Annotated in this window: 50 protein-coding genes and 2 pseudogenes (2 of these 52 cut by a window edge); 33 read left to right on the plus strand and 19 right to left on the minus strand. The window is 57.2% G+C overall.

The window, feature by feature from the left end; all coding sequences use genetic code 11:
• Positions 1-144 (minus strand): annotated as a pseudogene (locus IBT54_RS02785) (molecular chaperone DnaJ); its annotated part reaches 3 nt to the left of the window's first position; the annotation flags it as partial.
• A 461-nt stretch (positions 145-605) separates the two neighbouring features.
• Positions 606-962, minus strand: a complete 357-nt coding sequence (locus IBT54_RS25120; RefSeq protein WP_255540184.1) for a TSUP family transporter — start codon at positions 960-962, stop codon at positions 606-608.
• Positions 963-1,093: 131 nt separating this feature from the next.
• Between IBT54_RS25120 and IBT54_RS02795 the strand changes: the two genes are divergently transcribed.
• The gene (locus tag IBT54_RS02795; RefSeq protein ID WP_230299970.1) at positions 1,094-1,672 is read left to right on the plus strand and encodes a TetR/AcrR family transcriptional regulator; all 579 of its coding nucleotides are present in this window, start codon (positions 1,094-1,096) and stop codon (positions 1,670-1,672) included.
• A 33-nt stretch (positions 1,673-1,705) separates the two neighbouring features.
• On the opposite strand, the gene IBT54_RS02800 is transcribed toward IBT54_RS02795, so the two are convergent.
• Positions 1,706-2,485 carry a BPL-N domain-containing protein gene (locus tag IBT54_RS02800; RefSeq protein ID WP_201251537.1) on the minus strand — a complete coding sequence of 260 codons (780 nt, stop codon included), beginning with the start codon at positions 2,483-2,485 and terminating at the stop codon, positions 1,706-1,708.
• Between the two features lie 675 nt (positions 2,486-3,160).
• Between IBT54_RS02800 and IBT54_RS02805 the strand changes: the two genes are divergently transcribed.
• The 3 genes from IBT54_RS02805 to idi all read left to right on the plus strand — a co-directional run bounded on the left by IBT54_RS02805 (position 3,161) and on the right by idi (position 7,046).
• Entirely contained in the window at positions 3,161-4,270 is a 1,110-nt protein-coding gene (locus IBT54_RS02805) for a suppressor of fused domain protein (RefSeq protein ID WP_201251538.1), read from the plus strand.
• A gap of 191 nt (positions 4,271-4,461) precedes the next feature.
• Positions 4,462-6,357: a methyl-accepting chemotaxis protein gene (locus tag IBT54_RS02810; RefSeq protein WP_110331573.1), complete on the plus strand. Its 1,896-nt coding sequence runs from the start codon at positions 4,462-4,464 to the stop codon at positions 6,355-6,357.
• 146 nt (positions 6,358-6,503) lie between these two features.
• Entirely contained in the window at positions 6,504-7,046 is a 543-nt protein-coding gene (idi, locus tag IBT54_RS02815) for an isopentenyl-diphosphate Delta-isomerase (protein ID WP_033782399.1), read from the plus strand.
• A gap of 55 nt (positions 7,047-7,101) precedes the next feature.
• Here idi and IBT54_RS02820 read toward each other — a convergent pair whose 3' ends face one another.
• The gene (locus IBT54_RS02820; protein WP_013357222.1) at positions 7,102-8,577 is read right to left on the minus strand and encodes an MFS transporter; all 1,476 of its coding nucleotides are present in this window, start codon (positions 8,575-8,577) and stop codon (positions 7,102-7,104) included.
• Positions 8,578-8,883: 306 nt separating this feature from the next.
• Between IBT54_RS02820 and IBT54_RS02825 the strand changes: the two genes are divergently transcribed.
• From IBT54_RS02825 to IBT54_RS02840, 4 genes are read left to right on the plus strand one after another with little or no spacing between them, the layout of a single operon-like run.
• Positions 8,884-9,795, plus strand: a complete 912-nt coding sequence (locus IBT54_RS02825; RefSeq protein ID WP_201251539.1) for an ABC transporter substrate-binding protein — start codon at positions 8,884-8,886, stop codon at positions 9,793-9,795.
• A 3-nt stretch (positions 9,796-9,798) separates the two neighbouring features.
• On the plus strand, positions 9,799-10,974 hold the full coding sequence (locus tag IBT54_RS02830; RefSeq protein WP_201251540.1) for an ABC transporter permease: 1,176 nt from the start codon (positions 9,799-9,801) through the stop codon (positions 10,972-10,974).
• Entirely contained in the window at positions 10,967-11,914 is a 948-nt protein-coding gene (locus IBT54_RS02835) for an ABC transporter ATP-binding protein (RefSeq protein WP_033782408.1), read from the plus strand. The genes IBT54_RS02830 and IBT54_RS02835 overlap by 8 nt, the downstream gene beginning before the upstream one ends.
• Positions 11,902-12,633, plus strand: coding sequence for an ABC transporter permease (locus IBT54_RS02840; protein ID WP_033782410.1), 732 nt, complete (start codon positions 11,902-11,904; stop codon positions 12,631-12,633). The genes IBT54_RS02835 and IBT54_RS02840 overlap by 13 nt, the downstream gene beginning before the upstream one ends.
• Before the next feature lie 175 nt (positions 12,634-12,808).
• On the opposite strand, the gene IBT54_RS02845 is transcribed toward IBT54_RS02840, so the two are convergent.
• Positions 12,809-13,543, minus strand: a complete 735-nt coding sequence (locus IBT54_RS02845; protein WP_013357228.1) for a MerR family transcriptional regulator — start codon at positions 13,541-13,543, stop codon at positions 12,809-12,811.
• Positions 13,544-13,692: 149 nt separating this feature from the next.
• Between IBT54_RS02845 and IBT54_RS02850 the strand changes: the two genes are divergently transcribed.
• From IBT54_RS02850 to ybiB, 4 genes are all read left to right on the plus strand, one after another.
• Positions 13,693-14,256, plus strand: a complete 564-nt coding sequence (locus IBT54_RS02850; RefSeq protein ID WP_013357229.1) for an XRE family transcriptional regulator — start codon at positions 13,693-13,695, stop codon at positions 14,254-14,256.
• Positions 14,253-14,771: a GNAT family N-acetyltransferase gene (locus IBT54_RS02855; RefSeq protein ID WP_201251541.1), complete on the plus strand. Its 519-nt coding sequence runs from the start codon at positions 14,253-14,255 to the stop codon at positions 14,769-14,771. The genes IBT54_RS02850 and IBT54_RS02855 overlap by 4 nt, the downstream gene beginning before the upstream one ends.
• Positions 14,772-14,894: 123 nt before the next feature.
• The gene (gene dinG, locus IBT54_RS02860; protein WP_201251542.1) at positions 14,895-17,063 is read left to right on the plus strand and encodes an ATP-dependent DNA helicase DinG; all 2,169 of its coding nucleotides are present in this window, start codon (positions 14,895-14,897) and stop codon (positions 17,061-17,063) included.
• Between the two features lie 26 nt (positions 17,064-17,089).
• Positions 17,090-18,055 carry a DNA-binding protein YbiB gene (gene ybiB / locus IBT54_RS02865; protein ID WP_095707486.1) on the plus strand — a complete coding sequence of 322 codons (966 nt, stop codon included), beginning with the start codon at positions 17,090-17,092 and terminating at the stop codon, positions 18,053-18,055.
• Position 18,056: 1 nt separating this feature from the next.
• Here ybiB and IBT54_RS02870 read toward each other — a convergent pair whose 3' ends face one another.
• From IBT54_RS02870 to hutH (IBT54_RS02880), 3 genes are all read right to left on the minus strand, one after another.
• Entirely contained in the window at positions 18,057-19,214 is a 1,158-nt protein-coding gene (locus IBT54_RS02870; protein ID WP_201251543.1) for a M20 aminoacylase family protein, read from the minus strand.
• Between the two features lie 200 nt (positions 19,215-19,414).
• Positions 19,415-21,100, minus strand: a complete 1,686-nt coding sequence (gene hutU, locus IBT54_RS02875; protein ID WP_013357234.1) for a urocanate hydratase — start codon at positions 21,098-21,100, stop codon at positions 19,415-19,417.
• 15 nt (positions 21,101-21,115) lie between these two features.
• Positions 21,116-22,666, minus strand: a complete 1,551-nt coding sequence (hutH, locus tag IBT54_RS02880; protein ID WP_201251544.1) for a histidine ammonia-lyase — start codon at positions 22,664-22,666, stop codon at positions 21,116-21,118.
• A gap of 326 nt (positions 22,667-22,992) precedes the next feature.
• On the opposite strand from hutH (IBT54_RS02880), the gene hutC reads away from it, so the two are divergent.
• Positions 22,993-23,748: a histidine utilization repressor gene (gene hutC / locus IBT54_RS02885; RefSeq protein WP_013357236.1), complete on the plus strand. Its 756-nt coding sequence runs from the start codon at positions 22,993-22,995 to the stop codon at positions 23,746-23,748.
• Here hutC and IBT54_RS02890 read toward each other — a convergent pair.
• On the minus strand, positions 23,732-24,274 hold the full coding sequence (locus tag IBT54_RS02890; RefSeq protein ID WP_201251721.1) for a HutD family protein: 543 nt from the start codon (positions 24,272-24,274) through the stop codon (positions 23,732-23,734). The two genes, hutC and IBT54_RS02890, sit on opposite strands and share 17 nt — an antisense overlap.
• Entirely contained in the window at positions 24,271-25,626 is a 1,356-nt protein-coding gene (locus IBT54_RS02895; protein ID WP_201251545.1) for a formimidoylglutamate deiminase, read from the minus strand. Before IBT54_RS02895 ends, IBT54_RS02890 begins: the two co-directional genes overlap by 4 nt.
• 81 nt (positions 25,627-25,707) lie before the next feature.
• Here IBT54_RS02895 and hutI point away from each other — a divergent pair, with 81 nt between their 5' ends.
• The 7 genes from hutI (at position 25,708) to hutH (IBT54_RS02930) (ending at position 32,651) form a co-directional block, all read left to right on the plus strand.
• Entirely contained in the window at positions 25,708-26,925 is a 1,218-nt protein-coding gene (gene hutI / locus IBT54_RS02900) for an imidazolonepropionase (RefSeq protein ID WP_110331588.1), read from the plus strand.
• Positions 26,922-27,713, plus strand: coding sequence for an N-formylglutamate deformylase (gene hutG / locus IBT54_RS02905; RefSeq protein ID WP_201251546.1), 792 nt, complete (start codon positions 26,922-26,924; stop codon positions 27,711-27,713). Before hutI ends, hutG begins: the two co-directional genes overlap by 4 nt.
• A 307-nt stretch (positions 27,714-28,020) precedes the next feature.
• Positions 28,021-28,869 (plus strand): transporter substrate-binding domain-containing protein, encoded by an 849-nt coding sequence (locus tag IBT54_RS02910; RefSeq protein WP_201251547.1) that lies wholly within the window; start codon positions 28,021-28,023, stop codon positions 28,867-28,869.
• A 12-nt stretch (positions 28,870-28,881) separates the two neighbouring features.
• On the plus strand, positions 28,882-29,601 hold the full coding sequence (locus IBT54_RS02915; protein WP_013357242.1) for an ABC transporter permease: 720 nt from the start codon (positions 28,882-28,884) through the stop codon (positions 29,599-29,601).
• An 8-nt stretch (positions 29,602-29,609) separates the two neighbouring features.
• A complete protein-coding gene (locus IBT54_RS02920; RefSeq protein ID WP_107319453.1) occupies positions 29,610-30,350 on the plus strand; it encodes an ABC transporter permease in 741 nt (246 codons plus the stop codon).
• Positions 30,343-31,137, plus strand: a complete 795-nt coding sequence (locus tag IBT54_RS02925; protein WP_013357244.1) for an ABC transporter ATP-binding protein — start codon at positions 30,343-30,345, stop codon at positions 31,135-31,137. Before IBT54_RS02920 ends, IBT54_RS02925 begins: the two co-directional genes overlap by 8 nt.
• Positions 31,134-32,651 (plus strand): histidine ammonia-lyase, encoded by a 1,518-nt coding sequence (hutH, locus tag IBT54_RS02930; protein ID WP_201251548.1) that lies wholly within the window; start codon positions 31,134-31,136, stop codon positions 32,649-32,651. The genes IBT54_RS02925 and hutH (IBT54_RS02930) overlap by 4 nt, the downstream gene beginning before the upstream one ends.
• A gap of 3 nt (positions 32,652-32,654) precedes the next feature.
• On the opposite strand, the gene IBT54_RS02935 is transcribed toward hutH (IBT54_RS02930), so the two are convergent.
• Positions 32,655-33,287, minus strand: a complete 633-nt coding sequence (locus IBT54_RS02935; protein WP_013357246.1) for a flavin reductase family protein — start codon at positions 33,285-33,287, stop codon at positions 32,655-32,657.
• Between the two features lie 141 nt (positions 33,288-33,428).
• On the opposite strand from IBT54_RS02935, the gene rlmF reads away from it, so the two are divergent.
• Entirely contained in the window at positions 33,429-34,361 is a 933-nt protein-coding gene (gene rlmF, locus IBT54_RS02940; RefSeq protein ID WP_195857188.1) for a 23S rRNA (adenine(1618)-N(6))-methyltransferase RlmF, read from the plus strand.
• Between the two features lie 307 nt (positions 34,362-34,668).
• Here the strand turns inward: rlmF and glnQ are convergent, their stop codons facing one another.
• The 5 genes from glnQ to rhtA all read right to left on the minus strand — a co-directional run bounded on the left by glnQ (position 34,669) and on the right by rhtA (position 38,935).
• Complete coding sequence (gene glnQ, locus IBT54_RS02945) at positions 34,669-35,391, minus strand: glutamine ABC transporter ATP-binding protein GlnQ (RefSeq protein ID WP_010254327.1); 723 nt, start codon at positions 35,389-35,391, stop codon at positions 34,669-34,671.
• Complete coding sequence (gene glnP, locus IBT54_RS02950) at positions 35,388-36,047, minus strand: glutamine ABC transporter permease GlnP (protein ID WP_013357248.1); 660 nt, start codon at positions 36,045-36,047, stop codon at positions 35,388-35,390. The genes glnQ and glnP overlap by 4 nt, the downstream gene beginning before the upstream one ends.
• Before the next feature lie 78 nt (positions 36,048-36,125).
• Positions 36,126-36,872, minus strand: a complete 747-nt coding sequence (gene glnH / locus IBT54_RS02955) for a glutamine ABC transporter substrate-binding protein GlnH (protein WP_013357249.1) — start codon at positions 36,870-36,872, stop codon at positions 36,126-36,128.
• A gap of 319 nt (positions 36,873-37,191) precedes the next feature.
• Complete coding sequence (gene dps, locus IBT54_RS02960) at positions 37,192-37,695, minus strand: DNA starvation/stationary phase protection protein Dps (RefSeq protein WP_013357250.1); 504 nt, start codon at positions 37,693-37,695, stop codon at positions 37,192-37,194.
• A 325-nt stretch (positions 37,696-38,020) separates the two neighbouring features.
• On the minus strand, positions 38,021-38,935 hold the full coding sequence (gene rhtA / locus IBT54_RS02965; RefSeq protein ID WP_013357251.1) for a threonine/homoserine exporter RhtA: 915 nt from the start codon (positions 38,933-38,935) through the stop codon (positions 38,021-38,023).
• 368 nt (positions 38,936-39,303) lie between these two features.
• Between rhtA and ompX the strand changes: the two genes are divergently transcribed.
• Entirely contained in the window at positions 39,304-39,816 is a 513-nt protein-coding gene (gene ompX / locus IBT54_RS02970; RefSeq protein ID WP_013357252.1) for an outer membrane protein OmpX, read from the plus strand.
• Positions 39,817-40,057: 241 nt separating this feature from the next.
• Here ompX and IBT54_RS25440 read toward each other — a convergent pair whose 3' ends face one another.
• A complete protein-coding gene (locus IBT54_RS25440; RefSeq protein WP_033782439.1) occupies positions 40,058-40,249 on the minus strand; it encodes a hypothetical protein in 192 nt (63 codons plus the stop codon).
• A 253-nt stretch (positions 40,250-40,502) separates the two neighbouring features.
• On the opposite strand from IBT54_RS25440, the gene mntR reads away from it, so the two are divergent.
• The 7 genes from mntR to IBT54_RS03010 all read left to right on the plus strand — a co-directional run bounded on the left by mntR (position 40,503) and on the right by IBT54_RS03010 (position 49,523).
• Positions 40,503-40,961, plus strand: a complete 459-nt coding sequence (gene mntR / locus IBT54_RS02980; RefSeq protein WP_010254350.1) for a manganese-binding transcriptional regulator MntR — start codon at positions 40,503-40,505, stop codon at positions 40,959-40,961.
• Positions 40,962-40,981: 20 nt separating this feature from the next.
• Positions 40,982-42,091: an SLC13 family permease gene (locus IBT54_RS02985; protein ID WP_201251549.1), complete on the plus strand. Its 1,110-nt coding sequence runs from the start codon at positions 40,982-40,984 to the stop codon at positions 42,089-42,091.
• A 149-nt stretch (positions 42,092-42,240) separates the two neighbouring features.
• Entirely contained in the window at positions 42,241-43,386 is a 1,146-nt protein-coding gene (locus IBT54_RS02990) for an HlyD family secretion protein (RefSeq protein ID WP_201251550.1), read from the plus strand.
• On the plus strand, positions 43,383-44,951 hold the full coding sequence (locus IBT54_RS02995; protein WP_013357256.1) for a DHA2 family efflux MFS transporter permease subunit: 1,569 nt from the start codon (positions 43,383-43,385) through the stop codon (positions 44,949-44,951). Before IBT54_RS02990 ends, IBT54_RS02995 begins: the two co-directional genes overlap by 4 nt.
• Position 44,952: 1 nt before the next feature.
• A complete protein-coding gene (locus IBT54_RS03000; protein WP_201251551.1) occupies positions 44,953-46,482 on the plus strand; it encodes an efflux transporter outer membrane subunit in 1,530 nt (509 codons plus the stop codon).
• A gap of 868 nt (positions 46,483-47,350) precedes the next feature.
• The gene (locus IBT54_RS03005; protein ID WP_003850507.1) at positions 47,351-47,752 is read left to right on the plus strand and encodes an H-NS family nucleoid-associated regulatory protein; all 402 of its coding nucleotides are present in this window, start codon (positions 47,351-47,353) and stop codon (positions 47,750-47,752) included.
• Between the two features lie 178 nt (positions 47,753-47,930).
• The gene (locus IBT54_RS03010; protein WP_201251552.1) at positions 47,931-49,523 is read left to right on the plus strand and encodes an ABC-F family ATPase; all 1,593 of its coding nucleotides are present in this window, start codon (positions 47,931-47,933) and stop codon (positions 49,521-49,523) included.
• 303 nt (positions 49,524-49,826) lie between these two features.
• Here IBT54_RS03010 and moeB read toward each other — a convergent pair.
• Positions 49,827-50,599 (minus strand): annotated as a pseudogene (moeB, locus tag IBT54_RS03015) (molybdopterin-synthase adenylyltransferase MoeB).
• Positions 50,600-51,835 (minus strand): molybdopterin molybdotransferase MoeA, encoded by a 1,236-nt coding sequence (gene moeA, locus IBT54_RS03020; RefSeq protein ID WP_107319459.1) that lies wholly within the window; start codon positions 51,833-51,835, stop codon positions 50,600-50,602.
• Positions 51,836-52,091: 256 nt separating this feature from the next.
• On the opposite strand from moeA, the gene IBT54_RS03025 reads away from it, so the two are divergent.
• The 4 genes in view from IBT54_RS03025 to gsiC are tightly spaced (at most 54 nt apart) and all read left to right on the plus strand, a layout consistent with a single transcriptional unit that may run on beyond the window.
• Positions 52,092-53,051, plus strand: a complete 960-nt coding sequence (locus IBT54_RS03025) for an isoaspartyl peptidase/L-asparaginase family protein (protein ID WP_201251553.1) — start codon at positions 52,092-52,094, stop codon at positions 53,049-53,051.
• 10 nt (positions 53,052-53,061) lie between these two features.
• The gene (locus tag IBT54_RS03030) at positions 53,062-54,918 is read left to right on the plus strand and encodes a dipeptide ABC transporter ATP-binding protein (RefSeq protein WP_201251554.1); all 1,857 of its coding nucleotides are present in this window, start codon (positions 53,062-53,064) and stop codon (positions 54,916-54,918) included.
• A 54-nt stretch (positions 54,919-54,972) separates the two neighbouring features.
• On the plus strand, positions 54,973-56,508 hold the full coding sequence (gene gsiB / locus IBT54_RS03035; RefSeq protein WP_033782461.1) for a glutathione ABC transporter substrate-binding protein GsiB: 1,536 nt from the start codon (positions 54,973-54,975) through the stop codon (positions 56,506-56,508).
• 46 nt (positions 56,509-56,554) lie between these two features.
• Positions 56,555-57,308, plus strand: the 5' portion of a protein-coding gene (gene gsiC, locus IBT54_RS03040; protein WP_201251555.1) for a glutathione ABC transporter permease GsiC. Its footprint extends 176 nt past the window's final position; 754 of the gene's 930 nt are visible here — the first part of the coding sequence; it begins with the start codon at positions 56,555-56,557; the stop codon falls past the right edge of the window.

Consider the following 57,308-nt stretch of genomic DNA (forward strand, 5'->3'; position numbering starts at 1 on the left):
GCGAGTCAAATTGTCGAAAAACTTTTTGACGCCATCGGGAAAGCTTTTTGAACGCCGACTGTTCTTCTTTCCCACCACACCACCAAAGCCCTCTTCCAGCTTACGTAGCAGCGCCTTTTGTTTCTCGTTAAGGCTAACCGGCGTTTAAACCACGACAAATGCAGTTCGATGGCGTGCGCATGAAAGGGCCATCTGGCTCAAACGTTTTCGTGACGGAGTTTTACGATTTCTTTTCGGGCTGAAATGTCCGCTATGTAACACAAGCAAAAATCCAATCTGGTCCGTTTGCCCACTAAGAACACTTCACCTGATCGTTTCAGCAATGTTCAACAGGGGTGTCGGCTCATTTCATCATCACTGCTTAGTGACCCTTAGTATCAGGCAACCTCTCGGCTGTGCGCCGCTACTTTACGCCTGATAAATCAGATAAAAGGGCGTGAAATCGACTCTATGCCCAGCATAATTAAAAACAGAAGAAAACACTGCCTGAAGCGCATGGGACTAATACGTGCCCGCACCTTCTGGCCGAGCCACATTCCGGCCAGAGCAGGGAGTATGGATATAAATGAAAGTGAAAATTGCTCTATCCGGAACGCGTCATGAAGCTAAATTCCTGCCGCCAGCGCAATCGTAGACACGGTAAATGACAGGCCAGGGGCCTGGACGTGTTCATCGTTACTGAAGCGAAGCGACTGAAGATAGAGAACGGCTGGCATAACGAATAGACCTGTCGCACCGGTTAGCAGGCCTGTTATGAAGCCAGTAACGGGTGACAACCCTTTCTCCCGAGCCTGAGTAACGGTAAGCGATGGAGAAACTATCGCTAAAACAGCATATACGATTAAAGCCACACCCAGGCCGAACGCTGACCAGGCGGGATTAATGCTAATCAGAAGCGAAGATGCTGCCACCGTACCAGCCAGTATAAGCAGCAGCATCAGCCAGAAGCGCCTGACGATCATAATGACGAAGCAGGCGTCGCGTTATAAGTTAAGGCTGATATATGCCGCAGCTTACCTTTTATAGCTGTTAGCGTTGAGTTCCTGAAACTGGTATTATGCGAAAATGAGAATTTAAAAAGACGTTATTGAAAATGAAAGTCGATTCATTCAAAGATCTTATAAAGAAAGCCGCTTTGAACCTTTTTAAAGAGAAGGGGCTGAATAATGTCTCAACGCGAGACCTGAATGCCCGGCTTAATATTTCCAGAAGCCATATGTATCATTACTATAGTAACTGGGATGAGCTTAAGCTCGACGCTATAAAAAAGATGCTGGATGATGATGTTAATGACTATCTCCTGAAATTAAAAGAGCGAAAAACTGGCACAATATCAGAGGAACTATTGTTTTTTTTAGATTATCTGCTGCCAGATGCTCCCTCTTCGCACTGGATTCTCTATCTTGAAATATGGCCTCTTTCAGCAAGAGATCAGCGTTATGCTGACCTTATTCACGCCAATTTAATGCAGTGGAATGACATCGTCGAAGATATCATTACGCGTGGTATCGAAGTGGGGGAATTTACCTCTGCAAATAGTCAGGTTTCAGCCCGACAAATTGCGGCTGTGCTTGATGGTTATTCAAGCATGATCATACTTGATTATTCTGCTGAAAAACGCGCTCTCTTTCTTGAGGAAATTTTTAAGTTTTCTCTTCAGATGGTGAGATAAAGATGAGCGCAGGCGTTCTGGCTTTACCCGTATTCATTGATGACTGACGTCCAGATATTTCAGTAGTTTTATCATTTTGCGTTCAGCGGGGATGTATCCTGGCTGGCTGGCATCGATCCAGCTTTCGTCAGCTTCAGGGTGAGGTCCGGTCAGTACCACTTTCCCTTTTCCATAGGTATAGGCCGCCATGGCAACATCGCCATTACTGTACCAGGCGATTGGAGTAAACCCTCTGCTGGTGGAACTGTTATTCAGATAAGGACCATCCTGATAATAAGCTGACTCTTTCTTTCCTCCCCACAGTATTGTTAGCGTGTAATCGTCCTCATCCGTAGCTTCTGCGCCCGGTCTTCCTGCTTCGGTATCCAGAGGTGCGTCGATCAGACCTATCCAGTCTTTATCAGCAAGATAAGCGCCCATGCAAAGGCCAAGAAATCCCTTACCAGAGCGAACAAAATTCCGGATGGCTTCTGCACCCTCATCGCCTATAGCATTATAAGCTGCGGGAATATCCTGTCCGCCCCCTGGCTGAATATAGAGGTCAAATTTTTTGAGATTACTGCTGTTTAGTTTTAAATTCTCATTTTCTCCAATATAGCTGACAGAGAGATTCAATCCTGTTTTTACAAGCGATTTCACCACCATTTCTGAGCAACCTTCACAGCCAGCTTTCCCCCGGTAAACAGCGATGTTAACGGGTTTTGTGCCAGCAGCATAGGCTGCTGGCGCATAGCCTGCCGAGGCTGCCATCAATGCTGAGGTAAAGACAAAAGCGCCCAGGTAGCGTCTGCAACGGAATTTATCGGACTTCATTACATATCCCTTAGTGTTCGACAGCAAAAATAAACAGACAGTGAAAAAGAGAATGATAGTAAAAACTCTAAATTAGAGCGGTTGCCCTAATTTACAGTTGAGGTCATAGTTGTCAAGTTTTAATTTATTCACAGGAAAGTGATTTATCTTTCATTCAGATTGGTTGTGTTGATTAAGCAAGGTAAATACTGCCGGATATCATAAAAAAGAGTCATGTATCGGGAATAGTACCGATCCTGTTCAACATGAGCTTTTCTTATGACCTGAAAGTAAGGATAAAAGTTAAGAGGATGCCAGTCAGGATGATTATCAGTAAGTTATGAAATCAGGCGCGTCTTCCGTATCCGACTCAATAGCACCGGAGAATGGACAAACTTTTATTGGCGGGAGACCTTGCGCAAGGGACTCATGTGCGTGCGGATTAGCCTTTTTATTCTTAGTGAGGAGTGGGCAGAAACCTGCAGGCTCTGTTTTTGTTTGCTCCAATAGCCCCAAAGCCGCTATCTCGCATAACGTTGAAATCAGGCCTCGCTTCTTCTTACAGCCTTTACCCTGCTTTATCCAACCCCCAAATCCCCACACTTTGAGACTATTACCCTTGTCTCAAATGGCGGCAGCCAGGATCCTGCTCTATTCTCGGGGAAAATGGATTCCTCCAGGCTTTGTCGAGGCACTATGACGTACAAATCCCTGATTGCCGAAGTCCACAATCAGCAGCGCACCCTGACCGCCATTGTCGAACAGGATGAGCGCACCGCCTATTTTTACATCTGGCCAACCGACCTGTTCCGCAGTCAGTATGCGGTGCGCGGCTGCTGGCTACGTAACCTGCTGCCTGCACCGGCACAGGAAGATCGCGAGGCGATGGAGCAGGGCATCGCGCCGCTGCTCAGCGCCGAGTATTGCCGTAATCTGGAAGCGGAGCCCGCGCTGGACCCGGCGGGTCTGCAGGTGCTGTGGGAGCCTTCTGATGATGGCGCGGCGCTGTGGTATTACGGCCAGCTGCTGGCGGTGATCCCCGGCTGGAGCCTCTATCAGGAGAAGCAGGTGAGCTTCTCTGCGGGCTGTATCAAAAAGAACCGGCTGACGGCCCCGCTGGGTTCAGCATCGACCAACGACTACTACGCCCGTGCGGAGCATCAGCGTCAGTTCTGGCGCGAATGGCACGACGGCAGCGAGTGGGACAGGGTCCAGCAGGATCTTATGGCCTGCTATCAGGCGCGCTTTGGCGAGTCAGTGAAATATTACGCGATCGATCAGGGCAGCTGGCCGCCGATGGCGATCTCGCAGCACTGGCATCAGGGCGTATGGTATTTCCTGACGCTCGGCATGAGCATCCGGCCCATGCCGCAGGTCGATTACCTGTTTGATGAGCTGGCACCGCAGTATCGCCGTATCGAACTGGGCATGGCGGTCGACGGTGAAATCATGACCGAAGGCAACGCGGTGCAGATGGCGAGTGCACTGGCGGAGTTCGTGCATCTGCCGTGGGCGCGGCTCACCTGGCTGGGTGAGGGCCACACGCTGGCGTCGGAAGTGGCTCCCGTCGGCTTTGAAAGCTTCCTGCTGGCGAATGAACTGGCAACCGAACAGGCGCAGTTCAAGCTGCCCAAGCGCGATGGCGATCGACCTGCTTTGCTCTGGACCACGCCTGTCACCGAAGCGGAGCGTCTGTTCGCGCAGGCCGATGAACATGGCGGCCAGAAGTTACGGGAATTGTTAACAGCGGAGGGCAACGATCATGTCTTCCGTCCGCGCCAGCAGGTGATCAATCCTGAGGAATAGGCCAGCAATAACGCGCTTGTTCACGCGATCCCCGGCAACAGTCGGGGACGTGATAGTCCCGTCTTGAAATTAAATTTTTACAAAAATCAAACATTTCTCAAATATGTGATCCCGCTCATCTCAAGTTCCTGTTTAGTGAGCCGTTAACCCGGATCAGGCAATCGCGCCGCACCAGGTTCAGGGGAACAAAGATGTTTAAAACAACACAATCCCGCTTCACCGCAACAATGATCGCGTTCTTTGTTGCGCTTTTACTCGTTACAGTTTGGGTCATCAATCAGTTCGTCGCGCCACAGCTGGTCGACAGCGAAAGTCGTCTGGTCCGCTATCAGGTCGATTCACTCGCCTCCGGCATCGTTGAACAGATGAACCGCGTGCAGGCACAGCAGCGTGCGATTACCGAAGCTGCCTCTGTCATGGACAGCGCCACTATCGACACCCTGTTACCGACGCTGGTGAACCAGTATCAGGACAGCAATGTGTTTGGTGGCGGTATCTGGCCACTGCCAAACCGTCGCGATCCGGCCAAAGAGAAAGACAGCAGCTTCTTTGCCCGTAATGCCAGCAATGAATTACAGGTCAACACCTACTGGAACTCCGACGCCGCCGATAAATACTGGGAGCAACCCTGGTACAAAGATGGTCTGGCTGCCGCGAAAGGGCAGTGCGCCTGGGCAAAAGCCTATCAGGATGCCGCCAGCCCGCAGCCGCGTACCAACTGCGCCATGGCTATCTACCGCAATGGCTCGGCCTGGGGTGTTGCCACCATCGACGTGACCCTGGGGTTCTTTAACCAGCTGGCGAAGCAGATGGGTGAAACTATTCACGGCAATGTGCTGATCGTCGAAGCCGACGGCAAAGTCGTGGGCAATGGCGCGCTGGTGAATGCCGCGCCGAAGCTGGAGAACCTGGCTGACGTGCAGATGTCGATGGCCGCACCGCTGAAAACGCTGCTGAACGGCGTGGGCAATCAGCCGCTGGAAACCACCTATGACAGCAGCGAAGGCGAGCAGACCCTGTTCGTGCAGGCCATTCCTGGCAGCCCGTGGTATCTCGCCAGCAGCCTGCCAACCAGCCTGCTGAAAGCGCAGTCGCACAACATGCTGACTCGCCTGGGTCTGGTGCAGATCCCACTGGCGGTCATTCTGCTGCTGGTGTCGCTGGGCTTTGTCCGCGCCATGATGAAACGCCTCAACGTGCTGAACAGCAACATCGAAGCGCTGTCGACCGGTGGTGCCGATCTGACGCAGCGTCTGCCAGCCAGCAACAGCCCGGAGTTCAACGCTGTCGCGCAGAGCTTTAACCAGTTCATCAGCTATCTGCAGGGACTGTTGCAGCAGGTGGGCGACAGCGCACTGGCGATTACCGCTGCATCGCGCGAAATTGCCAGCGGCAACGCCAATCTCTCCTCCCGTACCGAAGATCAGGCCAGCTCGATTGTTGAAACGGCCGCGTCGATGGAGCAGCTGACCGGCACCGTGCGTCAGAACGCCGACAACGCCACTCACGCTAACCAGCTGGCGGGCGATGCCTCGCAGGTGGCCGCGCGTGGCACCGAAGTAGTCCGTCAGGTGGTCACCACGATGGGTGAGATTCATCACTCGTCCCGTAAAGTGGTCGACATCATCAGCGTGATCGACAGCATCGCCTTCCAGACCAATATCCTGGCACTCAACGCTGCGGTAGAAGCTGCCCGGGCCGGTGAACAGGGCCGTGGTTTTGCGGTAGTTGCATCGGAAGTACGTAACCTGGCACAGCGTTCAGCTAACTCGGCGCGTGAGATTAAAAAGCTAATCGAAGAGTCAGTGGCAAACATCGATACCGGCAGCGCGCTGGTTGAGCAGGCAGGTCAGACCATGGATGAGCTGATGAAGGGGGTAAGCAGCGTAACGACCCTGATGAGCGAAATCATGTCCGCCAGCCGCGAGCAGAGCCTGGGTATCGAACAGGTTAACGTGGCGATTACTCAGCTTGATGGCACCACACAGCAGAACGCCGTGCTGGTAGAGCAGGTTTCTGCTGCCGCGCAGGCGATGGAGTCGCAGAGCACCCAGCTTGAGCAGGTGGTTCAGAGCTTCCGACTGTAATCCTCTTTCAGGCCAGCCTTGCTGGCCTGATTTTCTTTCTGCTTCATCTGCTTATCTCCGCCTGAGACGCGCAAAAATTCCGCGATGTTCCCCCCAGACTGCTTATTCTGTGCCAGAATAGTTGGGAATAATCTCAAGGAAAAGCCATGTCTGCTATTGAAGTTATCCTCGTTGACCACCTCGATCGTCCCACCGGCAAAATGGAAAAGCTGGAAGTGCATGAAAAAGGATTACTGCACCGCGCGGTGACGGTCTACGTCTTCAATTCCCGGCAGGAGCTGTTACTGCAGCGGCGTGCCAGCGATAAATATCACTGTGGTGGCTTGTGGAGTAATACCTGCTGTGGTCATCCTTATCCGCATGAATCGACCCGCGACGCCGCCGAGCGCCGTCTGCGTGAAGAGATGGGGATGATCGTGACGCTGACGCCGGTATTTGAGCTGAGCTATAACCTGAAGCTGAGCAACGGCCTGACCGAGCATGAATATGGTCACGTCTTCTTTGCCGTCTGCGACAGCCTGCCGCAGCTGAATCCGCAGGAAGCTGACGCCTTTGATTATCGTCCGATGGCGCTGATCGAGGAGCAGATGCAGCAGCAGCCACAGCAGTTCACGCCGTGGTTTTTGCATACCTTCCCGCGTATCCCGGACTATCTGGAGCAGTTTCCTTTCCCGGCCGTAACGGCATAAAAAAACCGCACCGAGGTGCGGTTTTCCTGCGCTCTATTTACGCCCTGACCGCTGTTTAACGCGGCAGCTCAAAATCCTCTGCATCCACATCATAGCCTGATGGTTCCCAGCGGATCGCCAGCAGCGCCAGCAGTCCGGCCAGCGGGGCCAGGAAGATCACCCAGAACACGCCAGTGCCCAGCGCGGCAACCAGCACCGGGAACAGAAACAGCGACACAGTCGAACTGCCGCGCATCAGCGTCTGGTTGAAGCCGACGCCCACGCCGCGCAGCGACGTCGGGTAGCTTAGCGACGCAAAGGTCATAGTGTGCGAACCCGGCCCGAAGCCCTGACCAAACAGGAACAGCGCCAGCATGCCGATCGCCAGTGCGGCTTCCTGGCCGCCTTCCGGACGACCAATCAGCGCCAGACCCAGCAGCGCCACGCACTGACAGCCATAACCCGCCACCGACATCTTCCACGCACCCAGACGCGGCACCAGTCGCACCGCCAGAATCCCGCCGACAAAGGCGAACAGCAGATTCAGCGCCAGTGACACCAGAATGGTGGTGAGCATCGACTGAGCAAAGAAGCTGGAGATAATCACCGGCAGACCAAACGCCACCGCATTATAGGCAAACGACGAGGCGATAGAGGTGATGGTCGCCAGCAGCGTGCGGCGGCGATAAACGCCCTGCAGCAGCGCGCCATAGTTGCGCCAGCTCGCCTTGCGCACGGGGGTGGCAGCGGTCAGCCCGGCGTCGGGTGCCACCTGCGCGTTGATGTTCCAGGCACTGCGCAAAATCGCGGCGGCCCCTTTCAGATCGCCCTGATTAGCCGCCCATACCGGCGATTCACTCATGTAACGGCTGCGGATGGCGATGATAACAATCGCCGGAACGGCCCCAAAACCGAGGATCAGCCGCCAGAGCCAGTCGGTGTGGCTTTCAGGCAACACCGCATAAAGCAGCAGCACCAGCAGATAAGAGATGCTGATCGCCGCGTACCAGGTCGGACACCACATCGCCACGCTGGCGGCTTTATTCCCCTTGCCGCGTAGCTTTGAAAACTCCGCCAGAAATGCCATCGCCACCGGCAGATCGATCCCGACGCCCAGCCCCATCACAAAGCGCGCGCCAGCCAGCACAGACTCATTCGGGGCAAACGCACAGGCGATAGCGGCCACCACGAAAAAGAACATATCGGCCATAAAGACCCGATAACGGCCAATTTTGTCGGTGAGATAGCCGCCAATCAGCGCGCCGATGATCGCGCCGAAGGTGATGGCCGAGGCGACCATGCCGGTGCCGGTCGGAGTGAGACTAAACTCGCGCGTGATGTCTTTAATGCCAAACGCCAGCGCGCCCAGGTCGTAGGCGTCAAGGAACACGCCGCCCAGTGCAATCGCCACCACAATACGGGCATTGTTACGGGCGCTGTCGCCGCTGTTCACTAAACGGGAGACGTCAGCTGCGCTGCGAATCCACTGTGTTTCGCCACCGGGCGAACTCCCTGCTGTTGCCACATGGGCGGAAGAGGTCAGGTCGGACATGATGTTGTACGTCTTTTATTATAAAAACAGATTTTCGAGAATAGCCGTTTAGACGCCCAGACGTAAATTCATTTCAGTTATAGATAATAATTTTTTAATCCCAAATCGTTATCAATTTGCGATAAAGTCAGCTGCATCGCCGCCGCGCCAGGCTACGCTTTTAAGGCAGATTATTTCCGCTGCACGCCTTGTCAGTCTCCCTCTCAGCGGCAGGCGAGCAGCCTCAACGCTAAGGCGTCTCATGCCTTGCGAGTCATCACGCGAAAACATCATGCAAAAACAACAAACTGCGATAAGGAAAAGACCATGGTCAGAATTCGGGGTTGGGTGGGAGTCAGCGCGTTGCTGCTCAGTATGGGGATGGCACAGGCAGCGGATCCCGTGCGGGTCGGCTCCAAAATTGATACTGAAGGATCACTGCTGGGCAACGTAATCCTTCAGGTGCTGGAAAAGCACGGCGTAAAAACCGTCAATAAAATCCAGCTCGGCACAACGCAGGTGGTACGCGGTGCCATCACGGCGGGCGAGCTTGACATCTACCCCGAATATACCGGCAACGGCGCGTTTTTCTTCAATGATGAAAAAGACAGCGCCTGGAAGAATGCCGCCGCAGGCTACGAAAAGGTGAAGAAGCTGGATGCGGAGAAAAACCATCTGGTGTGGCTGACACCGGCTCCGGCCAACAACACCTGGACCATTGCCGTGCGTAAAGACCTGGCGGAGAAAAACCAGCTCACCTCGCTGGCCGATCTCAGCGTCTTTCTGAAAAAGGGCGGCACCTTCAAGCTGGCCGCTTCAGCCGAATTTATCGAACGCAGCGATGCTTTACCGGCCTTTGAAAAAGCCTACGGCTTTGACCTCAAGCAGGATCAGCTGCTGTCGCTGGCGGGCGGCGATACTGCTGTGACCATCAGCGCGGCGGCGCAGCAGACCTCTGGCGTCAACGCGGCGATGGCCTACGGCACCGACGGTCCGGTGGCGGCACTGGGTCTGCAGACGCTCAGCGATCCCAAAGGTGTTCAGCCGATTTACGCGCCGACGCCGGTGATCCGCGAATCAGTACTTAAAGCCTATCCGCAGATTGCCGACTGGCTGAAGCCAGTCTTCAGCGCGCTTGATGAGAAAACGCTGCAACAGCTCAACGCCAAAATTGCGGTCGACGGCCAGGACGCCAGCAGCGTAGCGACCGAGTGGCTGCAGCAGAAAAAGCTGCTGTAACCGATGCAGATATCGCGGGACGCGATACGCCGTCCGGCTCAGCAGCCGGTGGCTTTGCTGCTGCTGACGCTGCTGAGCCTGGCGCTGGTGACCTTGCCGTTCCTTAACTTCGCCCCGAATCGTCTGGTGGCGGGTGAACCCCTGATGGGCTGGCAGATAAACCGCTTCGGGCTGTTGCTGCTGCCGCTGGTGACGCTGTGGCTGCTGCTGTGGCGTCAGCCCGGGCGCGTCACGCTGATGGTGGCGCTGCTGGCGGCGGAGCTGATGCTGGCGGCGCTCATCTGGCTCAGCGGGCATCAGGCGACGTTGCTGAGTCAGCAGGGCAGCCGTCTGGCGCGCACCAGCTTTGCCAGCGGCCTGTGGTGCAGCGGTGCGCTGATCCTGCTGCTGATCACCGATCAGGTGCGGCAGCTGACCCCGCATCGGCTGGCACAGCTGCTGCTTAATCTGCAGGTCTGGCTCCTGCCGCTGCTGCTGCTGTTCAGTGGCCAGCTCGCCGATCTCTCCCTGCTGAAAGAGTATGCCAACCGTCATGCGGTTTTTGATGCGGCGCTGAGCCGTCATCTTACGCTACTGGCCGGTACGGTCTTGCCTGCGTTAATGATTGCGCTGCCGCTGGGCGTCATGCTGTTCCGGCGGCCCGGCTGGCAGGGAAGCGTCTTCGGTGTACTGAATGTGATTCAGACGGTGCCGTCAGTGGCGCTGTTTGGTCTGCTGATTGCGCCGCTGGCCGGTCTGGCTCAGCATTTTCCGTGGCTCGGTGACTGGGGTATCAGCGGCATTGGTATGGCCCCGGCGCTGATCGCCCTGGTGCTTTATGCACTGTTGCCGCTGGTGCGCAGCGTGGTCGTAGGTTTACAACAGGTGCCGCAGGAGGTGCGCGAAAGCGCGCGCGGTACGGGCATGAGCGGCTGGCAGCAGTTTATCGCGGTGGATGTGCCGCTGGCGCTACCGGTCTGGCTGGCGGGCCTGCGTGTCGTCGTCGTGCAGACGCTGGGCATGGCGGTAGTGGCGGCGCTGATTGGCGCGGGTGGCTTTGGGGCGATTATTTTCCAGGGGCTGTTAAGCAGTGCGCTGGATTTGGTGTTGCTGGGCGTTATCCCGGTGATTGCGCTGGCGGTCGTCATTGATGCGCTGTTCCGCCTGCTGATCTCACTGCTGGAGAGAAAAGATGATTGAGTTTGATGGCGTTTCCCGCGCCTTTAACGGTAAAGCGGCGGTAAAAAATCTGTCGCTGCAGGTAGCAAAAGGGGAATTCTGCGTACTGCTCGGTACCTCCGGCTCCGGCAAATCGACCACGCTGAAAATGATCAACCGGCTGGTGGAGTTTGATAGTGGTGAGATCCGCTTTGCCGGTGAGTCGATTCGCCAGCTCGATGCCCGTATATTACGCCGACGCATGGGCTATGCCATTCAGTCGATTGGCCTGTTTCCGCACTGGACGGTGCGGAAGAATATCGCCACGGTGCCGGTCCTGCTGGGCTGGTCCAGAGCGCAGATCGATGAGCGCATCGCGGCGCTGCTGGCGCTGCTGAACCTTGACGCGCAGCTACTGAATCGCTATCCGCATCAGCTCTCCGGCGGGCAGCAGCAACGGGTGGGCGTGGCGCGGGCACTGGCGGCTGACCCGGAAGTGCTGCTGATGGATGAGCCGTTCGGCGCACTCGATCCGGTGACGCGCGGCGTGCTGCAGCAGGAGATGCTGCGTATTCATCGGCTGTCGGGCCGCACCATCGTGCTGGTGACGCATGACATCGACGAAGCGCTGACGCTGGCAGATCGCATCGTGCTGATGGATAACGGTGAAATTGTCCAGCAGGGCAGGCCGGCAGAGCTGCTGACCCAGCCAAAAAATGACTTTGTGCGCGACTTCTTTGGCCGCAGCGAGATGGGCGTCCGGCTGCTGTCGCTGGAACAGGTCGGAAATGCGGTACGGCGTGGAGAATGGTTTGCAGGCGAACCGATCGCTGCCGCACTGACGCTGCGGGATGCGCTATCGCAGTTTATCGCCCGGCGCACTGATAAACTGCCGGTCGTTGACGATCGGCAGCAGCCGCTGGGCGTGCTCCACTTTGGCGACCTGCTGCAATTGCGCGAGGGCTTAACATGCGCAGGCTAAGGGATCCGCTGCTGTGGCTGGTGCTGTTCTATGGCGCGCTGCTGACCCTGATGCCTTACAGCGGGCCGCTGTTTCACCGCTGGTTTCCCGAACTGGCACGGCCACTCTATCAGCAGGAGAGCTTCTGGCAGCTGACGCTGGCGCATCTGTTTCTGGTGGTCACCGCCAGCCTGCTGGCCATTGTTATCGGCATTGGCAGCGGTGTGCTGGTGACCCGGCGAGCGGGGCGCGCTTTCCGGCCGCTGATGGAAACTATCGTGGCGGCGGGGCAGACTATTCCGCCGGTGGCGGTATTGGCGATTGCGGTGCCGGTAATGGGCTTTGGCGCGTGGCCGGCGGTGGTGGCGCTGCTGCTGTACGGATTACTGCCGATTTTACAGGGTACGCTGGCGGGCATTGATAGCGTACCCGCCAGCAGCCGGGAGATTGCCATCGGGGTCGGCATGAGTAGCTGGCAGCGGTTGTGGCAGATTGAACTGGCGCTGGCTGCACCGGTGATCATCGCCGGGATACGCACGTCGGTAATCATTAACATCGGCACCGCGGCTATCGCTTCGACGGTGGGCGCGAAAAGTCTGGGGTCGCCGGTGATTATCGGCCTGAGCGGGTTTAATACAGCTTATGTAATTCAGGGAGCACTACTGGTGGCGCTGCTGGCAATAGTGAGCGATCGCCTGTTTGAACGCCTGCAGCGCTGGCTTAGCGTGAGTGAACAATAAGAGAGTATCCCACCAGCATCAGACCGCTGGTGCCGCCGAGAGCCATAATGAAAAACAGCGTGGCGAAAAAGGCTTTTTTGACATTCATGGATGAAACCTGAGCTTGTTAACAGTGAGGCGGGGATAATAGCGCGCGCAAGGCAGGAGGCAAAGTGCCCGGCGTGCGTTTTTGTTATCAGGCCGGTTCGTGTAACCGCACGCCATAGCCCTGTTCCTGCCAGTGTGACAGTTGCTCCTGCTGACGACGGGTCAGTTTTTTACCGGTAAAGACAAACATATTCATGCCGGGAAAGAGTTCAGGACGGGGAACATCCAGCGGTTCTGCCAGTACATCAATCCGCCAGCCATGCTGAGACAGACGCCAGCCTTCCAGCCAGATACGGGTGCGATCGTCGATGCCCCAGCCAATAATCAGCGCATCTTTACCCGATTTTTTGCGACTGGCGGTCAGACAGAATGCAACATAGTCGATCAGCAGACCATCAAGCAGACTGCACATGGTGCGGGCCGTGTTCTGATCCAGACTCAGCTTCTGGCGCACCGGCATGAAAACGTGATCAATCAGCGCATCAATAGGATGTTCGCGACCAATCGCGGCAATTTTATTACGAAGTTTAGCAGGTCTGACGTGGCGCAGTACGCTAATCAGCTCATCCTGTAGGGTAGTCCAGCCATCGTGTGCATCAACATCGCCACCTTCCAGCAGTGCCTTCACTTTACCGACCGGCACGCCACTTTCAATCCAGCGCATAATCTCTTCGATGCGCTGCACATCCTCTTCGTCAAACTGACGATGTCCGCCTTCGGTACGTTGCGGCTTCAGTAAGCCATAACGACGCTGCCAGGCGCGCAGGGTGACTGGGTTTATGCCACAGCGCTCGGCGACGTCACCGATACTGTATAAGGTCATAAATTCCTCTTTCGATTGGTCTGAGTGCGATTACCATAACGAAGCAAACTAAGTTGTACAATACATTTCTCAATGTACAACTTGACTGATACGGCTTTTCCAGGCTATATCTCAATAAAGAGAATTATTCCCAAAAATGAGAAAAAACCATGACGGAGCTGAATACGGAGCAACGACTGGCGGTGCGGCTGGCGGAATTACGCCTGCAACGCGGCTGGTCTCTTGATGAATTGTCTGTCGCTACCGGCATCAGCCGCGCGACATTATCGCGCATTGAGCGAAGCGAGACCAGTCCCACGGCTGCATTGCTTAATCGTCTGTGTGTCGCCTACGGCTTAACGATGTCGCGCCTGCTCAGTGAAGTGGAAGAAGAGTCCAGGCTGCTGGTCAGAAATGAGCAACAGCCGGTGTGGCAGGATGACGCCAGCGGCTTTGTCCGCCGGAATATTTCACCACCTGCCGTTCATTTTAGATGCGAACTCGTAGAGGGCAAGTTACGGCCTGGTGCGCGTATCGATTATGATGCGCCACCCATTCAGGGGCTGGAGCAGCATATCTGGCTGCGCGAGGGTGGTCTCACCGTCACGATGGGGTCTCAGGCGTGGACGCTACAGCCCGGCGACTGCCTGCGGTTTCATCTGATCGGAAAATCGGCTTTTGAGGCGCACCTGACTGACGGCGCGCGTTACTTACTGGTGGTGGCGAAACCATGACGGATTACGCAACGCTCAGCGCGACCCAGGCACAACAGCTGCTGGGCGAACTGACCGACGTTTTGCAGGGCTGCGTGGCAGACGGTGCCAGCGTCGGCTTTATTGATCCCGAAGATAGTGAGGTGATGGTGCGATTCTGGCAGCAGCGGATCGCCAGCATCACCAGTGGCGACAGCGAACTTATCGTCGCGCGTAAGCACGGTCGCATCGTGGCCACGGTCATCCTCAGCCGTAGCGGCATGCCTAATGGCCGCCACCGCGCAGAGATCAGTAAACTGCTGGTGCATCCGCAGGCGCGCCGTCAGGGTATCGCCCGTGAACTGATGCAGCGTGCGGAGCGGCGAGCACGCGCGCAGGGCAAAACCCTGCTGGTGCTGGATACACGCAGCGGCGATGTCGCGAGCGACCTCTATCGCTCGCTGGGCTGGCAGGTAGCGGGGTCGATTCCCTGTTATGCCGAATCCATCGCAGGCGTGCTGGATGCCACCACCTATATGTACAAAGTTCTGGCGTAAAACACCGCCGTCGGACAATCGCTGAAATTTACGACACGGCACGAAAAATTCGGCGCGAAAGCTGACGTCGCCAGGATACTGTGTAAAAATACAGGCCATTTTTTCGGTGTGGTAACGCAAATCATGGCCCTGACAGCCGCAGTAAAAAGCCAGATAGCGCAGTGGTATAAAGCGCTTCAGCAGCAGGTGCCTGATTTTATTCCGCGTGCGCCGCAGCGCCAGATGATCGCCGAAGTAGCGAAATGCCTGGCGGGTGACGACGCGCGTCATCTGGCGGTCGAAGCGCCGACCGGCGTGGGAAAAACCCTCTCTTATCTGATTCCGGGCATCGCAGCCAGCCGCGCTCAGGAAAAGCAGCTGGTGATCAGCACCGCCAACGTGGCGCTGCAGGATCAAATCTTCACCAAAGATCTGCCGCTGCTGAAGAAAATCATCCCCGATCTCACTTTTACCGCCGCCTTTGGTCGCGGGCGCTATGTCTGTCCGCGCAATCTGGCGGCGATGGCGGCCGATGACGATCAGCAGGGCGATCTGCTGCTTTATCTGGACGATGACGCCGTCAGCAGCACCAAAGAAGAACAGACGCAGTGTGGCCGCTTACAGAAATCGCTGGATCGCTACCAGTGGGATGGTCTGCGCGATCACAGCGAGGAGAACGTCAGCGACAGCCTGTGGCAGCGACTCTCTACTGATAAAGCGAGTTGTCTGGGTTCGCACTGCCACTGGTATCGTGAATGTCCGTTCTTTGTGGCGCGGCGCGAAATCGAGCAGGTGGATGTGGTGGTGGCGAACCATGCGCTGGTGATGGCGGCGATGGAGAATGAGTCGGTGCTGCCACCCGCTAAAAACCTGATGCTGGTACTGGATGAAGGACATCATCTGCCGGAAGTGGCCCGCGATGCGCTGGAGATGAGCGCCGACATCACGCCGGGCTGGAGCAGCCTGCAGCTCGACCTGTTTATCAAGCTGGTCGAGAGCATTATGACCCAGACGCGGCCAAAATCGCCGCCGCCGCTGGCGAATCCGGAACGGCTGAAGGCGCACTGCGATGAGCTGCGCGAACTGCTGACTATTACCGCGCAGGCGCTGAATCCGTTGCTGCCGCCCAATAACCAGCCGGGCGAATTTCGCTTTGTGCTGGGCGCGCTGCCGCAGGAGCTGCTGGATCTCTGCGCCCGGCTGTTTAAACTCAGCGATGCCCTGCGGGGACTGAGCGAAGGCCTGATTAATGCGCTCAGCGAGCAGACCGGCAAGGTCGATATGGTGCGGCTGCATCGCAACCTGCTGCAGCTCAACCGGCAGTTTGGCTGGTTCGAATCGGTAAGCAAGCTCTGGCGGCTGGCGGCGATGGAAAAAGCCTCTGGCGCGCCGGTATCGAAGTGGATTACCCGCGAGCTGCGCGAAGGCCAGGCGCATCTGCTGTTTCACTGCGCCGGCATCCGCGTCAGCGACCAGCTGGAGAAGATGCTGTGGCGCAAAATTCCGCATGTCGTAGTCACCTCCGCCACGCTGCGATCGCTCAACAGCTTCAATCGCCTGCAGGAGATGTCGGGGCTTAGCGAAAAAGCGGGCGACCGCTTTGTGGCGCTCGACTCACCGTTTAACCATGTGGAGCAGGGCAAGCTGGTGATCCCGCAGATGCGCCTGGAGCCGCTGATGACGCACGAAGCGGAGCACATTGCCGAGATGGCCGGGTTCTTCCGTCAGCAGATGACGGAGAAGAAGCATAAGGGTGTACTGGTGCTGTTTGCCAGCAACCGGGCGATGCAGCAGTTTGTGGCCTGTCTGCCCGATCTGCGGCTCTCAATGCTGGTGCAGGGCGATCAGCCGCGCAGCCGCCTGGTGGATCTGCACCGTCAGCGCGTTACCCAAGGTGACACCAGCATTCTGATTGGCCTGCAGTCCTTTGCTGAGGGGCTGGATCTCAAAGGCGATTTGCTGAGTCAGGTGCATATCCACAAAATCGCTTTTCCCCCGGTGGACAGTCCGGTAATTTTGACCGAAGGCGAATGGCTGAAAAGCCTGAAGCGCTATCCGTTTGAGGTGCAGAGTTTACCCAGCGCCTCATTTACCCTGATTCAACAGGTCGGACGCCTGATTCGCAGCCATCAGTGTTATGGCGAAATTGTGATTTACGACCGCCGTCTGCTGAGCAAATCCTACGGCAGCCGGTTGTTAGCCGCACTGCCGATTTTCCCGATTGAGCAGCCGGAAACGCCAGAGCCGGCAGCGATACCGGCCACCGTGGTGCCAAAGCACACCGTGCGTAAACGCCGTCCCACGCGGCGCTGAGCCGCGCACTTAACCGGAAGCGAGTGATGGAACTGAATAAAATCATTAAAGAGGTGGGTCGCGGTAAAAATCATGCCCGCGATATCGACTTTGATACTGCCGTGGCGCTCTATGGCGCGATGCTGGCGGGCGAAGTGCCGGATCTGGAGCTGGGCGCTATTCTGATTGCGCTGCGTATTAAAGGCGAAGGTGAAGCCGAAATGCGCGGCTTTTATCAGGCGATGCAGGCGCAGATGATGCAGCTGCGTGCGCCGGAAAACCGCCCGATGCCGGTGGTGATCCCCAGCTACAACGGTGCGCGTCGGCAGGGCAATCTGACGCCGTTGCTGGCGTTGCTGCTGGTGAAACTTGGCTTCCCGGTGCTGGTACACGGCGTCAGCGACGACGCGACACGCATCACCAGCGAAGCGGTGTTTGCCGCGCTGGGTATCGCCCCCGTCACCACCGCAGAGGCGGCGCAGGCAAAACTCAATCAGGGCCTGGCATTTATCACCATCGATCATCTCTGCCCGCCAATGGCGAAACAGCTATCGCTGCGCTGGCGGATGGGGGTGCGTAACAGCGCGCACACGCTGGCAAAACTGGCTACGCCGTTTGCGGAGCGGGCCGCGCTGCGGCTGTCGAGCGTCTCGCATCCTGAATATATACCGCGTGTGGCGAAATTCTTCAGCGACATCGATGCGCCTGCGATACTGCTCAATGGCACCGAAGGGGAAGTCTATGCGAATCCCCAGCGCTGCCCGGCGATCAGTATGATTCAGGGCGCAGGCGCGGAAGCGGAAGTGTGGGTTGAGCGTCAGCCGGAAGTGGCGGTAGAACTGCCGGCAGACAAGACGGCAGAAGTGACTGCGCGCTGGATTGAAGAGGTACTGAATCAGCAGCGCCCGGTGCCTGCGTCACTGCGACTGCAGCTCGCCTGCTGCCTGCGCGCCAGCGGCCAGTGCGACTCGCTGGCAGCGGCAGAGCAGCAGATCTTCGCCGCCGGGTACTGACTCAGGCTACCGGCAGCGCCTTTTCAACCAGCTTCTGCCAGAAACGGATGCCAATCGGCAGCAGCGCGTCGTTGAAGTCATAGCGGGCGTTGTGCAGCGGCGCAGAGGGCGCTTCGCCGTCTGCGCCCAGCCAGAAGTAAGCGCCGGGACAGGCTTCCATCATGCAGGCAAAATCTTCTGACGCCATTGACGGATTAACCTGCCAGTGAACCTGTTCAGCACCCAGTGTTGAGAGCGCCACCTCGCGCACCTGCTCAGCCGGTGTCACATGGTTGGCGGTGACCGGATAGCCCGGCAGCCACTCAATCTCACCGCTCACGCCAAACGGACGCGGCAGGGTTCCGACAAACTCATCAATCAGCCCGCGCACTTTTTCGCGCACGCTGGTCTGCAGGCAGCGCACCGTGCCGCGTAAGACAATCTGCTCCGGGATGACGTTAATCGCTTCACCACCGTGAATCTGCGTCACGCTGACCACGGCTGACGCCAGCGGCGAGAGCCGGCGGGACGGAATGGTCTGCAGCGCCAGAATCAGCTCGGCCGCCACCACCATCGGGTCGGCACCGCTTTCCGGCATCGCCGCGTGGCAGCTTTTGCCGTGCAGCGTAATTTCAAACGAATCCAGCGACGCCATCATCGCGCCAGGGTTGACCGCCAGTGAGCCAAGCGGCAGTCCCGGCCAGTTGTGCATGGCGTAGATCGCATCCATCGGAAAACGCTGGAACAGCCCCTCTTCCACCATTTTACGTGCCCCGCCCAGATTCTCTTCGGCAGGCTGAAAGATGAAATGCACCGTGCCGCTGAACTGACGTGTGGCGGCCAGCTGGCGGGCGGCAGCCAGCAGAATAGCGCTGTGGCCGTCGTGTCCACAGGCATGCATCACGCCTGGCGTCGCAGAACGCCACTCGGCATCACCTTTTTCCGTAATCGGCAGCGCATCCATATCTGCACGCAGCCCGATAACCGGGCCGGGACCATTTTCCAGTGTGCCGATGACGCCGGTGCCCGCCAGGCCACGGAACACCTGCAATCCCGCCTGCGCTAACTCTTCCGCAATAAACTGGCTGGTTTGCTGTTCCTGGTAACCTAATTCGGGATGGCGATGAAACTCACGACGCCAGCGCAGGGCATCTTCAAGCAGGGCAGGGGAAAGGGTCATGCAGAGTCGCGCTCCATACAGAATGAGAAGATTTCACTTTAGTGGTCGGGTGATGCGGCGTCTATCGCCGTCAGGACTAAATCTGGCTATAGGCTAAATCAAAATGGAATAAGTAATAAGGAAGTGATGTTTATGCCAGAGGGTAAGAATGGAATAGCGGGGGAAAACGGGGCAAGCTGCTGCTCGCCCCGGTCAAAGGATTACTTCTGCATCGGCAGGTTCAGGCCATGTTCAGCCGCGCACTGCTGCGCCAGCTCATAGCCTGCGTCGGCATGACGCATCACACCGGTGGCCGGGTCGTTCCACAATACGCGACCCAGACGCGCATCAGCTTCTTTGCTGCCGTCACAGACAATCACCACACCGGAGTGCTGTGAGAAGCCCATGCCGACACCGCCGCCATGATGCAGGCTGACCCAGGTTGCGCCGCCTGCGGTATTCAGCAGGGCGTTGAGCAGCGGCCAGTCAGAGACCGCATCGGAGCCGTCTTTCATCGCTTCGGTCTCACGGTTAGGAGAGGCGACCGAGCCGCAGTCGAGATGGTCGCGGCCAATCACGACCGGCGCTTTCAGCTCGCCGTTGCGGACCATTTCGTTGAACGCCAGACCGGCAAGATGCCGTTCACCCAGTCCCAGCCAGCAGATACGGGCAGGCAGGCCCTGGAAGGCGATGCGCTCCTGCGCCATATCCAGCCAGCGGTGCAGCGTTTTGTGGTGCGGGAACAGCTCTTTGAGTTTGGCGTCGGTCTTGTAGATATCTTCCGGATCGCCGGAAAGCGCGACCCAGCGGAACGGGCCTTTGCCTTCGCAGAACAGCGGACGGATATAGGCTGGCACAAAGCCAGGGAAATCGAACGCGTTGCTGACACCCTCGTCCAGCGCGACCTGACGAATGTTGTTGCCGTAATCTACGGTCGGGATGCCCATATGGCAGAAGTCGAGCATCGCCTGGACATGAACCGCCATAGAAGCACGGGCTGCTTTCTCAACGGCTTTCGGCTGTGAGACGCGCTCCTGCTGCCAGCGCGCCAGATCCCAGCCAATCGGCAGATAGCCATTAATCGGGTCGTGCGCCGATGTCTGGTCGGTCACGATGTCCGGCTTCGGCCCGCCCGCCTGGGCGCGTTTCACCAGCTCCGGCAGGATCTCAGCGGCATTGCCCAGCAGGCCGACCGAAATCGCTTTTTTGGCGGCGGTGGCTTCGCTGATTAACGCCAGCGCTTCATCCAGCGTGGTGGCTTTGTAGTCCACGTAACGGGTACGCAGACGGAAATCGATGCGCGACTCCTGGCACTCAATCGCCAGCACACAGGCCCCGGCCAGTACACCTGCTAATGGTTGTGCGCCGCCCATGCCGCCCAGCCCGGCGGTGAGGATCCAGCGGCCACTCAGATCATTGTTATAATGCTGACGGCCCGCTTCCACGAAAGTTTCATAGGTGCCCTGCACGATGCCCTGCGCGCCAATGTAGATCCAGGAACCGGCGGTCATCTGGCCGTACATCATCAGGCCCGCTTTATCCAGCTCATGGAAGTGATCCCAGGTCGCCCAGTGCGGCACCAGGTTGGAGTTTGCCAGCAGCACGCGCGGCGCATCCGCGTGCGTGCGGAAGATGCCGACCGGCTTGCCGCTCTGAATCAGCAGCGTCTCATCCGGCTGCAGCGCCCGCAGCGAACGCAGGATCTGCTCGAAGCATTCCCAGTTGCGTGCTGCCTTACCGATGCCGCCGTACACCACCAGATCTTCCGGACGTTCGGCGACATCGGGATCGAGGTTGTTCTGAATCATGCGGTAAGCCGCTTCAATCAGCCAGTTGGCGCAGTGCAGCGTAGTACCGTGTGGTGCACGAATCTCACGTGCCACAGCCTGAGAAAGAGTTTCGCTCATGAAGGATTCCTTAATTCAAAAAGTTGGGCGCATGCTCGGCAGCAGCGCGGTCAATGCCTGAGGCCAGTCAGCGCGACTTGCCCACTGACGCATTGCCTCGATATCGGGTGCCAGCAGACGATCTTCCTCAAGGAAGGCAACCTGCTCGCGAATGGTGTCAATGGCCTGCTCAATCAGCGTGGAGCTTTTGAGTGGTCGGTTAAATTCAATGCCCTGCGCCGCGGCCATCGCCTCGATGCCCACTACGGCGGCGCTGTTAAAGCACATGCTGCCGAGACGGCGGGCGGCGTAAGTCGCCATGGAGACGTGATCTTCCTGATTCGCTGAGGTCGGCAGACTGTCGACGCTGCCCGGATGGGCCAGCGATTTGTTCTCAGAAGCCAGCGCGGCGGCGGTGACCTGGGCGATCATAAAGCCGGAGTTCACGCCGCCGTCACGCACCAGGAAGGGCGGCAGGCCGGATAAGCCGCTGTCCAGCAGCAGCGCCAGTCGCCGTTCCGAAATGGCACCCACTTCGGCAATTGCCAGCGCCAGGATGTCAGCGGCAAAAGCCACCGGCTCAGCGTGGAAGTTGCCGCCGGAGATCACATCGCCGCTGTCGCTGAATACCAGCGGGTTGTCCGAGGCGGCGTTCGCTTCGATTTCCAGAATTCGCGCCGCGTGGCTGACGTTGTCCAGGCAGGCGCCCATTACCTGGGGCACGCAGCGGATGGAGTAAGGGTCCTGAACGCGGCCACAATGGGTATGCGACTGCAGAATTTCACTGCCCTCAATCAGGGTGCTGACAGCGGCCGCGACGGCAATCTGGCCCTGCTGGCCGCGCGCCTTGTGGATGCGGGCATCGAACGGTTTCAGCGAGCCTTTGATCGCTTCCAGCGACAGCGCACCGGCCATCAGACCGGCGGCAAACAGGTTCTCACCTTTAAACAGGCCGCGCAGCGCCAGCGCAGTCGAAACCTGGGTGCCGTTGAGCAGCGCCAGGCCCTCTTTCGGACCGAGCACAAACGGCGACAGGCCCACGCCTGCCAGTCCCTCGGTTGCCGGGATTAGCGTGCCATTGACCCGCACCTGACCTTCGCCCAGCAGCATCAGCGACATGTGCGCCAGCGGTGCCAGATCGCCGGAGGCACCGACTGAACCTTTTTCCGGAATGCAGGGCATCACGCCCGCGTTGAACAGCGCCAGCAGCGCCTCAACCAGTTCGATACGCACGCCAGAGTGACCGCGCGCCAGGCTGATGATTTTGGTGGCGACCACCAGGCGGGTGACATTGTCAGGCAGCAGATCGCCCAGACCCACGCTGTGTGACAGCACCAGATTGCGCTGCAGATCCGCCAGCCGGCTGGCCGGGATTTGCGTCTGTGCCAGCTTGCCAAAGCCGGTATTAATGCCATACACCACGTTGCCGGAGGCGACAATCGTCTCCACGGTCTGCTGCGCCGCCGCAATCGCCTGACGCGCACTGTCGTCAAGACTCAGCGTGACGTTACCCTGATAGATAGCGCGTAATGTGGCGAGGTCCACCTCGCCGGGCACCAGGCGCAATGCCTGAAACGAACCTGACATAGTCTACTCCTGTCTATACAAGTGTGCTGGCAAGGCTAAGCTGCTTTCCATGCCCTGAACCAGCGGAATAATGCGAGTGAAACATAAGCGTTAATTCTTGTCTATGCTTGTCTATACAATCAAACAGACTAAGCAAGTGCCGTGCCAGACCGATCACAAAAATCGAATGTCCACCTGGCGCGGGTCGCGGGTTAAACGCGACGGAGGGAGTGCACCATCAGGATGCGCAGACTGCACCAGTGGGGCACGGCGTGCGCTACTGGATGTATATACATTTACGCAGTGAGACAGTAAACTTAAGGGACTTTCAGCATAAGGAACAGCAAATGGTCGAGCATACGGCACTGGCACAACTGGCGGCGGCGATGAGCGATGAACCGGCCCCGATTTATCAGCGGGTGAAGCAGGCCATCGTCAGCCAGATCCGTGAAGGGTTGTGGAAAGCGAATCAGCGTGTGCCATCAGAAAGTGAACTGGTGAATGAGCTGGGCGTCAGCCGCATGACCATTAACCGGGCGCTGCGCGAACTGACCAGCGAAGGTTTTCTGGTGCGGATGCAGGGCGTCGGCACCTTTGTGGCGGAGATGAAAGGCTATACCGCTATGCTGGAGGTGCATAACATCGCCGATGAGATCGCTCAGCGCGGTCATCAGCACAGCTGTAAAATTCTCGCCATCGGTCAGGATAAAGCCGATCCTGAGCAGGCCGCCGTGCTGGGGCTTACCACCGGACAGACGCTCTATCATTCGCTTATTGTGCATTACGAAAATGATCTGCCGGTGCAGCTTGAGGATCGTCTGGTCAATCCGCTGGTCGCGCCCGACTACCTGACGCAGGATTATCAGCAGATGACGCCCTATACCTATCTGATGCGGGTCGCGCCGCTGACGGCAGGCGAGCACATTGTTGAAGCGGTGCTGCCCGATGCGCGTCAGCGTAAACATCTGTCGCTGGATGAACACGAACCCTGCCTGCTGATTCGCCGTCAGACCTGGAGCGACACAAAAATCGTCACCTATGCGCGACTGCTCTATCCCGGCTCACGTTACAAACTGCTGGGCCGCTTCAGGGGACACGGTTAAGCCGGGTAAACAGCAGCCGGGCATCCGACCCGCACGGGCTGAGTTGTGTTTCCTCATCGACCCACCACGCGCCCTGTTGCGCGGTCAGCCTTTCCCCGTCAGCGGTCTGCCACGCCCCCGCCAGCACCCAGGCGACGCCGTGCAGACTACTGACCGGCGCGGTAGCCACCTCCACCGTAGCCTGCCATTCACCGCGTCGGGTCATGATATTAAAATCTTCGCTGACGCTACCCTGCAGCTGCGCTGTTAAGGCGAGTTCTCCGGCAAACGCCCAGGGCTTTTGCGGGGTTAAAAGGTGCTGCACGCCGGGCGCGGTTAACAACACCGGATCGCCATGCAGCAGGGTAATCACCCGATCAATGTCCGGAAAGGCGGAAAAGGGACCATCCTGCGCCAGGGTCGCAATGCTGGCGCGCCAGCCGAAATGCTCAGCGCCGGGCGGGAAGCTGATGATCTCGCGGGTTTCGCCGCCGCCGTTGCGCCAGCGGCTGACCGCCAGATCGTCGTACCTGAACCGGGCGATCATCGCAGTGCCGCCATCGCCTGAGCAAAGCGTGCTGCACACGCCGCCTGCTGCGGATGCACCCCATCTTCAACCACGGCCTTACCCGCCACATAAACGTCCCGCATCTGATCGCGCTGTCCGGCAAACAGCCAGCGGTTCAGCACCGCATGTGAATCCACGCTGCCGAGCCATGCATCATCGCGCAGCACCAGCCAGTCGGCACGTTGTCCCACCGCCAGCGCGCCTTGCTGAATGCCGCACGCCTGGGCGCTACCCGCCGCGGCCTGCTGCCACAGCAAATCGCCTACCGAGGGCTGGCCGGGCAGGGTAATCCGGTTGCGACGCTGGTCACGCAGCCGCTGCGCATACTCCAGCCAGCGCAGCTCCTCCTGGGCGCTCAGCGAGACGTGACTGTCGGAGCCGATGCCCCAGCGTCCGCCCTGCGCAATATACTCCACTGCCGGAAAAATGCCGTCACCGAGGTTGGCTTCGGTGGTCGGACAGAGACCCGCTACCGCGCCACTTCGCGCGAGACGCGACAGTTCATCTTCATCCAGATGGGTGGCGTGGATCAGGCACCAGCGTGCATCCACCGCAAAGCGGTTCAGCAGCCAGGCTACCGGACGCTCGCCGCTCCACGCCAGCGAGTCATTGACCTCTTTCTGCTGTTCAGCCACATGAATATGCACCGGCAGCGCCGGATCGCTGGCCGCCAGCACCTCGTGCATCTGGTTTTCGCTTACTGCCCGCAGCGAATGGAAACAGAGGCCACGGTTCAGCAGGGGCCGCTGCTGCTGCCACGCATCCAGCCGCGCCTGCTGTTGCAGGTAATGGTCAGTCTGCTGGATAAAGCGCTTCTGACCCGCCGCCGCAGGCTGGCTGCCAAAGCCGCTGTAGCTGTAGAGCACAGGCAACATTGTCTGGCCGATACCGGCAATCTCCGCCGCTTCAATCAGCTGTTGCAGCATCGCGTCATCGCTGTAGGGCGCGCCGCTGGGATCGTGATGGAGATAGTGAAACTCTGCTACCTGGGTGTAGCCGCCTTTCAGCATCTCGATGTAGAGCAGGGCGGCAATATCACCCACCTGCTCTGGCGTCAGGCGCTGCACCATGCGGTACATCAGGTCCCGCCATGTCCAGAAGCTGTCCTGTGGATCGCCCGCCACTTCGGCCAGACCCGCCATCGCCCGCTGGAAGGCGTGCGAGTGCAGGTTGGCGATGGCCGGGATCACCTCGCCGTTGAGGCGGATGGCCTGATCGGCGTGGCTGTCCGGGGAAATAGAGTCGATAAAACCGGCCTGATTGACCGTAATACGTACCTGCTGCTGCCAGCCCTCCGCCAGCAGTGCGCGCGGGGCAAAAAAAGTCGCCATGGTTGATCCTCATCGGATGTGGTTGTATATACATATACATACTTTGAGGCACAGTGTAAACGGCGGAGGCATGAGGCAGCGATGACAGAAGAGATGCGCGTAGAGGCGGTGTGGACGGGGGCCGACCTGGTCACCATGCGTGACGGAAAGTACCATCTGATCCCACAGGGCGCACTGGTGGTGCGGGCGGGCAGGCTGGTGTGGGTCGGGCCTGAAGCGGAGATGCCCGCCTTCGTCGCCGATCGGCATCATCGTCTGCCAGGCGGTATCGTGACGCCGGGGCTGGTGGATTGTCATACTCACCTGGTGTTTGGCGGCGACCGCAGCCAGGAGTTTGAACAGCGTCTGAATGGCGTCAGCTACGCAGAGATTGCCGCGCAGGGCGGAGGCATTCTCTCCACCGTGCGCGCCACCCGCGCGGCGACGGAAGAGGAGCTGGTGGCTTCGGCCCGCTGGCGACTCAATCGCCTGCTGGCCGAGGGTGTGACCACCGTGGAGATTAAGTCCGGCTATGGTCTGGATGAAGAGAGCGAACTGCGAATGCTACGGGCGATTCGTCAGCTGGGCGAGAGCGTAGCCGCCGATGTCCACGCCACCTGCCTGGCAGCGCATGCCTTTCCGCCGGAGTTTAAGCACGATCCGGATGGCTGGGTCGACATCATCTGCGACCGTCTGCTGCCGCAGGTTCAGGCGCTGGGGCTGGCGGATGCGGTGGATGCCTTCTGTGAGCATCTCGCCTTTTCCCCGGAGCAGGTGGCGCGGGTGTTTGACCGGGCGGTGGCGCTGGGCATGCCGGTGAAGCTGCATGCAGAACAGCTTTCCGCGCTGGGCGGTGCTGCACTGGCGGCCCGCTATGGTGCGCTTTCAGCTGATCATCTTGAATATGCCACCGAAGAGGATGCCAGGGCGATGGCGCAGCATGGCACCGTGGCGGTGCTGCTGCCCGGTGCGTTTTATCTGCTGCGCGAAACCCAGCGTCCGCCGGTGGATCTCTTCCGCCGCCACGGCGTGCCGATGGCGCTGGCCAGCGATGCCAATCCCGGCACCTCGCCCGCGCTGTCGCTGCGACTGATGCTCAATATGGGCTGTACGCTGTTTGGCATGACGCCGGAAGAGGCGCTGGCGGGCGTCACCCTGTGGGGGGCAAAAGCGCTGGGGCTGGCGGAGAGTCACGGCTCGCTGGAGGCGGGTAAAGTGGCAAACTTCGTCCACTGGCCGCTGGCCCGTCCGGCAGAACTGGTTTACTGGCTGGGTGGTGAACTGCCCTGTACCGTTATCTATCGTGGAGAACCGCAATGAACCCTTTCTATTTTTCCCAGGGCAGCCTGCCGCTGCTGGTCAGCATTCCCCACGCCGGTACTGAACTGACGCCTGAGGTAGACGCCGGATTGAGCGAGGCCGCGCGCGGCCTGCCCGACACCGACTGGCATATCCCGCTGCTGTATGATTTTGTGCGTGACCTCGGGGCCAGTGTGTTAATCGGCCGCTATTCCCGTTTTGTAGTCGATCTTAATCGTCCGCCCGATAATCAGCCGCTCTACACCACCGCCACCACCGGCCTGTTCCCGGAAACCCTGTTCGACGGCACGCCAACCTTTGCACCAGGCAAAACGCCCGATGCCACAGCGCGTCAGAGCTACATCGAGCAGATCTGGCAACCTTACCATCAGCAGATTCAGCAGGAGCTGGCGCGGCTCAAAGCGCAGCACGGCTATGCGCTGCTGTTTGACGCGCATTCCATCGCCAGTGAAATCCCCCGCCTGTTTGAGGGGCAGCTGCCCGATATCAACATTGGCACCAACGATGGCGCGAGCTGCACGCCTGAAATGAGCGTGGCGATTGAGGCGGTGTGTGCGGCCCAGACCGACTACAGCTGGGTGCTCAACGGCCGCTTTAAAGGCGGTTACATCACCCGCGCCTATGGCCAGCCACAGCAGCAGATTGAGGCAGTTCAGCTGGAGCTGGCGCAGCTGAACTACATGGATGAAACCCCGCCTTATGCCTGGCAGCAGGCGCGTGCCGCGGGGTTACAAAAAGTGTTAAAGGCGATGATCCACGCCATGCTGGCGCAGGCCAGACCGCAATAAATCTGCGATGCGCCGCCCTGGTGCAGCGCTGCGCTAATCGGGTGCAGGTGAGAGCAGCCTGTCTGGCTGCTCCCTTGCTTCCGCCTCCATTCGTCGCTTTTGCAGAGCTGGCATAACCTTTGCTTGGTTGTATGTACAAGTGCTGCAGCGCGTGCTCAATCTGAATAAATCCCGTCTGGCTCACAAAATGATAAAGCCGGCAATGAACTGCACTGCGTTAACTTGTATATACATGACATATCATCCTGTGAAATTTATGTTAAATCTCGCAGGGCGATCACCAGGCCGCTACTTTCAGGAGAACCGTATGATGCACCCTCTGATCCTTCGTCGTTTATGTCTCACTACGCTGGTTTCCAGTCTGCTGCTCTGTGGCGTCAGCGCCCAGGCTAAAGAGTGGAAGTCCATCACCATTGCCACTGAAGGCAGTTATGAACCCTGGAACCTCACCCTGCCGGGCGGCAAGCTGGGCGGTTTCGAACCAGAGCTGATGGCGGATCTCTGCCAGCGCATGGCGATTCAGTGCAAGCTGGTGGTACAGAACTGGGATGGCATGATCGCCGGACTGAATGCCGGAAAATATGACGTGATCATGGATGCGATTGTGATTACGCCCGACCGCAAAAAAGTGGTGAATTTCACCGTCCCTTACGCCTCCACGCCCGCCACCTTTATCACGGTAAAAGGGTCACTGCTGCCCGCCGACAGTAAGATCATCAAACTTACCGACGATGAAAAAACCATAGCGCCTGCCATTGCACCCCTGAAAGCCGCGCTGAAGGGCAAAACGATCGGTATCGCCTCCGGCACGGTCTACACGCCGTTTATCGACAAATACTTCAAAGATGTGGCGGATGTGCGTGAATACACCAGCTCAGCCGATGCGATCCTCGATTTGCAGGCCGGACGCATTGATGCGGTGTTTGATGATGTGACCTTTGCACAGTCGATGCTGGCGCGACCGGATAACCGTAACCTCAGCTTCAGCGGTCCGCAGCTGGGCGGTCCGATCTGGGGTGAGGGCGAGGCGTTGGGCGTGCGCATGGCAGACAACGATCTGAAAGGCCGGCTGGATCAGGCGATCAAAGCCGCGCTGGCCGACGGCACAGTGAAAAAGCTGAGCGAGAAGTGGTTCAAAACTGACGTCACACCCTGAGAGAGGTAACGGATGATAAGCCTGCTGAGTTTTGGCCCGGACGGCTGGGGACGGTTAATTCTGAGTGCCACGCTGACCACGCTGCTGCTGTCGTTTGCCGCGCTGCTGGTTGGCGCGGTGGTGGGGTCGGGCGTTGCCGCCGCGAAGTTATCGCCGCACCGGGCGGTGCGCTGGCTGGGGGAAGGTTACTCGGTGATCTTCCGTGGCATTCCTGAGCTGCTGGTGATCTACCTGTTCTACTTCGGCGGATCGGGGTTGATCACGCAGATCGGACAGCTGTTTGGCGCGGACGGCTTTATCGAAGCGCCGCCATTTCTGATCGGGGCGCTGGCTATCGGGCTTATCTCCGGCTCTTACCAGGCGGAAGTCTACCGCGCCGCACGGCTGGCACTGGCGAAAGGGGAGATTGAAGCCGCTGTCGCGATTGGCATGCCGCGCTGGCGCATCCGGCAACGCATTCTGCTGCCGCAGGTGGCGCGCTATGCGCTGCCCGGCCTGTCAAACGTCTGGCAGATGAGCCTGAAAGATTCGGCGCTGGTGTCGGTGACCGGCATTGTCGAGCTGATGCGGGCCAGCCAGATTGCGGCCGGTTCGACCCGTGACTACTTTTCCTTTTACCTGGTGGGCGGAGCCTGTTACCTGCTGCTGACGCTGCTGTCGAACCGCGCCTTTCTGCGCGCCGAATCCCGTCTTGGCCGCGCCTGGCAAAGCCGCACCGCTGCGCAGCATTAAGGAGACTTATGATCGATTTTGCGTTCCTCACTGACACCTTCCTTAAACTCAGCGCTGCACTGCCGGTCACGCTGGGCCTGTTTATCAGTGCGTTTCTCTGCGGAGGCGTGCTGGCAGTAGGTATTCTGGCACTGCGCATGAGCCGCTGGCGGGTGCTGAGCGCGTTTGCCCGTGGTTACATTCTGGTATTTCGCGGCTCGCCGCTGATGATTCAGCTGTTCCTGATCTACTACGGTCTGGGGCAGTTTGGAGTGATCCGTCACAGCGTCTTCTGGCCGTTCCTGCGAGAGCCTTTTACCTGCGCAGTGCTGGCACTGTCGCTCTGTACCGCTGCCTACACCGCGGAGATTCTGCGTGGTGCGCTGCTGGCGGTGCCGCCCGGTCAGGTGGAAGCGGGAATGGCCTGCGGTATGTCGCGCGGGCTGCTGCTGCGACGGATTATCGCGCCGGTGATGCTGCGTTACGCGCTGCCCGCGTACTCTACCGAAGCGATCCTGCTGGTGAAATCGACCGCGCTGGCCAGTCTGGTGACGGTGTGGGATGTCACCGGGGTAGCGCAGCAGATCATTCAGCGCACCTACCGCACCATGGAGGTGTTTCTCTGTGCGGCGGCGATCTACCTGATCCTCAACTTCATTATTGTTCAACTCTATGCCCTGCTGGAGCGGCGTCTGACGCCGGTACATAAACCGGAAAAAAAGCCGTTACTGACCGCTAAGCCGATTACCGGAGGAGAGAAAAATGTCTGAACTGCAACCCGTCACGCTGTCGGCCAGCGATATCCATAAATCTTTTGGTGCCATGGAGGTGCTGAAAGGCATCTCGCTGCAGGCGCACAAGGGCGATGTCATCTCTATTCTTGGTGCCAGCGGATCGGGCAAAAGTACGCTGCTGCGCTGCATTAACCTGCTGGAGACGCCCGATTCCGGCGTGGTCAGCGTCGGCGGTGAAACTATTGAAATGAAGCGCCATGCACGCGGGCATCAGCTGGCGGCCAATCCGCGTCAGATTGAACGGCTGCGTTCCCGACTGGGGATGGTGTTTCAGAGCTTTAACCTCTGGTCGCATCTCACCGTGCTGCAGAATGTCATTGAAGGGCCGCACTACGTGCTGAAGCGCGATAAAAAAGCCTGCATCGCCCAGGCGGAACAGCTGCTGGATCGGGTTGGTCTGCTGAACCGCAAAGACTTCTATCCCGCCCAGCTTTCGGGGGGGCAGCAGCAGCGGGTGGCAATCGCCCGTGCGCTGGCAATGGACCCGGAGGTGATGCTGTTTGATGAGCCGACGTCAGCCCTGGACCCGGAACTGGTGGGCGAGGTGCTGAAGGTCATGCGCAGCCTGGCGGAAGAGGGGCGCACCATGCTGGTGGTCACTCACGAGATGGGCTTTGCCCGCAACGTCTCTAACCGGGTGGTGTTTATGCATCAGGGCACGATTGACTGTCAGGGCACGCCAGAAGCGATGTTCGGCGAGGCGGGATCGACGCGCTTTAAGCAGTTTATCTCCAGTCATCATCAGGTGGAGCCGGTGGTATGAGTGACGTGACGAAGCAGACGCGGGTCTGGGGCGATGGTCCGCTCAGGTGGCAGGAACTGGTGCAGGTTGCCCGGCACGGTGCCACCCTGACGCTGAGCGACAGCGCCTGGCAGCGCATCGCCCAGAGCCGTGAAATCGTCGGCAACATCGTGGCGGCGGGGCAGGTGGCGTACGGTATCAATACCGGGCTGGGGGCGCTCTGTAACATCACGCTGTCTGAAGATGAGCTGGGCCAGCTGTCGCGCAATACGCTGATGAGCCATGCCTGCGGCGTCGGACCGGTGCTGAAAAAAGCGGAGGTGCGCGCCATTCTGTGCGCCGCGATTGCTAACTACAGCCACGGCAAATCGGGTGTCTCAGTGGCGCTGGTGCAGCAGCTGCTGGCGCTGCTGAATCTGCAGATTACGCCACAGGTGCCGTCACAGGGATCGGTGGGGTATCTGACCCACATGGCGCATATCGGCCTGGCGCTGATTGGTATTGGCGAGGTGGAGTGGCGTGGCGAAATCATCCCGGCGCAGCAGGCGCTGGAACAGGCGAGGTTAGCCCCTTACCGGCCTGGCGCAAAAGAGGGGCTGAGCCTGGTTAACGGCACGCCCTGCATGACCGGCTTAGCCTGTCTGGCTCTGGACGATGCTGAACGTCTGCTGGACTGGGCGGATGTTACCGGCGCAATGAGCTTTGAGGCGCTGCGCGGACAGCTGGTGGCCTTTGACCCTGAGGTGCTGGCGCTCAAGGCCAGTCCGGGGATTCAGCGCAGCGGCGAACGTCTGCGCCAGTTGTTACGTGACAGCCCGCTGCTGAACGCGAGCGTCGGCATCCGGACTCAGGATGCGCTGAGCCTGCGGTCGATGCCGCAGGTGCACGGTGCCTGCCGCGATCAGTTCGACCATGCCGCCCGTCAGGTGGAGACCGAACTCAACGCCTGTACCGACAATCCGCTGATTCTGGGCACGCCACAGGCCTGGCGCGTGGTGTCGCAGTCACATCCGCACGGTGAGTCGGTGGCGATGGCCTGCGACCTGCTGGCGATTGCGCTGGCGGAGCTGGGCAGTATTGCTGAGCGACGGCTGGATCGGCTGGTCAATCCGCTTGTCAGCGGCCTGCCGCCGTTTCTGGTTGCGGAGCCTGGCGTCAATTCCGGCATGATGATTGCGCAATATGTGGCGGCATCACTCTGCGCGGAAAACCGTCAGCTGGCGCAGCCTGCGGTGCTCGACAACTATGTGACGTCGGGATTACAGGAGGATCATCTGAGTCTCGGCACCGGGTCGGCGCTGAAACTGCTGAAGCTGGTCAGCAATGTCGATCACATTATCGCGATTGAGTATCTGCTGGCGGCGCAGGCGCTGGAGTTTCATGGTGAATTAGAGCTGGCAGCGGGCACGCGGCGCGCCTGGCAGCTGTTGCGGCAGGTGGTTGATAGCTGGCAGCAGGATCGCTGGCTGGCCCCCGATATCGCCCGCGCGGTGGCGCAGATAAAAGCGCACCGGGCCGATGCGCTTATGGAGTGAGGATTATTTGCGGCGTGCGTCCGGGCGGACTAAATCAAAGCGCTGCGCTTCACTGATCCCGTAATAGGCACTGGGTCCGCCCGCGCGCAGAATCGGCTCGGCTTTGGCGGTCTGATAGATGCCCTCTTCAAGCAGCGATTCATCGATGTGAATCGCCACCGCTTCGCCCATCACCAGCCAGCTGTCGAGCAGGTTACCGCTGGCATCCTGCAGCTGAATCAGTTGCGTCAGGCGGCACTCGAAGTTGACCGGGCTTTCCGCCACCAGGCTGGCACTGACCTGTGACGCGGCCAGCGGCGTTAGCCCGGCAAAGGCGAACTCATCCTGATCGGCAGGCAGTGAGGCAGAACTTTCATTCATCGCTTCGGCCAGCGGACGGGTCGCCAGGTTCCAGACAAACTCTTTGGTCTCTGCAATATTCCGCACGCTGTCTTTCCAGCCGCTGCTGGCGAAACCGATAATCGGCGGATGATAGTTGAAGCAGTTAAAGAAGCTGTAAGGGGCCAGATTGTGCTGACCGCTGGCGCTGACAGAGCTAATCCAGCCAATCGGGCGCGGCCCGATGATGGCGTTCAGCGGATCGTGCGGCAGTCCGTGACCAGCACGGGGTTGATAGGAATAGCGTTTCCGGGTCATAACGTCTCCAGCAGATGATTTTATTTATCTTAGCCCGACAGCATCACCCGACGGAATCGGAAAGAGGTAAGCGGATGGTGCGGGTTTATTTTCCGCCGCCTACAGCGTATTGTACGCGCGCCTGAATAATTGAGAGAACGTATGAAAAAGTCAGCCAGCACGTCGCCCTTCCACGCCCGCAATCGCCATCAGGGCGAATACGATTTTGCCGCGCTAACCGCTGCCCATCCGCCGCTGGTGGCGAAAGTCCGGCCTAACGGTTATGGCGTGCAGTCCGTGGATTTCGCGGACCCGGAGGCGGTAATGCTGCTGAACCAGGCGCTCATCAAACTGTTTTATGACATCGACTGGCAACTGGCCCCCGGCTCACTCTGCCCGCCTGTGCCAGGACGCGCTGATTATCTGCACTACCTGGCCGATCTGATGGCGCTGGACAACAACGGCGCGATCCCGGCGGCGGACGTGCTGGATATCGGCTGCGGCGCAAACTGCATCTATCCACTGATTGGTGCGGCGGAATATGGCTGGCGCTTTACCGGCACCGAAATTGATGAAGCCGCCATCAAAGCCGCTAACCGCATCGTCGCGGCTAACCCACGCCTGACGCGCCAGATCCGTCTGCGTCGTCAGAAAAACAGCGATGCGGTGCTGGCGGGCGTGGTCAGCAAAAATGAATTTTTCAGCGCGGTGATGTGTAATCCGCCGTTCCACGCGTCGGCTGAAGAGGCGTCCTCGGGATCGCAGCGTAAAGTGCGCAATCTCGGGCTGGATAAGAGTGCGCCACTTAACTTTGGTGGGCAGCACAATGAGCTGTGGTATCCCGGTGGCGAAAAGGCGTTTATCGGCAAGATGATCGCCGAGAGCGTGGCGTTTGGTCGCCAGATTGGCTGGTTTACTTCATTAGTTTCGCGCAAAGAGAATTTACCGGCGCTGGAAAAACAGCTGCAGGCGCTCGACGTCGAAGAGGTGCGGGTGGTGAATATGGCGCAGGGTCAGAAGCAGAGCCGCTTCCTGGCGTGGAGTTTTATGCCTGCCGCACAGCGCAGCAAGCTGCTGAGTCGCCTGGGGAACTGAGGCATCTCATTACGCAGGTAACAGGAATCTCTCTGCTGAGAAAAAAGGACGGGCTGCGATGCGGCCGTTTCAGACTACTGACAAACCCAATCAGGGTTGCTCTGGCAGCAACACATTAGCTAATAGCGCAGGGAACACGGACAGAGGAGGAAAGCGTCCCGCGCCATGGACGGCGCGGGACGAGCGACCAGGGATGGTTTAAGCGACTTTCCGATCTGCCCGTGTTCCCTTCGCAGGGTCGGTCTCACAGCTGGGCAGGGCAGACTTTGCCAACAATCAAAACGGGCCGCTTAGCGGCCCGTTTTGATCAGGAGACGTGCTGCAGGAATTCGCGCAGACGTTCGCTGGGGGGATTGCTGATCAGACTGTCGGGATCCCCATCTTCCGCAATCCGGCCTTTGTCGATAAAGATCAGACGCGAGGCGACCTTCTGCGCAAAGCCCACTTCGTGCGTCACAATCACCATCGTCATGCCTTCTTCCGCCAGATCCTGCATCACTTTCAGTACTTCGTGACGTAACTCCGGGTCCAGCGCAGAGGTTGGCTCATCAAACAGCATCATCTTCGGCTTGACCGCCAGCGCACGGGCAATCGCCACACGCTGCTGCTGGCCGCCGGACAGCTCGGACGGGAAGTGATGCGCACGCTCTGCCAGACCTACTTTGCCCAGCAGCTCTCGCGCCAGCTGGCGTGCTGCCTCTTTACTGGCACCGCGCACCCGGATGGGACCAAAGGCGACGTTGTCCAGCGCACTCATCTGTGGGAACAGATGAAACTGCTGAAACACCATCCCGGCTTCCTGACGGATCAGGCGGTCATCGACTTTCGGGTCGTTAACGCGCAGGCCATCAACAATCAGTTCGCCGCTGGTGATCTCTTCCAGCTTATTAATGCAGCGCAGCAGCGTCGATTTACCGGAACCGGATGGGCCGATAATCACCACCACTTCACCCTGGTTAATCTTCAGATCGATATTGTGCAGCACCTGGGTCTGGCCAAAATGCTTGGAGACATCTTTAAATTCAATCACAGGATTTTCACCCTTTTCTCAATGCGGCGCAGCACAAAGCTCAACACCAGCGTAATCACCAGATAGATGATCGCGACGGCGCTCCAGATTTCCAGAGCGCGGAAGTTACCGGCAATAATCTCCTGACCCTGACGCGTCAGTTCAGCAACACCGATAACGATAAACAGTGAGGTATCTTTGATGCTGACAATCCACTGGTTGCCCAGCGGCGGCAGCATACGACGCAGTGCCAGCGGCATAATCACGTAGCGCAGTGTCTCGCGGCTCGACAGGCCAAGCGCCAGTCCGGCTTCACGGAATCCCTTGTTGATCGACAGCACGGCACCACGGGTGATCTCGGCAATATACGCGCCGGAGTTAATCATGATGGTCACCACGGCGGCGGTGAAAGGATCAATACGCAGGTCAGGGAATGCCATCGGCAGCGCAAAGTAAATAAACATCACCTGCACCACGATAGGGGTGCCACGGATGATTTCGATAAACACCAGGGCGATGTTATTGGTGATCCAGCCACCGTAAGCGCGGGCAAAACCGGCCACCAGCCCGATAAACAGGCCGCCAACCAGGCCAATGATTGAGATAATTAAGGTCAGTTTGGCGCCTTCGAGCAGCGCTGGCATGGCGGGCCAGATGACGCTCCAGTCAAACTCCATGGTGTCACTCCAGATATGTTGCGATGGAAAAAAGCAGGGAAAAAGTTTCCCTGCTGAAATCAGATAACGGGCAAATTATTATTTAGGCTCAGTGCCGAACCATTTTTTATAAAGCGTGTTGTAGGTGCCGTTCTCTTTCAGGGTTTTCAGTGCGCCGTTTACCTTCTCACGTAAATCGTCGCTGCCTTTCGGGAAGGCGATGCCATACTGCTGCGCTTCAATCGAATCGCCTACCGCTTTAAAGCGGCCTTTACCCGCGGTGTGGATGAAGTACAGGATGTTTGGCGTGTCGTGCAGCACCGCGTCTGCACGGTTGGTGCCCAGCTCCATGTAGGCGCTGTCGATGTTCGGGAACTGACGCAGATCTTTCGATTTGATGTTGGCTTTGGCGTACTCCACAGAGCCGGTGCCGCTTTTCACTGCGACGACTTTGCCGTTCAGATCGCTGATGCCTTTGATGTTGTTTTCATTGTTACGCACCATCACCTGCAGACCGCTTTTGTAATAGCCATCAGAGAACTCGATCGCTTTTTTACGTTCTTCGGTAATGGTGATACCCGCCAGTGCCAGATCGACATTGCGCGTTTGCAGTGCAGGGATAATGCCGCTGAAGTCCATTGGCTTCAGGGTGTAATCGAGCTTCAGCTCTTTCGCAATGGCATCCCACAGATCCACGTCAAAACCGACATATTTGTCACCCTGTTTGAATTCAAACGGAACAAAGGCGGTATCGGTAGCGACGACCAGCTTCTTTTCTGCTGCAGTGGAAGAGAGAGAGAAGGCCAGCGCCAGCGCGGCCACAGAAACTTTTAACAGTGACTTCATCATTTTTCCTTTTTTTACTACCAGGCGGCAGGGCCTGCGTTTGCGGCTTGTCATATGAAAGAATTATGCCAACTTTGCAAAATCCGCGAAATCAGAGAGTTAAATAACACAGCTGACACGATTTTGCAGTTAATTCTGCCATTGCACCTTATTGGTGCTCAACTTTGGTGCAGATAACTGTTTTGGTGCAAGCGGTAGTTTGCCTCAGATGTTAAGGCTGTGAAGCGGGGGAGGGAAGAACTGTTAACAGGGTCATAAAATTGCGGTAACACAGACGTAAAAAAGGCGGGTTTCCCCGCCTGATTGAGTGCAATACGTGTTATTCAATGTTGGCTTCAATGAACCACAGGAATTTGTCCAGATCGCGCGATGCCGCAGTAAAGATGTCAGCGGTATCTTCGTCTTTTACTTCTGAAATCGCTTTACGGGTATCGTTCGCCACAACGCTGTAACGGTCTGCCAGCGCTTTCAGATGATCCTGCACACTGTGGATATTCAGCGGATAGCTTTTCAGCGGAGTCTTGTCATTCACAACCTGCGTGGTGCCCAGCGCCACGCCACCCAGCTGAACCACACGCTCGGCAATGGTGTCCTGATGGTCAGTAATCGTAGTGCGGAAGCCATCCAGCATCTCATGCACACCGATAAAATTAGCACCGCGCATGTTCCAGTGCGCCTGCTTAGTGATCAATGACAGGTCAATAAACTCGACTACCAGACGGTTTAACACCGCGATGGTGGCTTTCTTCTCATCTTCGGCCACGTCGTTGCGGGTGTAAATCAGGTCAGAAGATTTCGTTTTAACCAATTTAGCGGTACTCATCGTTTCAGTCCTCTCTTTGATGGTTGTCCTAATCAAGTACCGGATAAGTATAGCAGCGCTTTTGAGCTTTGCAGAAACGACTTTGACGATGGATGAAATAGCGTGTGTCTTTATTAAAGGCCGGGCTGGACGGGTAAAGTTAAAGCTATGTTAAAATATAACTATTATTAAATAGTCATTTAAATCATAACATTATAAGTAGTTGTAAATAACAGGTAAGTGACTGTTTCAAAATAGGATGAGCCGTAAAGCGCAGCGGTTAAGAATAATTCTCATGCTGAGCATGATTGTTATTTCGCCCGCCAGCGTGGCGGGCTGAAATCGCTTATTTATGCCTGTCGTCTGATAATTCAACGCTGCTTAACTGATTCTTTTTCGGACGCATAGTCAGTGTTGAACCGGCTGAGGCGATGATGATGGCCAGCAGCGCCAGCCACTGAAGTCCGGTCAGCGTTTCCCCCAGAAACAGCATGCCGGAAAAGGCGGCCATGGCGGGTTCAAGACTCATCAGCGTGCCGAAAATGCGCGCCGGTAAGCGGGTGAGGGCGATCATCTCCAGTGAATAGGGAATGGCGCTGGAAAGCAGCGCGACCAGCAACGCGATCGGCATCACCGCCCATGTCCAGATGCCGCTTTCGGCGAACGTCAGCCCAAGCGGCACAAAAATGACCGAGGCGATCAGCGAACCGATGGCTACCGTTGCGGGGCCATGCTCTGCACCTGCCCGTTGTCCTGCCAGGATATAGATCGCCCAGCAGGCACCTGCACCCACTGCCAGCGCTGCGCCCAGCGGGTCAATCGCGGTCATGTCTGTACCAAACGGCAGCAGGAACCACAGGCCAATTACCGCCAGCAACACCCAGACAAAATCCAGTGGCCGGCGCGATCCAAACAGCGCCAGCGCCAGCGGGCCGGTAAATTCCAGTCCCACCGCCACGCCCAGTGGCACGGTACGAATCGCCAGATAAAACGTGAAATTCATGGTGCCCAGAGCCAGTCCATACATCAGCAGGGGCAGACGCTGCTCCCGGCTGAAGCGTAAACGCCAGGGCTTGAAAATGACGCAGAGTATCAGGGTACCAAAGCCTAAGCGCAGTGCGGTAATCCCGGTGGCACCTACAGAAGGAAACAGGCTTTTTGCCAGCGAAGCGCCGCCCTGCAGCGACAGCATCGCAATCAGTAGCACGGCAATCGGCATGACTATCGGGGCAAGATTTTTGGAAGCGGGAGAGGCAGACATCCTGTGTACTTTTCCTGGTCAAAAACGTAATGAGTCAGCCAGTGTAAAGGAAATAGCGGGCAAAGAATCACGGAATCGCGTTTTAAATCTGACTTAACTGAGCAAATTTTGGCCAGAATCAGGGCCGTTTAGGTAAAGAAATGTCAGGATTTTTTAGGATTTAACTTAAAGCACGAAATGAGCACAAAATGATTATTGCAGAAAGATGACGGATTTTATAAGAAAAATGAATGACATAGGATGTCGCATTAACTTCCTGTTACACCAAACTTTCTGTTAGACAACAAAATCCGGGCAGAGTTTCTCGCTATTTTTTGTTATATTTTCAGCGTTGTCAGGAGAGAAGTATTTTCACATTTGAGGTGGTTATGAAAAAAATTGCATGTCTTTCAGCATTAGCCTGTGTACTGGCAGTATCTGCAGGTTCAGCAATGGCACAGAGCACCGTAACTGGTGGCTATGCTCAGAGCGACTATCAGGGCGTGGCTAACAAAGCTAACGGCTTCAACCTGAAATACCGCTACGAAGACGGTTCTAACCCACTGGGTTGGATCGGTTCATTCACCTACACTGAAAAAGATCGTACCGAAGCTGGCATCTACAATAAAGGCCAGTACTACGGTGTGACCGGTGGTCCAGCTTTCCGTCTGAACGACTGGGCTAGCATCTACGGTGTTGTGGGTATCGGCTACGGTAAATTCCAGCAGAACGATACTGCATCACGCGCTAAAACTGATTCAAGCGACGTAGGCTTCTCCTACGGTGCAGGTCTGCAGTTTAACCCAATTCAGGACGTTGCGCTGGACGTTGGTTACGAACAGAGCCGTATCCGTAACGTTGACGTTGGCACCTGGATTGCTGGCGTAGGTTACAGCTTCTAAGTTTAGCTTAGCTGACCTGCAAAAAAACGGCCCCTTGTGGGCCGTTTTTTATTGTGCTGATTTTACCCCGCTCGCCTTTCACCCCGAACCGATATCCGATGGCTTCTGCTATCCGCAGCCGATAACCAGCCGTAGCTGTTAATGCCGTAAGGCATACAGATTTCGTAGGCAAATAAGAAAAGGGATGAAGAAAAAGGGAAGTGAGCCTCTCAGTCGCTGGCTGAAAGGCGCTGAAGCAGGATTAGCCGCGCCAGATCAGATTCTGGCAGCGACGATCGGCAGGCTTATGGCCCAGCAGTTTCTCAATTAACATCAGACGCAGTGTGAACGGGGAACGCGTCAGCAGGCACAGCCAGGATTTCATCTCCGTGGTTGTTTTTTTCTCAGCCTGGAAGCATTTGCTGCAATCTAAGCAACATTTCAGGGTGCTCATAGAATCACCTCCCAATCATTGTCGACGCGGTAGTCAGCAGCCTGCGGTGAGAAACGTCATCACACCGGCGCAACGGAGGATCAACCGGGATCCCGCCTTTTGCTGCTTACATTATCAACAAATATAGCACTGGCTATATTGTTTAGCCAAGCCTAATGACGAAAAATTTGAGCTTCTTTGCGGCTGGTTTACAATGAGCGCAGCTAAATCCGTATAGCAGTGTCAATACGGGAAATAATAATGAGGAAGCTGAATGAGTCGTCGTGCTAAAAGCGTGGTTTCTGCGCCAAAAGGACCACTGAAAGATATTGAAGAGCATGTCGAAGGTTTTCGGCAGGTGCGTGAAGCGCATCGTCGGGAATTAATTGATGACTACGTTGAGTTAATCTCTGATTTGATTGGTGAATTTGGCGAAGCGCGTCAGGTCGATATGGCGGCCCGCCTGGGTGTTTCGCAACCGACCGTGGCGAAAATGCTGAAGCGGCTTGGCAGTGCCGGGCTGGTTGAGCAGGTGCCTTACCGCGGTGTTTTTCTGACCGGTGAAGGCGAGAAGCTGGCAGAGGAGAGCCGTGCCCGTCATCATATTGTTGAAAGTTTTCTGCTGGCGTTAGGCATCAGCCCCGAAACGGCCCGACGCGATTCAGAAGGTATTGAGCATCACGTCAGTGATGAAACGCTGGCTGTATTTAAGAAGTTCTCCGAAACCCGTTAACGCTAAGGCGTACCCTCACCATGCCTCAACTGCTTCGATCTTTTTTGCATGACTCTATTTTGCATTTATTAATCGTGATTGGTGTAGTTCTGGCATTTCTGGCGGATTTCCGCTGGGCCGATCTGCCCGGTGCCGTAGACTGGCATACCATCATCACGCTCACCGGGTTGTTGATTCTGACCAAAGGGCTGGAAACCAGCGGCTACTTTGACGTGCTGGGGGGACGGCTGGTTGCGCGTTTCCGGCATGAACGGGCGCTGGCACTCTTTATGGTGCTGGCTGCGGCGTTGCTCTCGACGTTTTTAACCAACGATGTGGCGCTGTTCATTCTGGTGCCGCTGACGCTGACGCTGCGTAAGTTCTCCCGTTTACCGATCTCGCGACTGATTATTTTTGAGGCGCTGGCGGTTAATGCCGGATCGCTGCTGACGCCGGTTGGCAATCCGCAGAACATTCTGTTGTGGAGCCACGGCAAGCTGAGCGTGGTGGCATTTATCGTGCAGATGCTGCCGCTGGCCGCCTGGCTGCTGCTGAGTCTGGTGGTGTTAACCTGGTTCAGCTTTTCAAAGCGGTCGATTGATAAGCATGACAACCCGGAGCAGCCGCAGTGGCAGAAGCCGCTGTTTATCGTCAGCGTGGTGTTGTACCTGCTGTTTATTGCCGGTCTGGAGCTGGAGATCACCGGCTGGATACTGCTGCTGATCCTCGCCACTTTCCTGGTGATGGCACGTCCGGTGCTGCTGCGCATCGACTGGAGCCTGCTGGCGGTGTTTATCGCCATGTTTATTGACGTCTTCCTGCTGACGCGTCTGCCGTTGATGCAGGCGCACTTTGATGCGGTGGCGCATTTTGGCCAGGGACAGCTCTATCTGCTGGCGATTGGGCTGTCGCAGGTGATCAGCAACGTCCCGGCAACGATTCTGCTGTTGCAAAAAGTACCGCCGACGGATGTGCTCGCCTGGGCCGTCAACATTGGCGGATTCGGTCTGCTGCCGGGATCGCTTGCTAACCTGATTGCCCTGCGCATGGCGAAAGACAAAGCTGTCTGGTGGCAATTCCATCTCTTTTCCCTTCCTCTGCTGGCCTGGTCAATGGCTAGCGGCTGGCTGCTGTTGCAGTTACTCCATTAGCCCGGACGCATCCTGCTACGCCCATCAAGTGGCAGGATGTGCGCCATTCCTCAAGTTTCGTAAAGTTGCACTGGATTTTGTCAATTTCCGAGATAAGGTTAACATGACCTTTATGCCCGGAATCAGGGCCTTAGCCAGTGATGGGAACTATGAGCGAGAATAACCAACGCGATCAACACCAGCAGGACGCAGATAATGCGACGGATAAAAGCCGTCAGTCAGAGGAAAATCAGGACAACGACCAGCAGCCTGAGCGTAAACGCCCCGGTAAAAAGCCACTGATTATTCTGGCGGTGGTGGTGGTGGTGATGCTGATTGTCGGCTTCTGGTTCTGGTTCTCTACCCGTAATATTGAAACCACCGATGACGCCTTTACTGAAGGCGATGCCGTTACCATTGCGCCTAAAGCGTCCGGCTATGTCGTGAAACTGCTGGTAAAAGATAACCAGCGGGTGAAGAAGGGCGATCTGCTGGTGGAAATCGATCCCAGTGATAACCGTGCTCAGCGTGAACAGGCTAATGCGCAGCTTGGCTTAGCGGTCGCACAACTGCATCAGGCGCAGGCACAGCTGGCGCTGTCAAAAGTACAGTATCCGGCACAGCGCGATCAGGCGCTGGCGGACCAGGCGAAAGCAGAAGCAAACCTGCTGAATGCGCAGGCGGATTATCGTCGCCAGCGTGGCGTCGACCCGCGTGCGACCAGTCAGCGTAATATCGACAGCGCATCCGCGCAGTTACGTTCGGCGCAGGCGCAGTTACAAAGCGCGAAAGCGCAGGTTGAAGTTGCGTCACAGGTCGCCCTGCAGATTCGTCAGCAGGAAACCAATGTTGAAGCGCGTCAGCAACAGGTTGAGCAGGCAAAGGCGCAGTTAAGTACAGCCGATCTGAATCTCTCCTATACCCAGGTTCGTGCGCCTTATGACGGGTTTATCACTAAACGTAACGTTCAGCTGGGCACCCTGGTACAGGCCGGTTCCTCTCTGTTCTCGCTGGTCTCACCTGAGATTTGGGTCACGGCGAACTTCAAAGAGTCTCAGCTGCAACGGATGAATCCGGGCGACAAAGTGGACATCAGCGTTGATGCCTGGCCGGATATGAAGCTGGAAGGGCATGTCGACAGTATTCAGATGGGCTCCGGTTCGCGCTTCTCAACCTTCCCGTCAGAGAACGCCACCGGCAACTATGTGAAAATCGTTCAGCGCGTGCCGGTGAAAATCGTTATTGATAAGGGCCTTGATCCGAACCATTCGCTGCCGCTGGGTCTCTCGGTTGAACCGAAGGTAACGGTGGAATGAGTACGGCGCAGAGCTGGAAACCCGCCAGTAATCCGTGGTTAGTGGCGATCACGGTCACGCTGGCGGTGTTTATGGAGATCCTCGACACCACCATCGTTAACGTGGCGCTGCCGCATATCGCCGGTTCGCTCTCTTCCAGTTACGATGAGTCAACCTGGGTGTTGACCTCCTATCTGGTGGCAAACGGCATCGTGCTGCCTATCTCTGCGTTCTTCAGCCGGCTGTTTGGCCGTAAACAGTTTTTCCTGATCTGCATCGTGATGTTTACCATCTGCTCGTTTCTGTGCGGTATTGCCACGGAACTCTGGCAAATCATTCTGTTCCGCGTGCTGCAGGGCTTTTTTGGCGGCGGGTTGCAGCCGGTTCAGCAGTCCGTGCTGCTGGACTACTTCAAGCCGGAAGATCGCGGCAAGGCGTTTGGTCTCTCCTCTATCGCCATTATTGTCGCGCCGGTTATTGGTCCGACATTGGGTGGCTGGATCACCGACAACTACAGCTGGCGCTGGGTCTTCTTTATCAATATTCCGGTCGGCGTGCTGACCGTACTGGCCATTTATCAACTGCTGGAAGATCCACCGTGGGAGCGTAAATGGGCCAAAGGCAAACTGAAGATCGATTACATCGGTATCAGTCTGATTACGCTGGGGCTGGGTTGCCTGCAGGTGATGCTGGATCGTGGAGAAGATGAGGACTGGTTCGCTTCACACTTTATCGTGCTGTTCGCGGTGCTGGCGCTGGTCGGTATCGTCGGGGCCATCTACTGGCTGATGTATGCCCGTAAGCCGGTGGTCGATATTCTGGTGATGAAAGACCGCAACTTCTGGGTGGCTGGCCTGCTGATGGCTGGGATGGCGATGATTCTCTATGGCAGCTCCGTGGTGTTGCCACAGCTGGCGCAGCAGGATCTCGGGTACACCGCCACCTGGTCAGGGCTGGTGCTGTCGCCTGGCGCGGTGCTGATTGTATTGACGATTCCGCTGGTGCTGAAACTGATGCCGATTGTGCAGACGCGATACATCATCGCGTTTGGCTTCAGCTGTCTGGCCGTGGCGTTTCTCTACTCCTCCACCTTAACGCCCAATGTCGATTTTAAAACATTGGTGTTGATGCGCAGCGCACAGTCCATTGGGCTAGGTTTCCTGTTTGTTCCGCTCACGACTATCGCCTTTGTCACCATTCCACAGCGGCTTAATGCTGATGCCTCGGCGCTGTTTACCATGTTCCGTAACGTGGCCGGATCGATTGGGATCTCGCTGTCGACCGCGGCCATCACCGAACGCGAGCAGGTACGCTCGGCGCATATGGTGCATAACATGACGCCGCTGAACGAGCCGTTCAACATTACGCTTCAGCACTGGGCGCAGGCGATACGTGATTTTACCTCGGCGGTGGGTGATCCCGTTACGCTGGCAACCGGACAGCTCTATCAGGAGATGATTGCGCAGTCGCGCATCCTCGCTTACATCGATGTCTTCTCAGGCCTGAGTATTGTCGCCCTGATTCTGATTCCATTTTGCTGGCTGCTGTCGCCGATTAAGAGCGAAGGCAGTGCAGGAGCACACTAACATGAAGGTTTATTTCTCTCATCGCCTGAAACCCCTGAGTTTACTGCTGGCCTTGGGGCTGGCAGGCTGCGCCGTCGGACCTGACTATGAGGCACCGAAACCCGCCGTGCCGGGCAGCTACAACACGCTGGATTCGCAGGAGGCGTCAAAACCGCAAACTGCCGCCATTAATTCACGCTGGTGGCGCAGCTTCAACGATCCACAGCTCGACAGCCTGATTGAGCGGGCCATCGCCGGCAACCTGAGCCTGCAGCAGACGGTGCTGCGCATTGCCGGGGCGCGTGAACAGCTGACGCAGGCGCAGGGGAGTCTGTTCCCGAGTCTGAGCGGTTCGGCTAAAGTGACGCGACAGCAGCTTGGACTTAAAGGCTTGCTGGAATCCAATGGTGCGACCGATCAGCTTGACAGCAACGTGGCCAGCCAGCTCAATGGCCTGACCCAGCCGGTTAACCTTTATCAGGGTAGCTTTGATGCCAGCTGGGAACTTGATCTGTGGGGCAAAGTGCGCCGTCAGGTTGAGGCCGCTAATGCCCAGCAGCAGGCGGCGATAGAGCAGCGCAATGATGCGCTGGTTTCGCTGGAAGCCGAAGTAGCGCGAGCCTGGCTGCAGCTGCGAGGCGCGCAGAGCACCATTCAGACGCTGCAGCAGCAGATTGAGGTAGCGAAGCAGACCACCGAGCTTACGCAGAGTCAGCAGCAGAATGGACTGGCACCGCTGACCGATGTGGAAAATGCCCGAGCCCAGCTCAGCACGCTGCAGGCGCAACTGCCGCAGTATCAGTCACAGGCACGACAGGCGATGAACGGGCTGGCGGTGCTGCTTGGTAAAACGCCGGGTGCGCTGGATGCTGAACTCAGTACGCCAAAAGCGTTACCACCGCTACCGCAGTTTGTCCCGGTGGGTATTCCCTCCACGCTGGCACGTCGTCGTCCCGATATTCGTCAGGCTGAAGCGACGCTGCATGCTCAAACCGCTGAGATTGGCGTGTCTGTGGCGCAGCTTTTCCCGAGCCTGTCACTGACGGGTCAGCTGGGCGTGCGCAATACCGACGTCAGCTATCTGGATAACTGGAGCAGCCATTTCTACAGTTACGGTCCGTCGCTGTCGATTCCGATCTTCCAGGGTGGGCAGCTGGTGTCGAGCGTCAAACTCGCCCGGGCACAGCAGGCCAGCGCCGCACTGGATTACCGTCAGACGGTGCTGACGGCATTGCAGGATGTGGAGAATGCGTTGGTCAGCTATCGCGCCGATCAGCAGCGTGTCACTGCGCTGGATGAGACGACCGGTGCCCTTCAGCGCGCCTTTGATCTCGCCAGCGACAGTTACCGGCAGGGGCTTTCAACCTTCCTCGAGGTGCTGGATGCACAGCGTCAGCTGGCGCAGGCACAGGAGCAGGCGACACAGGCGCGGATGCAGAGCGCTCTTGATTTAGTTGCGCTCTATAAAGCGCTGGGCGGCGGTTGGGAAACGTACCAGAACGTTGAAATTCCGCAATATCCGGTATTTGGCCCGGCCACCCAGGCAAATTAGTCCTCTGGCGGTCGCTGCCTCTGTGCAGTAACCGCCCTTAATCGTTCTTCCTGTCAGCATTACGTCAGAGGCTGACAGCCTCTCCCGGCGATTGATGATTATCTAACCTGTTGAATAACCAGGTGTCTCACCGACGCTCTGCCCGACACAGGCAGCAGAAAATAAACGCGTGATAAGCACAGGGTTATTTTCAGCAACCGAGAAGCAACATTATTTTTATGTTGCTGGTCTATTCTGATTCAGCTTTTTGAACTCTGTCACCTTTCTGAATTTATTTCCTGAACGGATTTTTTAAGTCGCCTCATGAGCAGGCAGGTAACCCGGGCGCAACTATTCCTCCGCCTGCGTCAGGTAGAACTGTTATTGCACAGCTGAGGGAACTGCGAATAATCTGACTCTGCTGCTAAACGCAGCGGCAAAAAAAAGTTAACAGATAGCAGCGGGCATTATTAAAAATTCATCAGGGCGTTAATTATTTTGGGCTATTTAACGGCCTGGAGGGCGATTTTTAAGCATAATCTGTAAGCTGGTGTGACTGAGATCGCGATCAGAGTATGTTTTTAATCGGCTATCAGCAGGTGCGCATCGGTAAATAATGATGCTGTAAAAACCCACTTTAGTAGATAAGGTAAACGGTCAGCTTTCGGTATAAAGCCTCTGAAATCGTTTTCAACAATGGAACCGGAGCACGATTTGTTGTTAATTCAGCGTTAATAAAACGTCAGGCACTGCCGATTTTAATAGTGCTGTTTTGTCTGAATTAATACTTAAGAATTATCTGTAGCGTAAAAATAATTTATTTTTTTATTTGAATTAGGTAATCTTGGCGCTACAGTTTTATTAACCCCCCTTAATCAAGGACATTGTGATGAGTGACGCATTTAAAGTACTGAACAATATTCGCACATTACGTGCCCAGGCTCGTGAACTGCCACTGACCGATCTTGAAGAGATCCTGGAAAAATTAACCGTTGTTGTTACTGAGCGCCGCGAAGAAGCAGAAGCGGAAGAGACGCAGAATCGCGAAAAAGAAGAAAAGCTGTCTAAATATCGCGAAATGCTGCTGGCTGACGGCATCGATCCTAATGAATTATTAGGTGCGCTGGAAAGCGGAAAAAAACGCACCAAGCGTGCGCCGCGTCCGGCTAAATATTCTTACACCGATGAAAACGGTGAGCAGAAATCATGGACAGGTCAGGGCCGCACCCCGGCAGCGATTAAAAAAGCGCTGGATTCCGGTAAAAGCCTGGACAGTTTCCTGATCGATTGATCAACACAATCCTTGTAAGTGGGAGCCGGGGGGCCATTAGGGTCCTCCGGCTTTTTTATTTCTGTCGGGATATCAATCACCCCGCCAGGAATCCTCGCCTGACGCTGGCGTGCGCTGCGTCACATCTGGCATAATAGCCGCCGTTTTTTCATCCATTCTCTTCACAAAGGTCAATGCCGTGTTAGTTAGCAGCAATATCACCATGCAGTTTGGCAGCAAGCCACTGTTCGAAAATATCTCCGTTAAATTTGGCGGCGGTAATCGTTACGGTTTAATCGGTGCGAACGGCAGCGGAAAATCCACCTTCATGAAGATTTTGGGTGGCGATCTGGTGCCTTCAGGCGGCAACGTCTCTTACGATCCCAACGAGCGCATCGGTAAGTTGCGTCAGGATCAGTTCGCCTTTGAACAATTCAGCGTGCTGGACACCGTTATCATGGGTCACCATGAATTATGGGAAGTAAAGCAGGAGCGCGACCGCATTTATTCTTTGCCAGAAATGAGCGAAGAAGAGGGGTATAAAGTCGGCGATCTTGAAGCGCTTTACGGTGAGATGGATGGCTATAGCGCCGAGTCGCGTGCCGGTGAATTATTACTCGGCGTCGGCATTCCGGTTGAACAGCATTATGGCCCGATGAGCGAAATCGCTCCGGGCTTTAAATTGCGTGTGCTGCTGGCGCAGGCGCTGTTTTCTAATCCGGATATTTTGTTACTCGACGAACCGACGAACAACCTGGACATCGATACGATTCGCTGGCTGGAGCAGGTGCTGAACGAGCGTGACAGCACCATGATTATCATTTCGCATGACCGTCACTTCCTTAATATGGTCTGCACCCACATGGCCGATTTGGATTATGGCGAGCTGCGGGTTTATTCCGGTAATTATGACGAATATATGACCGCAGCAACGCAGGCACGTGAACGTCTGTTATCTGATAATGCCAAAAAGAAAGCGCAGATTGCTGACTTACAATCGTTCGTCAGTCGTTTTAGCGCCAACGCCTCTAAATCACGTCAGGCGACTTCACGTGCTAAGCAGATGGATAAAATTAAACTGGATGAAGTGAAAGCCTCCAGTCGTCAGAACCCGTTTATCCGTTTTGAGCAGGACAAGAAACTGTTCCGTAATGCGCTGGAAGTGGAAGGATTAACCAAAGGATTTGATAACGGTCCGCTGTTTAAGAATTTAAATCTGCTGCTGGAAGTGGGCGAGAAGCTGGCGGTAATCGGTGCCAACGGTATTGGTAAGTCAACACTGTTGAAATCGCTGGTGGGTCAGCTTACGCCAGATAATGGCATGGTGAAATGGTCAGAGAATGCGCGTATTGGTTATTATGCTCAGGATCACGCCGATGATTTTGCCAATGATCTGACGGTATTTGACTGGATGAGTCAGTGGAAACAGCCGGGCGATGATGAGCAGACCATTCGCGGTATTCTCGGTCGTCTGCTGTTTTCGCAGGATGATATTAAGAAGCCGGCCAAAGTGCTTTCCGGTGGTGAGAAGGGTCGTATGCTGTTCGGTAAGCTGATGATGGAAAAACCGAACATCCTGATTATGGATGAGCCGACCAACCACCTCGATATGGAGTCGATTGAATCGCTCAATATGGCGCTGGAGATGTATGAAGGCACGCTGGTGTTTGTTTCGCATGACCGCGAATTTGTCAGCTCGCTGGCAACCCGCGTGATTGAGCTGAAAGCAGACAAGGTGGTGGACTTCACCGGTAATTACGAAGATTACCTGCGCAGTCAGGGTATCGTCTGATAAAAACGGGGTGGCGCAGGCCACCCCGTTTTTTTTGGCCTGTGGTGCTGAGAATTTCATTGCTTATGACCCAGTAGTTAAGGGTTATAAGCGGGTTGACGGGAAGTTCAGCATAGGCTCAGGGAGCATACGCCTTTCGCAAAGACGCAAAGGACGCCATCCATGGCATGCTCAGCGCGGGCGACTACGCACCTCAGGGATGAGGTGCGTAATCTCGCGGGCAGAGCGCCCAGGGATGGTTTAAGCGACTTTCCGATCTGACCGTGTTTCCGAAGCAGGCCAGGCATCACAGCTGTGCGAGCTTCAGGAAGCTGATGTTTTGCTAGCCCCACCGCCACACACTTCACAATGCGCGTCCTGCGCCACTTTCATGCTGCGGAACTCCGCGCTCATCGCATCGTACATCAGCAACCGGCTGGTGGCGGGCGCGCCAAAGGATGTCAGCACTTTAATGGCTTCCATCGCCTGCATCGCACCAATCACACCCACCAGCGGGGCCATGACGCCCGCCTCCACGCAGCTCAGGGTCTGTTCGCCAAACAGGCGGCTGATGCAGCGATAGCAGGGGGTGCCAGGCTGCCAGTTGAATACGCTGATCTGACCTTCCATCCGAATTGCGGCGCCTGAAACCAGTGGTACCCGCTGCTGTCGGCAGAGCCGGTTAAGCTGCTCACGAACCGCAACATTGTCAGTGCAGTCCAGCACCACCTGCTGTTGGGCAATCAGCGCCAGCAGCGCCGCATCGTCCAGCTGTCCATTAACCGGATGCAGCTGGCAGTGCGGATTGATGGCGGCCAGGCTTTGTGCGGCCGAGTCCACTTTAGCGCGGCCGATATCCGCGTCATGATGCAGGATCTGCCGTTGCAGATTCGAGTGCGACACGGTATCGAAGTCCAGCAGCGTCAGATTGCCGACGCCGGCAGAAGTAAGGTAGGGCGCAGCCGCGCAGCCCAGCCCAGCCCGACGACCAGCGCATGACTGGCTTTCAGCCGCTCCTGCCCCTCAAAATCAAAGCCGCGCAGAACAATCTGTCGGTTGTAGCGCAGCATCTCCTCATCACTTAATTCAGGCAGCATTTACGCCTCCAGCAGGGCGTTGAACGGTTCCACCTCAACCCATTCACCCGGTTCCACATTGCCGCGATCCCGTTCCAGCACAATAAAGCAGTTCGCCTGGGCGAAAGAGCTGAAGACGTGCGAACCCTGCATCCCGGTGGTCTCTACCTCCAGTTCACCCTGTGCGTTCTGGCGCAGGATGCCGCGCTGGAAGTCGAGCCGGCCCGGTGACTTTTTCAGGCGCGAGGCGCAGCGCACTTTCTGACGGGGTGGCAAGGCGGATTTCTGCTGGCCTGTGAGGGTGGCAAGCAGCGGCTGCACCAGTTGATAGAAAGTGACGGCGGCGGAGACCGGGTTACCCGGCAGGCCACAGAACCAGCTGCTGTTAAGGCGGCCAAAGGCAAACGGCTTGCCGGGCTTGATCGCCAGCTTCCAGAAACTGATGGCACCGAGCTCTTCCAGCATGCTTTTGGTGAAATCCGCTTCACCCACAGAAACGCCGCCGGTGCTGATCACCACATCGGCCTGCCGATCGGCTTCCTCAAATGCGGCGCGCAGAGCAGCGGGATCGTCTTTGATAATGCCAAGGTCGATGACTTCGCAGCCCAGCTTATGCAGCATCAGCGAGACGGCAAAACGGTTGGTGTCATATATCTGACCGTCTGCCAGCGGCTCACCGACCGGCTGAAGTTCATCACCGGTGGAGAAGATAGCCACCCGCAGTTTTCGTAGCACGCTGACCTCGGCGATACCCAGCGAGGCGAGCAGCGGCAGCTCGGCGGCACCCAGACGCGTACCCGCTTCCAGCACCACATGGCCCGGCTGAATATCATCACCGGTCAGGCGAATATTCTGTCCCTGACGCACCGGCGCGGTAATGACAATCGCATCGCCCTGAGCTTCGGTCTGCTCCTGCATTACTACCGCTTCACAGCCTGCGGGCACCGGCGCACCGGTCATGATGCGAATCACGCTGCCCTGCGGCCACTCACCGCTGAACGGTACGCCAGCAAAGGCCTTGCCTGCCACGGGAAGCGGTTGTCCGCTGCTGACATCGGCCAGCCTGACGGCGTAACCGTCCATCGCGGAGTTATCAAAGGGCGGCACGGCAATCGGTGAGGTGACTGCGGTTGCGGTGATGCGCCCGACCGCCTCGGCCAGCGGCACGCTCAGTGAGTCGGTGACGGGCGTCAGCTGTGACAACATTTTTTGTTGCGCCTCCTCAAGGGAGATCAAACCTGCAGTAAAACTTTCCATGAACAGTCCAGCCTGGTTATTTCAGATGCTGCCTATTATGGTGGGAATTGGTCGCTGAGTCACATCGTCGTCGGCCTGACCTGCCGGTCATTGCGACCAAAGTGAAATATGGCGGTAAGAAAAGGTTATAACCACAGGAACAGTTTCCGCTTTACAACACTTAGCAGGCTTTCTATAGTCAAAAATCACCAAAAATGGGTGAAAACCATTTTAAATCAGTGTTTTTCGTCCTGATGCAATCACAGGGTAGAGCGTTATGGTCAATGCAGTGATCGCCATTCACGGCGGCGCAGGTGCGATTTCGCGCGCAGCAATGAGCGCTGAAAAGGAGCAACGCTACCGTCAGGCGCTCCACGATATTGTCACTCAGGGTCAGCAGATACTGGCTCAGGGCGGCAGTGCACTCGATGCGGTAACCGAGGCCGTACGACTGCTGGAAGAGTGTCCGCTGTTTAACGCGGGCAAAGGCGCGGTCTTCACCCATCAGGGCACCCATGAACTTGATGCCTGCATTATGGATGGCCGCACGCTGGAAGCGGGCGCGGTCGCAGGCGTAACGCGATTACGTAATCCGGTCCTGGCGGCACGTGCCGTGCTGGAAAAAAGCGAGCATGTGCTGTTTATCGGGGAAGGCGCGGAGCAGTTTGCCGTGGCGCAGGGGCTGGAAACGGTCGAACCTGATTACTTTTCGACGCCGGAACGCTGGGAGCAGCTGCAGCGCGTGCTCAACAGCGCTACCACGGTGCTGGACCATGATGGTGCCGCACATAGCGACGACCCGCTCGACCCGGACCGTAAGTTCGGCACTGTCGGGGCGGTCGCGCTGGATCTGGCGGGCAACCTCGCTGCAGCCACGTCAACGGGCGGGATGACTAACAAGCAGGCCGGACGCGTCGGCGACTCGCCGCTGCCGGGCGCGGGCTGCTACGCCAGCAACGACAGCGTGGCGGTCTCCTGTACCGGCACCGGTGAAGTCTTTATGCGGACGCTGGCGGCTTACGATGTGGCCGCGCAGATGCGCTACGCCGGACGCTCGTTGCAACAGGCAAGTGTTAACGTTATTCATGACAGCGTGCTGGAACTGGGCGGCAGTGGCGGCTTAATTGCCGTCGATCGCGCAGGCAACGTGGCGCTGCCGTTCAACAGCGAAGGCATGTACCGGGGCGTTGCGCGGGTCGGCGAGGCGGCTGAGGTCGCTATCTATCGCGAAAGTTAAGGATGCAGAAATGAGCGACAGGCAAACGCTACCGCCGCTGGCCCCTGATCAGGTGCTGGCGGTACGCGATCTCAGTGTGCGTTTTCAGCACGAAGCCACCGTCACAGACGCGGTGCGTCATTTGTCACTCGATCTGTTTCGCGGCGAAACGCTGGCGCTGGTAGGAGAGTCAGGTTCAGGAAAATCGGTCACCTCGCTGGCGCTGATGCGACTGATTGAGCAGGCTGGCGGCAGGGTGAGCGGTGAGGTGCAATTACGTCGTCGCAATGGCGAGGTGCTGGATCTGATGCGCGCTTCAAAAAGTCAGATGCGTCGGGTGCGCGGCGCGGATATGGCAATGATCTTTCAGGAGCCAATGACCTCGCTGAATCCGGTCTTCTCCGTGGGCGAGCAGATTGCTGAATCCATCCGTCTTCATCAGGGGCTGAGCCACGCCGGGGCACTGGCAGAGGCGCGCCGGATGCTCGATCTGGTGCGCATTCCCGATGCGCACAATGTCCTGTCTCGTTTTCCGCATCAGCTCTCAGGCGGAATGCGTCAGCGCGTGATGATTGCGATGGCGCTCTGCTGCAAACCGGCGCTGCTGATTGCCGATGAGCCGACCACCGCACTTGACGTCACTATTCAGGCACAGATTCTGCAACTCATCCGTGTGCTGCAAAAAGAGATGCAGATGGGGGTGATTTTTATCACGCACGATATGGGCGTGGTCGCCGAAATGGCCGATCGCGTTCAGGTCATGTATCGCGGCGATGTGGTGGAGAATGCGCCCGTCGCCGAACTGTTCAGCGCACCGCAGCAGCCCTACACCCAGGCGCTGCTGGCGGCTGTGCCAAAGCTAGGTTCGATGCAGGGGCAGCCCCTGCCGGCCAAGTTTCCGCTGCTGCATAGCGACGCCGTTGATGACGTGCCGCAGGATACGGTTCGCCGCCTGCAGCCCCCCATTCTGCAGGTACGCGATCTGGTCACCCGCTTCGATATTCGCGGCGGCCTGCTGAATCGCGTCAAAAGCCGGGTTCATGCCGTCGAAAAAGTCAGTTTTGATCTCTATGCCGGAGAGACCCTGGCGCTGGTGGGGGAGTCGGGCTGTGGTAAATCGACCACCGGACGCTCGCTGCTGAAGCTGGTTGCCAGCCAGGGCGGCACGCTGACATTTGACGGACAGCGCATCGACCATCTCTCAGGTGCTGCACTCGCCCATCTGCGGCGCGATATTCAGTTTATTTTCCAGGATCCCTATGCCTCGCTTGATCCCCGTCTGACGGTTGGCTTCTCAATAATGGAGCCGCTGCTGGTTCACAAGGCGATGCCGCGTCGCGAGGCGGAGCAGCGTGTCGCCTGGTTACTGGATAAAGTCGGTCTGCTGCCGGAACATGCTCAGCGCTATCCGCATGAATTTTCCGGCGGGCAGCGCCAGCGTATCTGTATTGCCCGCGCGCTGGCGCTGAATCCGAAGGTGGTCATCGCCGATGAGTCCGTCTCGGCGCTGGATGTGTCGATTCAGGCGCAGATTATTAATCTGATGCTCGACCTGCAGCGCGAATTTGGCATCGCCTTTCTGTTTATTTCTCACGATATGGCGGTGGTGGAGCGTGTCAGCCACCGTGTGGCGGTAATGTATCTCGGTCAGATTGTTGAGATAGGGCCGCGTCAGGCGGTGTTTGAACAGCCTCAGCACCCCTATACCCGAAAACTCATGGCCGCGGTGCCGGTAGCCGATCCGGCGCACCGGCGTCGTGAACGCGCCTTACTGGTCGATGAGATCCCCAGCCCGATTCATGCGTTAGGGGATGAACCTGAAGTGGCGCCGCTGATGGAGGTGGCTCCAGGGCATTTCGTCGCCCGCCACGTTATCAGCGCGACCTGAACAGTGAAGATGTCGCCCCGGCGACCAACCCGACAGGGATTACAGGAGAACAAGATGCAGATTACGATGCGTAAAGGGTTACTGGCGGCTGGCGTGTTAAGCAGCGCAATGACATTGCCCGCCTGGGCAGCACAGGATGCGGTGATTGCCGTCGCGTCCAACTTCACCACGCTCGATCCCTATGATGCCAACGACACGCTGTCGCAGGCGGTGGCGAAATCGTTTTATCAGGGGCTGTTTGGCTTCGATAAGGATATGAAACTCACCAACGTGCTGGCGGAGAGCTATCAGGCCAGCGCCGACGGCCTGACGTACACGATTAAGCTGCGCTCCGGGGTTAAATTCCAGGATGGCACGGACTTCAATGCGGACGCGGTGAAGGTCAACCTCGATCGCGCCAGCAATCCGGATAACCATCTTAAGCGCTACAACCTGTTCAAACGCATTGCCAGCACCGAAGTCGTCGATCCGACCACGGTGAAAGTGACGCTGAAAGAGCCGTTCTCAGCCTTTATCAACAATCTGGCCCATCCGGCGGCAGCAATGATTTCGCCTGCCGCGCTGAAAAAATATGGCAAAGAGATCGGCTTCCATCCGGTGGGCACCGGTCCGTTTGTGTTTGAAACCTGGAATCAGACCGACTTTGTAAAGGTGAAGAAGTGGGATGGCTACTGGAAACCGGGCTATCCGAAGCTGGACAGCATTACCTGGCGACCGGTGGTGGATAACAACACCCGCGCGGCCATGCTGCAGACCGGTGAAGCGAACCTTGCGTTCCCGGTGCCTTATGAGCAGGCAAAACTGCTGGAGAAGAACAGTAAGCTCGATGTGGTGACCACGCCTTCGATTATGCAGCGTTACATCAGCCTTAACGTGACGCAGAAGCCGTTCGACAATCCGAAGGTACGTGAAGCACTCGAGTATGCCATCAACCGTCAGGCGCTGGCGAAAGTGGCCTTCGCCGGTTACGCCACGCCTGCGACCGGCATCGTGCCGCCCGCCATCGACTTTGCGCAGACCTATCCGGCTATCAGCTACGATCCCGCTAAAGCGAAAGCGTTGCTGAAAGAGGCAGGCTACCCGAACGGATTTGAAACTACGCTCTGGTCGTCGCACAACCACAGCACCGCGCAGAAGGTGCTGCAGTTCACTCAGCAGCAGCTGGCGCAGATTGGCGTGAAGGTAAAAGTCACGGCGATGGATGCGGGTCAGCGTGCTGCTGAAGTCGAAGGTAAAGGCCAGAAAGAGAGCAACGTGCGCATGTTCTACACCGGCTGGTCCGCCTCAACCGGTGAAGCCGACTGGGCGCTGACGCCACTGTTTGCCACCGCAGCCTGGCCACCGGCAATCTTTAACACCGCGTTTTACAGCAATCCGAAGGTCGATAAAGATCTGGCCGATGCGCTGAAAACCACCGACCGTGCTGAAAAAGCGCGTCTCTACAAAGAGGCACAGGACACCATCTGGCAGGACCATCCGTGGATCCCGCTGGTGGTTGAGCAGCTGGTTTCTGCCAACAGCAAAAACCTGACTGGTTTTTATGTGATGCCCGATACCTCATTCAATTTTGATGAGGCCACGCTGAAGTAACGGAGCCGGCCAGCCCGTGTGGCTGGCCGCAACTGCAGGATGTTGCATGTTTAACTACTTTCTCAAACGACTGTTTGGGCTGATCCCCACGCTGCTGATCGTGGCGGTGCTGGTATTCCTGTTTGTTCACCTGCTGCCGGGCGACCCGGCGCGCCTGATCGCCGGGCCGGAAGCGGATGCCTCGGTGGTGGCGCTGGTGCGTCAGGAGCTGGGTCTGGATCTGCCGCTGCCACAGCAGTTCTGGCACTTTATGCTGAATGCGCTGCAGGGTGATTTCGGTCAGTCGATGGTCTCAAAGCGGCCGGTTGCGGATGAGATCGCCTCACGCTTTATGCCGACACTGTGGCTGACGCTTGCCAGCATGATCTGGGCGGTGATTTTTGGCATGACCATCGGCATCGTTTCGGCGGTCTGGCGTAACCGCTGGCCCGACAGGCTGGGGATGACGCTGGCGGTGTCGGGGATTTCGTTTCCCGCCTTTGCGCTGGGGATGCTGCTGATGCAGGTCTTCTCGGTTGAGCTGGTCTGGCTGCCCACCGTCGGGGCTGAGAGCTGGAAGCATTACATTCTGCCCTCCATCACCTTAGGTGCAGCGGTCGCCGCGGTCATGGCACGGTTTACCCGCGCTTCGTTCGTGGAGGTGATGCAGGAAGATTACATGCGTACCGCCCGGGCCAAAGGGGTACGCGAGTCGCTGGTGGTGGTGAAACATGGCCTGCGCAACGCGATGATCCCGGTGGTCACGATGATGGGGTTGCAGTTTGGTTTTCTGCTGGGTGGCTCAATCGTGGTCGAGGTGG

It is taken from the genome of Pantoea sp. S62 (assembly GCF_016658625.1).
GTDB lineage: Bacteria > Pseudomonadota > Gammaproteobacteria > Enterobacterales > Enterobacteriaceae > Pantoea > Pantoea vagans.

Coding starts and splice junctions, on each gene's coding strand:
- IBT54_RS02915 (WP_013357242.1), top strand. CDS start 28,882: ATGATAAGCCTGCTGAGTTTTGGCCCGGACGGCTGGGGACGGTTAATT.
- IBT54_RS02805 (WP_201251538.1), top strand. CDS start 3,161: ATGACGTACAAATCCCTGATTGCCGAAGTCCACAATCAGCAGCGCACC.
- IBT54_RS02850 (WP_013357229.1), top strand. CDS start 13,693: ATGACGGAGCTGAATACGGAGCAACGACTGGCGGTGCGGCTGGCGGAA.
- IBT54_RS02795 (WP_230299970.1), top strand. CDS start 1,094: ATGAAAGTCGATTCATTCAAAGATCTTATAAAGAAAGCCGCTTTGAAC.
- IBT54_RS03005 (WP_003850507.1), top strand. CDS start 47,351: ATGAGTGACGCATTTAAAGTACTGAACAATATTCGCACATTACGTGCC.
- IBT54_RS02935 (WP_013357246.1), bottom strand. CDS start 33,287: ATGACCCGGAAACGCTATTCCTATCAACCCCGTGCTGGTCACGGACTG.
- ybiB (WP_095707486.1), top strand. CDS start 17,090: ATGGAACTGAATAAAATCATTAAAGAGGTGGGTCGCGGTAAAAATCAT.
- moeA (WP_107319459.1), bottom strand. CDS start 51,835: ATGGAAAGTTTTACTGCAGGTTTGATCTCCCTTGAGGAGGCGCAACAA.
- IBT54_RS02890 (WP_201251721.1), bottom strand. CDS start 24,274: ATGATCGCCCGGTTCAGGTACGACGATCTGGCGGTCAGCCGCTGGCGC.
- IBT54_RS03030 (WP_201251554.1), top strand. CDS start 53,062: ATGAGCGACAGGCAAACGCTACCGCCGCTGGCCCCTGATCAGGTGCTG.
- dps (WP_013357250.1), bottom strand. CDS start 37,695: ATGAGTACCGCTAAATTGGTTAAAACGAAATCTTCTGACCTGATTTAC.
- IBT54_RS25120 (WP_255540184.1), bottom strand. CDS start 962: ATGATCGTCAGGCGCTTCTGGCTGATGCTGCTGCTTATACTGGCTGGT.
- hutI (WP_110331588.1), top strand. CDS start 25,708: ATGACAGAAGAGATGCGCGTAGAGGCGGTGTGGACGGGGGCCGACCTG.
- hutC (WP_013357236.1), top strand. CDS start 22,993: ATGGTCGAGCATACGGCACTGGCACAACTGGCGGCGGCGATGAGCGAT.
- glnH (WP_013357249.1), bottom strand. CDS start 36,872: ATGAAGTCACTGTTAAAAGTTTCTGTGGCCGCGCTGGCGCTGGCCTTC.
- glnP (WP_013357248.1), bottom strand. CDS start 36,047: ATGGAGTTTGACTGGAGCGTCATCTGGCCCGCCATGCCAGCGCTGCTC.
- dinG (WP_201251542.1), top strand. CDS start 14,895: ATGGCCCTGACAGCCGCAGTAAAAAGCCAGATAGCGCAGTGGTATAAA.
- IBT54_RS02840 (WP_033782410.1), top strand. CDS start 11,902: ATGCGCAGGCTAAGGGATCCGCTGCTGTGGCTGGTGCTGTTCTATGGC.
- hutG (WP_201251546.1), top strand. CDS start 26,922: ATGAACCCTTTCTATTTTTCCCAGGGCAGCCTGCCGCTGCTGGTCAGC.
- IBT54_RS02920 (WP_107319453.1), top strand. CDS start 29,610: ATGATCGATTTTGCGTTCCTCACTGACACCTTCCTTAAACTCAGCGCT.
- idi (WP_033782399.1), top strand. CDS start 6,504: ATGTCTGCTATTGAAGTTATCCTCGTTGACCACCTCGATCGTCCCACC.
- IBT54_RS02895 (WP_201251545.1), bottom strand. CDS start 25,626: ATGGCGACTTTTTTTGCCCCGCGCGCACTGCTGGCGGAGGGCTGGCAG.
- rhtA (WP_013357251.1), bottom strand. CDS start 38,935: ATGTCTGCCTCTCCCGCTTCCAAAAATCTTGCCCCGATAGTCATGCCG.
- IBT54_RS02800 (WP_201251537.1), bottom strand. CDS start 2,485: ATGAAGTCCGATAAATTCCGTTGCAGACGCTACCTGGGCGCTTTTGTC.
- IBT54_RS02845 (WP_013357228.1), bottom strand. CDS start 13,543: ATGACCTTATACAGTATCGGTGACGTCGCCGAGCGCTGTGGCATAAAC.
- IBT54_RS02830 (WP_201251540.1), top strand. CDS start 9,799: ATGCAGATATCGCGGGACGCGATACGCCGTCCGGCTCAGCAGCCGGTG.
- IBT54_RS02910 (WP_201251547.1), top strand. CDS start 28,021: ATGATGCACCCTCTGATCCTTCGTCGTTTATGTCTCACTACGCTGGTT.
- IBT54_RS02825 (WP_201251539.1), top strand. CDS start 8,884: ATGGTCAGAATTCGGGGTTGGGTGGGAGTCAGCGCGTTGCTGCTCAGT.
- IBT54_RS02990 (WP_201251550.1), top strand. CDS start 42,241: ATGAGCGAGAATAACCAACGCGATCAACACCAGCAGGACGCAGATAAT.
- gsiB (WP_033782461.1), top strand. CDS start 54,973: ATGCAGATTACGATGCGTAAAGGGTTACTGGCGGCTGGCGTGTTAAGC.
- IBT54_RS25440 (WP_033782439.1), bottom strand. CDS start 40,249: ATGAGCACCCTGAAATGTTGCTTAGATTGCAGCAAATGCTTCCAGGCT.
- IBT54_RS03025 (WP_201251553.1), top strand. CDS start 52,092: ATGGTCAATGCAGTGATCGCCATTCACGGCGGCGCAGGTGCGATTTCG.
- IBT54_RS02855 (WP_201251541.1), top strand. CDS start 14,253: ATGACGGATTACGCAACGCTCAGCGCGACCCAGGCACAACAGCTGCTG.
- IBT54_RS02985 (WP_201251549.1), top strand. CDS start 40,982: ATGCCTCAACTGCTTCGATCTTTTTTGCATGACTCTATTTTGCATTTA.
- mntR (WP_010254350.1), top strand. CDS start 40,503: ATGAGTCGTCGTGCTAAAAGCGTGGTTTCTGCGCCAAAAGGACCACTG.
- IBT54_RS03000 (WP_201251551.1), top strand. CDS start 44,953: ATGAAGGTTTATTTCTCTCATCGCCTGAAACCCCTGAGTTTACTGCTG.
- IBT54_RS02835 (WP_033782408.1), top strand. CDS start 10,967: ATGATTGAGTTTGATGGCGTTTCCCGCGCCTTTAACGGTAAAGCGGCG.
- IBT54_RS02995 (WP_013357256.1), top strand. CDS start 43,383: ATGAGTACGGCGCAGAGCTGGAAACCCGCCAGTAATCCGTGGTTAGTG.
- IBT54_RS02925 (WP_013357244.1), top strand. CDS start 30,343: ATGTCTGAACTGCAACCCGTCACGCTGTCGGCCAGCGATATCCATAAA.
- hutH (WP_201251544.1), bottom strand. CDS start 22,666: ATGTCAGGTTCGTTTCAGGCATTGCGCCTGGTGCCCGGCGAGGTGGAC.
- rlmF (WP_195857188.1), top strand. CDS start 33,429: ATGAAAAAGTCAGCCAGCACGTCGCCCTTCCACGCCCGCAATCGCCAT.
- IBT54_RS02820 (WP_013357222.1), bottom strand. CDS start 8,577: ATGTCCGACCTGACCTCTTCCGCCCATGTGGCAACAGCAGGGAGTTCG.
- ompX (WP_013357252.1), top strand. CDS start 39,304: ATGAAAAAAATTGCATGTCTTTCAGCATTAGCCTGTGTACTGGCAGTA.
- IBT54_RS02870 (WP_201251543.1), bottom strand. CDS start 19,214: ATGACCCTTTCCCCTGCCCTGCTTGAAGATGCCCTGCGCTGGCGTCGT.
- IBT54_RS02810 (WP_110331573.1), top strand. CDS start 4,462: ATGTTTAAAACAACACAATCCCGCTTCACCGCAACAATGATCGCGTTC.
- hutU (WP_013357234.1), bottom strand. CDS start 21,100: ATGAGCGAAACTCTTTCTCAGGCTGTGGCACGTGAGATTCGTGCACCA.
- hutH (WP_201251548.1), top strand. CDS start 31,134: ATGAGTGACGTGACGAAGCAGACGCGGGTCTGGGGCGATGGTCCGCTC.